Source organism: Arthrobacter sp. NPDC080073 (genome assembly GCF_040686575.1).
GTDB lineage: Bacteria > Actinomycetota > Actinomycetes > Actinomycetales > Micrococcaceae > Arthrobacter.
In genome coordinates this window covers 1-56942 of sequence record NZ_JBFBKR010000008.1, presented here as the reverse complement: position 1 = coordinate 56942, position 56942 = coordinate 1, and the positions used below count along the sequence as shown (strand labels likewise).

The 56942-nt window shown below is 63.9% G+C and carries 47 protein-coding genes and 3 tRNA genes (1 of these 50 running past the window's edge); 24 read left to right on the top strand and 26 right to left on the bottom strand.

The window, feature by feature from the left end:
* From AB0O52_RS11250 to AB0O52_RS11210, 9 genes are all read right to left on the bottom strand, one after another.
* Window positions 1-451 carry the 5' portion of an ABC transporter ATP-binding protein gene (locus AB0O52_RS11250; protein ID WP_364537539.1) on the bottom strand. Its footprint begins 269 nt before the window's first position, so the window shows 451 of its 720 coding nt (coding positions 1-451); it begins with the start codon at window positions 449-451; its stop codon lies off the left edge, out of view.
* 73 nt (window positions 452-524) lie between these two features.
* On the bottom strand, window positions 525-1985 hold the full coding sequence (locus tag AB0O52_RS11245) for an NAD(P)/FAD-dependent oxidoreductase (RefSeq protein ID WP_364537537.1): 1461 nt from the start codon (window positions 1983-1985) through the stop codon (window positions 525-527).
* A gap of 64 nt (window positions 1986-2049) precedes the next feature.
* Window positions 2050-2736 carry an N-acetylmannosamine-6-phosphate 2-epimerase gene (locus AB0O52_RS11240; RefSeq protein WP_364537535.1) on the bottom strand — a complete coding sequence of 229 codons (687 nt, stop codon included), beginning with the start codon at window positions 2734-2736 and terminating at the stop codon, window positions 2050-2052.
* A 38-nt stretch (window positions 2737-2774) separates the two neighbouring features.
* Complete coding sequence (locus AB0O52_RS11235) at window positions 2775-3734, bottom strand: ROK family protein (protein WP_364537533.1); 960 nt, start codon at window positions 3732-3734, stop codon at window positions 2775-2777.
* A 638-nt stretch (window positions 3735-4372) separates the two neighbouring features.
* Complete coding sequence (locus AB0O52_RS11230; RefSeq protein WP_364537531.1) at window positions 4373-5290, bottom strand: dihydrodipicolinate synthase family protein; 918 nt, start codon at window positions 5288-5290, stop codon at window positions 4373-4375.
* Between the two features lie 36 nt (window positions 5291-5326).
* On the bottom strand, window positions 5327-6133 hold the full coding sequence (locus AB0O52_RS11225) for an ATP-binding cassette domain-containing protein (protein ID WP_364537529.1): 807 nt from the start codon (window positions 6131-6133) through the stop codon (window positions 5327-5329).
* Window positions 6130-8286 (bottom strand): dipeptide/oligopeptide/nickel ABC transporter permease/ATP-binding protein, encoded by a 2157-nt coding sequence (locus AB0O52_RS11220; RefSeq protein ID WP_364537527.1) that lies wholly within the window; start codon window positions 8284-8286, stop codon window positions 6130-6132. Before AB0O52_RS11220 ends, AB0O52_RS11225 begins: the two co-directional genes overlap by 4 nt.
* 2 nt (window positions 8287-8288) lie before the next feature.
* On the bottom strand, window positions 8289-9239 hold the full coding sequence (locus tag AB0O52_RS11215) for an ABC transporter permease (RefSeq protein WP_364537525.1): 951 nt from the start codon (window positions 9237-9239) through the stop codon (window positions 8289-8291).
* A 166-nt stretch (window positions 9240-9405) separates the two neighbouring features.
* Window positions 9406-11046 carry an ABC transporter substrate-binding protein gene (locus tag AB0O52_RS11210; RefSeq protein ID WP_364537523.1) on the bottom strand — a complete coding sequence of 547 codons (1641 nt, stop codon included), beginning with the start codon at window positions 11044-11046 and terminating at the stop codon, window positions 9406-9408.
* A gap of 363 nt (window positions 11047-11409) precedes the next feature.
* Between AB0O52_RS11210 and AB0O52_RS11205 the strand changes: the two genes are divergently transcribed.
* The gene (locus AB0O52_RS11205; protein ID WP_364537521.1) at window positions 11410-12138 is read left to right on the top strand and encodes an FCD domain-containing protein; all 729 of its coding nucleotides are present in this window, start codon (window positions 11410-11412) and stop codon (window positions 12136-12138) included.
* A 355-nt stretch (window positions 12139-12493) separates the two neighbouring features.
* Here AB0O52_RS11205 and AB0O52_RS11200 read toward each other — a convergent pair.
* Window positions 12494-12567, bottom strand: a tRNA-Arg gene (locus AB0O52_RS11200).
* Between the two features lie 283 nt (window positions 12568-12850).
* Between AB0O52_RS11200 and AB0O52_RS11195 the strand changes: the two genes are divergently transcribed.
* The 4 genes from AB0O52_RS11195 to AB0O52_RS11180 all read left to right on the top strand — a co-directional run bounded on the left by AB0O52_RS11195 (window position 12851) and on the right by AB0O52_RS11180 (window position 19596).
* The gene (locus AB0O52_RS11195; RefSeq protein WP_364537519.1) at window positions 12851-14677 is read left to right on the top strand and encodes a phosphoenolpyruvate carboxykinase (GTP); all 1827 of its coding nucleotides are present in this window, start codon (window positions 12851-12853) and stop codon (window positions 14675-14677) included.
* A 206-nt stretch (window positions 14678-14883) separates the two neighbouring features.
* Window positions 14884-16440, top strand: coding sequence for an MFS transporter (locus tag AB0O52_RS11190; RefSeq protein ID WP_364537517.1), 1557 nt, complete (start codon window positions 14884-14886; stop codon window positions 16438-16440).
* On the top strand, window positions 16437-18959 hold the full coding sequence (locus AB0O52_RS11185) for a PEP/pyruvate-binding domain-containing protein (RefSeq protein WP_364537515.1): 2523 nt from the start codon (window positions 16437-16439) through the stop codon (window positions 18957-18959). The genes AB0O52_RS11190 and AB0O52_RS11185 overlap by 4 nt, the downstream gene beginning before the upstream one ends.
* 1 nt (window position 18960) lies before the next feature.
* Window positions 18961-19596 (top strand): TetR/AcrR family transcriptional regulator, encoded by a 636-nt coding sequence (locus AB0O52_RS11180; protein WP_364537513.1) that lies wholly within the window; start codon window positions 18961-18963, stop codon window positions 19594-19596.
* Between the two features lie 134 nt (window positions 19597-19730).
* Here the strand turns inward: AB0O52_RS11180 and AB0O52_RS11175 are convergent, their stop codons facing one another.
* From AB0O52_RS11175 to AB0O52_RS11165, 3 genes are read right to left on the bottom strand one after another with little or no spacing between them, the layout of a single operon-like run.
* The gene (locus AB0O52_RS11175; protein WP_364537511.1) at window positions 19731-20180 is read right to left on the bottom strand and encodes an Rrf2 family transcriptional regulator; all 450 of its coding nucleotides are present in this window, start codon (window positions 20178-20180) and stop codon (window positions 19731-19733) included.
* Between the two features lie 24 nt (window positions 20181-20204).
* Window positions 20205-20657: a hypothetical protein gene (locus AB0O52_RS11170; protein ID WP_364537509.1), complete on the bottom strand. Its 453-nt coding sequence runs from the start codon at window positions 20655-20657 to the stop codon at window positions 20205-20207.
* A 27-nt stretch (window positions 20658-20684) separates the two neighbouring features.
* Window positions 20685-22103, bottom strand: coding sequence for a phosphomannomutase/phosphoglucomutase (locus tag AB0O52_RS11165; RefSeq protein ID WP_364537507.1), 1419 nt, complete (start codon window positions 22101-22103; stop codon window positions 20685-20687).
* A 124-nt stretch (window positions 22104-22227) separates the two neighbouring features.
* Here AB0O52_RS11165 and AB0O52_RS11160 point away from each other — a divergent pair, with 124 nt between their 5' ends.
* On the top strand, window positions 22228-24399 hold the full coding sequence (locus AB0O52_RS11160) for a RecQ family ATP-dependent DNA helicase (protein WP_364537505.1): 2172 nt from the start codon (window positions 22228-22230) through the stop codon (window positions 24397-24399).
* The gene (locus tag AB0O52_RS11155; RefSeq protein ID WP_364537503.1) at window positions 24396-25835 is read left to right on the top strand and encodes an MFS transporter; all 1440 of its coding nucleotides are present in this window, start codon (window positions 24396-24398) and stop codon (window positions 25833-25835) included. The genes AB0O52_RS11160 and AB0O52_RS11155 overlap by 4 nt, the downstream gene beginning before the upstream one ends.
* A gap of 88 nt (window positions 25836-25923) precedes the next feature.
* Here AB0O52_RS11155 and AB0O52_RS11150 read toward each other — a convergent pair whose 3' ends face one another.
* The 3 genes from AB0O52_RS11150 to AB0O52_RS11140 form a co-directional block, all read right to left on the bottom strand.
* Window positions 25924-27006, bottom strand: a complete 1083-nt coding sequence (locus tag AB0O52_RS11150) for a hypothetical protein (protein WP_364537501.1) — start codon at window positions 27004-27006, stop codon at window positions 25924-25926.
* 365 nt (window positions 27007-27371) lie between these two features.
* A tRNA-Ser gene (locus AB0O52_RS11145) sits at window positions 27372-27459 on the bottom strand.
* Window positions 27460-27557: 98 nt separating this feature from the next.
* Window positions 27558-29819 (bottom strand): prolyl oligopeptidase family serine peptidase, encoded by a 2262-nt coding sequence (locus AB0O52_RS11140; protein WP_364537499.1) that lies wholly within the window; start codon window positions 29817-29819, stop codon window positions 27558-27560.
* A 59-nt stretch (window positions 29820-29878) separates the two neighbouring features.
* On the opposite strand from AB0O52_RS11140, the gene AB0O52_RS11135 reads away from it, so the two are divergent.
* Entirely contained in the window at window positions 29879-31870 is a 1992-nt protein-coding gene (locus AB0O52_RS11135) for an FAD/NAD(P)-binding protein (protein WP_364537497.1), read from the top strand.
* Between the two features lie 118 nt (window positions 31871-31988).
* Here AB0O52_RS11135 and AB0O52_RS11130 read toward each other — a convergent pair whose 3' ends face one another.
* Both AB0O52_RS11130 and AB0O52_RS11125 read right to left on the bottom strand, forming a co-directional pair.
* Entirely contained in the window at window positions 31989-32768 is a 780-nt protein-coding gene (locus AB0O52_RS11130; RefSeq protein WP_364537495.1) for a VOC family protein, read from the bottom strand.
* Window positions 32769-32891: 123 nt separating this feature from the next.
* On the bottom strand, window positions 32892-33770 hold the full coding sequence (locus tag AB0O52_RS11125) for an undecaprenyl-diphosphate phosphatase (protein ID WP_364537493.1): 879 nt from the start codon (window positions 33768-33770) through the stop codon (window positions 32892-32894).
* A 109-nt stretch (window positions 33771-33879) separates the two neighbouring features.
* Here AB0O52_RS11125 and AB0O52_RS11120 point away from each other — a divergent pair, with 109 nt between their 5' ends.
* Window positions 33880-34653 (top strand): potassium channel family protein, encoded by a 774-nt coding sequence (locus tag AB0O52_RS11120; protein ID WP_364537491.1) that lies wholly within the window; start codon window positions 33880-33882, stop codon window positions 34651-34653.
* A gap of 18 nt (window positions 34654-34671) precedes the next feature.
* Here the strand turns inward: AB0O52_RS11120 and nirB are convergent, their stop codons facing one another.
* Complete coding sequence (gene nirB / locus AB0O52_RS11115; RefSeq protein ID WP_364537489.1) at window positions 34672-37293, bottom strand: nitrite reductase large subunit NirB; 2622 nt, start codon at window positions 37291-37293, stop codon at window positions 34672-34674.
* 279 nt (window positions 37294-37572) lie between these two features.
* On the opposite strand from nirB, the gene nirD reads away from it, so the two are divergent.
* Window positions 37573-37947 (top strand): nitrite reductase small subunit NirD, encoded by a 375-nt coding sequence (gene nirD / locus AB0O52_RS11110; protein ID WP_364537487.1) that lies wholly within the window; start codon window positions 37573-37575, stop codon window positions 37945-37947.
* A 411-nt stretch (window positions 37948-38358) separates the two neighbouring features.
* Here the strand turns inward: nirD and AB0O52_RS11105 are convergent.
* Window positions 38359-38449 (bottom strand) — tRNA-Ser (locus tag AB0O52_RS11105).
* A gap of 114 nt (window positions 38450-38563) precedes the next feature.
* Here AB0O52_RS11105 and AB0O52_RS11100 point away from each other — a divergent pair.
* The 5 genes from AB0O52_RS11100 (at window position 38564) to AB0O52_RS11080 (ending at window position 42425) form a co-directional block, all read left to right on the top strand.
* On the top strand, window positions 38564-39547 hold the full coding sequence (locus tag AB0O52_RS11100) for an NAD(P)H-quinone oxidoreductase (RefSeq protein ID WP_364537485.1): 984 nt from the start codon (window positions 38564-38566) through the stop codon (window positions 39545-39547).
* 33 nt (window positions 39548-39580) lie between these two features.
* Entirely contained in the window at window positions 39581-40162 is a 582-nt protein-coding gene (locus tag AB0O52_RS11095; protein ID WP_364537483.1) for a PadR family transcriptional regulator, read from the top strand.
* A 177-nt stretch (window positions 40163-40339) separates the two neighbouring features.
* Complete coding sequence (locus AB0O52_RS11090; RefSeq protein ID WP_364537481.1) at window positions 40340-40990, top strand: bacterial proteasome activator family protein; 651 nt, start codon at window positions 40340-40342, stop codon at window positions 40988-40990.
* Between the two features lie 8 nt (window positions 40991-40998).
* The gene (locus AB0O52_RS11085; RefSeq protein ID WP_364537479.1) at window positions 40999-41451 is read left to right on the top strand and encodes a hypothetical protein; all 453 of its coding nucleotides are present in this window, start codon (window positions 40999-41001) and stop codon (window positions 41449-41451) included.
* A 134-nt stretch (window positions 41452-41585) separates the two neighbouring features.
* The gene (locus AB0O52_RS11080) at window positions 41586-42425 is read left to right on the top strand and encodes an aldo/keto reductase (RefSeq protein WP_364537477.1); all 840 of its coding nucleotides are present in this window, start codon (window positions 41586-41588) and stop codon (window positions 42423-42425) included.
* Window positions 42426-42593: 168 nt separating this feature from the next.
* On the opposite strand, the gene AB0O52_RS11075 is transcribed toward AB0O52_RS11080, so the two are convergent.
* Together AB0O52_RS11075 and AB0O52_RS11070 are read right to left on the bottom strand one after the other, a co-directional pair.
* Window positions 42594-43076, bottom strand: coding sequence for a hypothetical protein (locus tag AB0O52_RS11075; RefSeq protein ID WP_364537475.1), 483 nt, complete (start codon window positions 43074-43076; stop codon window positions 42594-42596).
* A gap of 212 nt (window positions 43077-43288) precedes the next feature.
* Window positions 43289-43465, bottom strand: coding sequence for a CsbD family protein (locus tag AB0O52_RS11070; protein WP_236815163.1), 177 nt, complete (start codon window positions 43463-43465; stop codon window positions 43289-43291).
* A gap of 145 nt (window positions 43466-43610) precedes the next feature.
* Between AB0O52_RS11070 and AB0O52_RS11065 the strand changes: the two genes are divergently transcribed.
* A complete protein-coding gene (locus AB0O52_RS11065; protein ID WP_364537473.1) occupies window positions 43611-44489 on the top strand; it encodes a matrixin family metalloprotease in 879 nt (292 codons plus the stop codon).
* 196 nt (window positions 44490-44685) lie between these two features.
* Here the strand turns inward: AB0O52_RS11065 and AB0O52_RS11060 are convergent, their stop codons facing one another.
* Complete coding sequence (locus tag AB0O52_RS11060) at window positions 44686-45366, bottom strand: hypothetical protein (protein ID WP_364537471.1); 681 nt, start codon at window positions 45364-45366, stop codon at window positions 44686-44688.
* Between the two features lie 261 nt (window positions 45367-45627).
* On the opposite strand from AB0O52_RS11060, the gene AB0O52_RS11055 reads away from it, so the two are divergent.
* The 3 genes from AB0O52_RS11055 (at window position 45628) to AB0O52_RS11045 (ending at window position 46819) form a co-directional block, all read left to right on the top strand.
* Complete coding sequence (locus tag AB0O52_RS11055) at window positions 45628-45897, top strand: type II toxin-antitoxin system RelE/ParE family toxin (RefSeq protein WP_364537469.1); 270 nt, start codon at window positions 45628-45630, stop codon at window positions 45895-45897.
* A gap of 134 nt (window positions 45898-46031) precedes the next feature.
* Complete coding sequence (locus AB0O52_RS11050; protein ID WP_364537467.1) at window positions 46032-46337, top strand: hypothetical protein; 306 nt, start codon at window positions 46032-46034, stop codon at window positions 46335-46337.
* 65 nt (window positions 46338-46402) lie between these two features.
* Window positions 46403-46819 (top strand): hypothetical protein, encoded by a 417-nt coding sequence (locus AB0O52_RS11045; RefSeq protein WP_364537465.1) that lies wholly within the window; start codon window positions 46403-46405, stop codon window positions 46817-46819.
* Window positions 46820-46919: 100 nt separating this feature from the next.
* Here AB0O52_RS11045 and AB0O52_RS11040 read toward each other — a convergent pair whose 3' ends face one another.
* Window positions 46920-47144 carry a hypothetical protein gene (locus AB0O52_RS11040; RefSeq protein WP_364537463.1) on the bottom strand — a complete coding sequence of 75 codons (225 nt, stop codon included), beginning with the start codon at window positions 47142-47144 and terminating at the stop codon, window positions 46920-46922.
* A gap of 572 nt (window positions 47145-47716) precedes the next feature.
* On the opposite strand from AB0O52_RS11040, the gene AB0O52_RS11035 reads away from it, so the two are divergent.
* Together AB0O52_RS11035 and AB0O52_RS11030 are read left to right on the top strand one after the other, a co-directional pair.
* Window positions 47717-48073: a helix-turn-helix domain-containing protein gene (locus AB0O52_RS11035; protein ID WP_364537461.1), complete on the top strand. Its 357-nt coding sequence runs from the start codon at window positions 47717-47719 to the stop codon at window positions 48071-48073.
* Complete coding sequence (locus AB0O52_RS11030) at window positions 48070-48717, top strand: hypothetical protein (protein ID WP_364537459.1); 648 nt, start codon at window positions 48070-48072, stop codon at window positions 48715-48717. Before AB0O52_RS11035 ends, AB0O52_RS11030 begins: the two co-directional genes overlap by 4 nt.
* Before the next feature lie 733 nt (window positions 48718-49450).
* Here the strand turns inward: AB0O52_RS11030 and AB0O52_RS11025 are convergent.
* On the bottom strand, window positions 49451-50368 hold the full coding sequence (locus AB0O52_RS11025) for an NADP-dependent oxidoreductase (protein WP_364537457.1): 918 nt from the start codon (window positions 50366-50368) through the stop codon (window positions 49451-49453).
* An 80-nt stretch (window positions 50369-50448) separates the two neighbouring features.
* Window positions 50449-51786, bottom strand: a complete 1338-nt coding sequence (locus AB0O52_RS11020) for an MFS transporter (RefSeq protein ID WP_364537456.1) — start codon at window positions 51784-51786, stop codon at window positions 50449-50451.
* Between the two features lie 145 nt (window positions 51787-51931).
* Between AB0O52_RS11020 and AB0O52_RS11015 the strand changes: the two genes are divergently transcribed.
* From AB0O52_RS11015 to AB0O52_RS11005, 3 genes are all read left to right on the top strand, one after another.
* Window positions 51932-52585, top strand: a complete 654-nt coding sequence (locus AB0O52_RS11015) for a TetR family transcriptional regulator C-terminal domain-containing protein (protein ID WP_364537454.1) — start codon at window positions 51932-51934, stop codon at window positions 52583-52585.
* An 809-nt stretch (window positions 52586-53394) separates the two neighbouring features.
* Window positions 53395-54030 carry a peptidoglycan-binding protein gene (locus tag AB0O52_RS11010; RefSeq protein ID WP_364537452.1) on the top strand — a complete coding sequence of 212 codons (636 nt, stop codon included), beginning with the start codon at window positions 53395-53397 and terminating at the stop codon, window positions 54028-54030.
* 6 nt (window positions 54031-54036) lie between these two features.
* Window positions 54037-56394, top strand: coding sequence for a hypothetical protein (locus AB0O52_RS11005; protein ID WP_364537450.1), 2358 nt, complete (start codon window positions 54037-54039; stop codon window positions 56392-56394).
* Window positions 56395-56942 lie beyond the last annotated feature (548 nt).

Below are 56942 nucleotides of genomic sequence, written 5' to 3'. Positions count from 1 at the left end.
CGAGGGCAGGGTCAGCGAGGGCGAGGGCGGTCAGTAGCTCGAGGCGGCGGTCTGCTGGAAGCTGCTCAATCCAGAGCCCGGCGATGTCCTCGAAGCGGTTGACCTTGAGCCACGGCTTGCTGAGGAGGGCGCCCCGGTAGCGGCGGGGGATGAGGGAGAGGTCTTCGGTGACGAGGTCGCGCACGCTCAAGTGCTGCTCTGGCTCGTTGACGCCGGGAGCGTCAATCAGGGCGCTTGCCGCCCGGATCTTCTTGGTCTTTGCCGAGTTGTCCCAGCTCAGGAGGCCTTTGCTTGGCTTCATCCGGCCGCTCAGCGCGAGTGCCAATGCCGTGCGCTGGTCCTGGCCGTCGCCGCTGACCAGGAGGAGTTCCCCGCGCCCGGTTTCGAGGGAAGTGGGAGGCAGAAGATCGTCCCGGCGGCCGTCGATCTGGAGTTGCTGTGCAGACAGCACAATTGGACCTTTCGCAGAACCAGTAGTCTGCTCCCAATTGTAACTGAACTGACCAGTCAGTTCAAATAGATGCTTACAGGCCGTACTTCTCCAGCAGGCGCAGCCACACCTCGCTGATCGTCGGGAACGACGGCACCGCGTGCCACAGCCGGTCCAACGGGACTTCGCCCACAATCGCGATGGTTGCGCCATGCAAAAGCTCGGCCACCCCAGGACCGGCGAACGTCGCGCCCACCAGCACCTTCCGGTCCTCGTCCACTATCAGTTGTGCCCAGCCTTGGTAATTTTTCGAATGTAGCTGGGATCCGGACACGTTGATGGGCAGTTCCACCGAGCTTGCGTTGATGCCCTTTTGGAGGGCCTGCTTGAGGCTGGGGCCCACGGATGCCACTTCCGGATCCGTGAAGACCACGCTGGGGATCGCATATTCGTCGGCTGTTTTGGCGAAGGAACTCCAGGGCTTCGGGGTGCCGTGGAGGGTTCCCTTGGCCCGGGCCACGATGGCATCGCCGGTTGCCCGCGCCTCGTACTTGCCTTGATGCGTGAGGAGGGCAGCGCCGGCCGCATCGCCAGCCGCGTAAAGCCACAGCCCGCTGGTGCCGTCGCTGGCGGCGCCCTCAACCAAGCCGCTCGAGTCCGTGGTGAGGCGCAAAGCCTTGCCGTCTTCGGCGTCGAGCCCCACGTTCTCAAGTCCCAAGTTGTCCAGGTTCGGCCGCCGGCCCGTTGCCACGAGCAACTCGTCACTGTTCAAGACCGTCCCGTCGCCGAGGGTGACGCTGAAGGCGTGGTCCGGGTCGTGTTCGACGCGCGCGGTGTCCGTCCCAAGCCGAAGATCGATGCCGTCGGCCCGCAGTCCCGCAGCAACCAGATTGGCGGCCTCCTCGGGAAAAGTACTGAGCAGCCTGCCTCGGGCAACTATTGTGACCGTCGAGCCCAGGCGGGCGAACGCCTGGGCAAGTTCGACGCCGGCAACTCCGCCACCGAGCACTATGAACCGTCCGGGGATTTGCCGTGCAGACGTGGCGCCGCGGGTTGTCCAGTACGGGACAGCGCGCAGGCCGTCGATTTTCGGGATGAGCGGCGTGGATCCGGTGGCCACCACCACGGCGTGATGGGCTTTGAGCGAGTAGCTGTTGCCGTCCTTGCCATCCACTTGGACTTCGCGGGGGCCCGTGATGCGCGCCCGGCCCCGGATGAGTTCGATGCCGGTGTCCACGAGCCACTGGACAGCTCCGTCGTCCTGCCATTTGTTGGTGAAGTAGTCGCGGTTCTCCAGGACCGGCGCCGGATCCAGGACCTTCGTGACGGAGTCCGATGCTCCGGGCACTGATTGTGCGGTATGCAAGGCAGTTCCAGGCCGAAGGAGCGCTTTGGATGGTATGCAGGCCCAGTAGGAGCATTCCCCTCCGACCAGCTCAGCCTCGACAATGGCCGCGGTAAGCCCGCCCCGGACCACTCGGTCTGCAACGTTTTCACCCACCGCCCCGGCGCCGATCACGATCACATCGAATTCCCGGATATTCTCCTCAGCCATGGGAGAAGCCTACGCCCGGAGGCAGGCTCGGTTCTGGGACCCGGGGCCGGGTTTCTAGCGGAAGTCAGGCGTGCATGGCGTCCTTGAACCAGCCCGTAATGCTGGCCGGATGGGTGATGGCGGTGCCGACGACCACCGCGAACGCCCCGGCGTCGAGGGCCTGGCGGGCCTGGGCGGGGGTGTGGATGCGCCCCTCGGCGATGAGCGGCTTTCCTAGTCCGGCGCCGGCGATCTCCGCGAGAAGCTCAAGATCGGGGCCGTCCGTCTTGGAACGCTCACCGGTATACCCGGCCAGCGTAGTGCCGATCACGTCCGCGCCGGCTTCGACGGCGGCCATTGCATCAGTGTAGGAACCGCAGTCAGCCATGACCAGAGCATGCGATTCGGCGTGGATTCCATCAACGGTTTGCTTGAGGGTCAATCCGTCGGGACGCGGACGCCGCGTGCCGTCAATAGCCACGACGTGGGCGCCGGCATTCACGACGGCGAGGGCGTGCCGGAGCGTGGGGGTGATGAAGACGCCGTCGTGGCCGTCCTTCCAGAGCCCGATCACCGGAACCTCCACAGCAGTACGGGTGAACTGGACGTCCGCGAGGCCCTGGACCCGGACGGCCGCGGCACCACCGATAACCGCCGACGCCGCCACCTGGCTGGTCGTCCGGGGATCGCGCATTGGCTCGCCCGGGTACGCCTGGCAGGAGACGATCAGCTGCGAGCGGAGGGCGTCGAGGCCATCGAGGGTCAGGATCATGGGGTGTCTCCTTGCGAGGGTATTTGGGAGTTCGGGTGTTAGTTCAGGACGAGTTTGGCCGCGCCCACAATGGCGGCGGTATTGCCTAGCGCGGCGCGAAGCACGGGAAGGTCAGCAAACGGGGCCATGAGCTCTTTGCGCAGGGCCCGTTCCATGGGTTTCCACCAGAAATCTCCTGCATCGGCCAGGCCGCCGGAAACTACGACCGTCTCCGGGTCGAGGATGTTGACGAGCCCGCCGATCGCCTGCCCGGCGGCACCCGCGCCCGCGCCGATGGCTTTGATGGCGGCAGCACTGTCAGGGGAGCCGCTGGCGGAAGCGACTTGCGCCAAGGCAAATACAGCACGGGTGTCCGGTACATCGGGGGAGCCGCCGAAACGGACGAAGGATTCATGGATGGCCGGCCCCGAAGCAATCGCCTCGACGTGACCCGACCCCCCGCACACGCACGGGAGAGCCGTGCCCTCGTGATAGGCGTACGGTGAAGCAAAGTGCCCCACATGCCCACCCACATAGCGGTGCCCCAAAACAGGAGAGCCGTCCAACACAAAGCTGCCGCCCACACCCGTCCCGAACGCCACCATCAACGAACTCGAAGACCCTGCGGCGGCCCCACGCCACGCCTCACCCAGAGCATGCGCATGCACGTCGTTGACCGCGCTGACCGACCCCCGGGGCAAGCCAAGGAGTTGCGCCAAACCGGCGGTCAACCTCGTCCCGGCCCACCCCAGAATCGCATCGGTCGCCGAAACCACTTCACCATTCACGGCATCGATGACCCCGGCCGAACCCACGCCGACACGCCCGACGTCGATTCCCTCACCCGCCGCCCGCCGCATGAGCCGCCCCACGAGCGCCCCAGTCGCCTTCAAAATGGCATCACCCCCGCCCCGGTTCAGCGTAGGAATCTGCTCCGAAAACAACACCTCCCCATCGGCCCCCACAACCCCGGCAGCAGTCTTCGTCCCACCAAGATCAACCCCGACCACGTACATCATGTTTTTGTCCTCCGGATCTCTTGCTGGGTTTTGTCTGTGGTCAGGTTAGCTGTGGTTGGTCCTGCGCCGGACTGCGCTTTATCTGTGGTCAAGTCAGTTGTGGCTGGGTCAGCGCGGACCCATCATTTCGCCGGCGCTTAGACACCTCCCGACGTTCCGCTACGGTCGCTAAGCGACCTCCGCAGAACTCTGGTCGGCGATGCGCGCCTACACGAAACAATGCGCCCGCGCTTTGCGATGTCGACTCACCGATCGGGACCTTGCCGCCCACAGCGGCACGGTACAGATCCCGGCCCCGCTACATAGGTGACCCGATCGCCCGAGTGGCGGAGGGACGGTTTTGTGTAGTCCCGCATCGCCGACCAAAGCATTGCGGAAGTCGCTCAGCGACTGTAGCAGTGCGTCGGGAGGTGTCTAAGGGACGGCAAAACTGGTCCTGCGGCACGACCCGACCATGGCAACAAGCTGAGGTGACGTCCGGCAACCCACAAGAGGCGACGTCCGGGAGGTGTCTAAGGGACGGCAAAACTGGTCCTGCGGCACGACCCGACCACTGGAACCCACCAAAGGTGACGCTGACTGCAACCCGCTTAGGTGAGCGCAGATCCGAAGCTAAGCCGCGAAGCCGGCGCCGTCCCCTAGACCAGGCCGTTGCGCTCGAGGATCGTTCGGATTGCGGTGGTTTCTTCGGCGTTCAGGGAGAGCATCGGGGCGCTCATGGTGTTGGATTCGATGATGCCCATGATTTGGAGGGCGGTCTTGAAGGCGCCCAGTCCTGCTGCACCGCCGGAGACTCGGCCGTTGGGGGTGTAGACGATGTCGAAGAGGTCGGCCAGGCGGTCCTGTTCGGCGGCGGCGGCGGTCCAGTCTCCGGCTTGGGTGGCGTCGAACAGGCGGCGGTAACCGGAGGGGTCGACGTTGCCGAGGCCGGGGACTACGCCCTGGGCGCCGGCGAGGAGGGCCCCGTCCACGACTATTTCGTGGCCAGTGAAGATGTCGAAGTTGGGGATGTCCTTGGCGGCGAGGACGAGTTGGCGGAAGGAGACGTCGTCGCCGGAGGAGTCCTTGACGCCGGCGATGACGCCGTCGCGGCCGAGGCGGACCAGGAGGTCGGTGGGCAGCTTGAAGTGGGTGCGGACGGGGACGTCGTAGGCGAAGATCGGCTTGTCTACGGCAGCGTGGATGCTGCGGAAGTGGGTTTCGTTCTCCTGGGCGTTGCCGATGGCGTAGTACATGGAGGTGACCACGATTGCGTCGGCGCCGAGGTCAACAACCTTGCGTGCTTCTTCGATGACGCGGTTGGTGGTTTGTTCGTTGGCGCCCACAATCAGGGGAACCGCACCGGCGTTTGCGTCGGCGATCGTGGAGACCACGAGTTCGCGCTCATCGTTGGTCATGTAGGGGACCTCGCCTGAGGAGCCCAACACGAAGAGGCCGGACACGCCGCCGTCGAGCAGGTGTTTGGTGACGTTCTTCAGGGACGCGGTGTCGACGCGGCCGTCTGCGTGGCGGGGGGTGATGACCGGGGGAATGACGCCCTGGAACTGAGTAGACACAGAAATCTCCGTTGTTTGGATCTGAATGGGAAAAACTTAGGTGTGGAGCAGGCTGGGCGCGGCGCCGAGCAGCTTCTTGGTGTAGTCGTTGCTCGGGTTGTCGAAGACCTGCGCGGCCGGGCCTTCCTCGACGATCTGTCCGAAGTACATGACGCAAATGCGGTCGGAGACGTAGCGGACGGTTTGGATGTCGTGCGAAATGAACACCATGCCGAGGTTCAGCTGGGTTTTCAGGTCGGACAGCAGGTTCAGGACTTGGGCGCGGACGGACACGTCGAGGGCCGACGTCGGCTCGTCCGCCACGATGATGTCCGGGTCCAGGGCGAGGGCACGGGCGATCGCCACGCGCTGGCGCTGGCCGCCGGAAACCTGCGACGGCGTGACCTCGGCAGCCGATTGCGGCAAGCCGACGAGGGCCAGTAGTTCCTTGACCTTGTCCGAGCGGGACGCGGCGTTGCCGATGCCGTGCACGTGCAAGGGATCGGTGAGGATGTCCTGGATGGTCATGCGCGGATTGAGTGCCGTGGCCGGGTCCTGGAAGACCACGGATACGGCTCGTCCGAATTCCTTGCGCATCCGGGCGTTGCGTTTGATGGCCGGTTTGCCGTGGAAGAGCACCTGGCCGGACGTCGGGACCTGGAGTCCCACGAGCACCGAAGCGAGCGTTGACTTGCCGCAGCCGGACACGCCGACGACGCCTATGGTCTCGCCTCGGCTGATGCTGAAGTCGACGCCGTTGACGGCCTTGACGATGTTGGGCCGGAAGAAGCCGCCAGTGCGGGCCCGGTGGTGGACCTTGACGTCTTTGAGTTCGATGACCGGCTTACCGGTTGAAACACTCATTTTGCGTCCTCCTTCAGGTGGCTGGCCCAGTAGTGGTCGCGGTCTGCTCCGCCACCGGCCGGTTCAACAACGGCGAGGACCAATTGCTGGTTCGGGTCGGCGTCGGGCCTCAACGAGCGGGCCGCAAAGCGGTCGCCGGGAGCGAAGTCGCGCGGGGACGGGACGGTTCCGGGGATCTGGTGGAGGCGGACGGCGTCGGCCTCGATCGACAGGACAGCGCCCAGCAAACCGCGGGTGTATTCGTGCCGGGGGTTCTGCAGGAGCTCCGAAGCCTGTGCCGATTCCACCACCTGGCCGGCGTACATGACGGTGATCCGGTGCGCCAGGGAGGCTACCAGGGCGAGGTCGTGGCTGACGAAGACCATGGCGAAGCCGAGTTGTTCGCGCAGTTCGTTGAGCAGTTTCACGACTTGCTTCTGGACGGTGACGTCGAGGGCGGTGGTCGGTTCGTCTGCCACCACGATCTTCGGCGAGCGGGAGAGCGCCATGGCGATCAGGACGCGTTGGCGCTGGCCGCCGGAGAGCTCGTGCGGGTAGCTCGCGAGCGTGCGGACGGGATCGAGCTTCACCATTTCCAGCAACTCGGCGGGGGTCTTGCGGCCGCCGCGCTTGGTCAGCTGGGTCATTTGCTCCTTGATCTTCATGGACGGGTTGAGCGAGCTCAGCGCATCCTGGTAGACCATGGCGATCTGTTCGCCGCGCAGGCCCTGGTAGGCCTTCGCATTGCTGTGCTTCGAGCCGGAATCCAGGAGTTCCTTGCCATCAAAGGTGATGGAACCGGTGATGTCGGCGGTCTTGGGCAGGAGGCCCATGATCGCGAGGGACGTGATGGACTTTCCGCAACCGGATTCGCCCACCAGGCCCATGGTTTCCCCTTCGCGGACAGTGAAGGAGACGTTGTCCACGATCGCGGTTTCGCCGAAACGGCCGGGGAAGCGGATGGACAGGTTCTTGACCTCCAGCACGTTCCGGGCATCACCGGGGACCTGGGGGAGCCGGTCCGTGCGCTTCGCCTCGATGGAAGCGAGGAGTTCGAGTTCCTTGTTCAGCAGGGCGTGGGGATTCTCCGCTGCGAGCCTCGGGTTGTTAAGGACACGAGCATCGTTCAGGACCGACGCCGCGTAGTCCTCGACGGCGTGCGGATCGCCGTTGGCGTCCCGCACGCCGTCGAGCTCATGCTGTTCCACAACGGATGGTTGGGCCACCGACGTCGCGATCTCGGTATCGATGGCGGCACCTGCCACCGCCGCGCCCGCAAAAGCAGCGGCAGCACCGTCGTCGTCCTTCACCACGGGAGCCTTGCGCAGCTTCGGGTTCACCATGGCATCGGTGAGGCCCTCGGCGAGGATGTTCAGCGCAAGCACGGTGAGCAGGATGGTGAGGCCGGCAAAGGTGGTTGCCCACCAGCCGCCCGAGAGGACCAGGTTGCGGCCGTAGGAAATCACGTTGCCCCACGACGGCGCGGGATCCTGGACTCCGGCGCCGAGGAAGGACAGCGAGGCTTCGAGGATGATGGCGTCGGCCACCATGACCGTGGCGAAAACCAGCACCGGGGCGGCCGTGTTGCGGACAATGTGCTTGAGCAGGATGTAGGGGCGGTTGGCACCCATCACCCGTTCGGCGCGGACGTAGTCTTCGCCGTATTGGGCGAGCACGTTGGCGCGGACCACGCGGGCGAGCTGCGGGGTGTAGATGATGGCGATGGCGACGATGATGGTCGGTACCGAGTTGCCGAATGCCGCCAACAGCACGGCTGCGAGGGCGATCCCCGGGAATGCCATGAGGATGTCCATGAGCCGCATGATGATCTCGTTGACGGCCTTGCTGGATGTCGCGGCGAGCGAGCCAAGCACCGCGCCGATGACGATCGCCAGGGCCACCGCGCCGAGGCCGATCATGAGCGAAGACTGTGAGCCGTAAAGGAGCCGGGAGAAGACGTCGCGGCCGAGGCGGTCGGTGCCGAAGAAGTGGTCGCCGTCCGGAGCCTGCGCCGGAATGAACGTTTCCAGGGGATCATGCGGCGCGATGACCGGCGCGAAGATCGCCGCCAGGGCGATGGCCACAAGGAACAACAGGGCAAAACGCGATCCCCAGGGGAGGGACTTGAAGCGGACGCCCGGAGCGCTGAGCCGTTCAGCAAGTCTGCTGCGCATGGCTATACCGTCCTGATTCGGGGGTTGATGAGCAGGTACAGGAGGTCCACGACGATGTTCACCAGAACGAACGTGACTGAGATGGTGAGGACCACGCCCTGGACCAGGTTGACGTCCAGGTTGGTGATGCCGTTGAGGATCAGCTGGCCCATGCCGGGAAGGGCGAAGATCATTTCAATCACGACGGCGCCGCCCAGGAGGTAGCCGATCCTGAGTCCCAGCACGGTCACCGGAGTCACTAGCGCGTTGCGCAGGACGTTCCGCGAAACCACCTCGGGATAGGGGACTCCGTTGCCGATGGCTGTCCGGACGTAGTCGCGGTCCAGTTCCTCCACCATGGAGGTGCGGACCACGCGGATAAGGGAAGCGGAGACCGGAATGCCGAGAGCGAGGGCCGGGAGCGCCATCGAGTTGAGCCAGCCGCCGAAGCCGGATTCCGGCGTCGCGATCCCGCCCGAGGGGAACAGCGGGTTGTCACCGAGCGCGAACCACTGGATGAGCAGGATGCCGAGCCAGAAGGACGGGGTGGCGATGGCCGCGATGGAGAAGATCCGGACCAGCTGGTCCTGCCACTTGTCGCGGTAAAGGGCGCCGATGATGCCGAAAACCAAGGACAGGACGACGGCGATGATCACCCCGAGGAAGGTGAGCTGGAGGGTCAGCGGGAAGGCCGAGGCGATCATGCTTGCCACCGATTTGGACGGCGGGGTGGTTACGCCGAGATCGAGCTGCAGGAGCCTGCCCAGGAAGCGGAAGTATTGGACGAACAGGGGATCGTTCAGGCCGTTGTCCTGGCGGTACTGCTGTTTGGCGGCCTCGCTGGCGCCTTCGCCGAGGGCCGTGCCGGCCTGGTCGCCTGGTGCTGCTTGTAGGACGAGGAAGACCAGCAGCGTGATGCCCAGGATCATCAAGGGCAGTGCCGCGAGCCTGCGTCCAAGCAGACGCAATATCATGACCAATTTGTTCTCCGGTTGCTTTGGTGCGGCCGCTGCGTGGCGGTCTCGCGGGGTAGTGCTTCTGAGAGGTGCGGGGACCCAACTAGCTCGCAGTAAGTGTCGTTTTGAGCCGTCTAAACGACAACAAATGCGAGCTAGTTGGGCGGCTCAGCGTGTGGTGAGGCTAGGCTGTGCGGCCGACGCCGATGAAGGACAGCCCAGTGGTGGGCAGCGGTTTGAAGCCCCAGAGCTTCTTTTCGTCCCACGCGCTGGGGAGCTGGCGGTGGAAGAGCGGGTACAGCGGAACCTCATCTGAGACGAGGTCCACGATTTGGCCGGTGATCTTCTTCGCATCGGCCGCGGAGGCCTGCGAGCCCTTGTCCATCAGGCCCTGAAGGGTGGCGCTTTCCGGAGTGGTCCAGTAGGCGCGCTTGGCCATCCACGTGGCGCCGGAGTAGAACCAGCTCAAGAGCAGGTCTGCGTCGTTGCCGAAGACGGAAGGGTCGCCCGGGGCCGCCACTACCGAGAAATCGGCCTTGCCGACCCTGTCTGAGTACAAGGCACCGGACTGCAGGTTCTTTGCGGTGACCTTGACTCCGGGGATCTTGTTCCAGGATTCCAGCATCAGCGGGGCAACGTCCTTGACCCAGGCGGTATCGGTGGTGAGCAGCTCGAATTCGAGGTTGCCCACGCCGGCCTGCTTGAGGAGGTCCGCGGCTTTCTGGGGATCGTAGCCGTAGACGTTCTTGGCCTTGACGTAATCCGGGTGGCCCTCCTGGAAGTACGACGACGCAGCCTTGGCATTGCCGAACAAGGCCTTCTTGATGATGGCGTCCTTGTCCAGTCCGTAGTGGAGGGCCTGGCGGACCAGCTTGTTGTCGAACGGGGCCTTGGCGCAGTTGAACATCAGGAAGAGCATGCCGAAGGACTGCACGGATTCAACCCGGGTCTTGGACTTGAGCCCGTCCATGTCCAGGTAGGGGACGTCTTCGATCGCCTGGACGCGGCCCGACTGGACTGCCGTGACACGTGCTGCCGCGTCCGAGAGCAAGAGCCAGGTCATGCCCTTGGCGAGTGCCGGCTTGGGGCCGTTGTAGTCGGTGAATGCTTCGAAGACGATCTTGTCGTCCTTGACGGCCGAGATCAGCTTGTAGGGGCCGGAGCCGACGGGCTTGGCATCGAATCCCTTCTGATCTGCCGAGGCCAATGCCTTCGGAACCACCTTCACCACGGAAATTCGCGGTCCGAAGCCCGGGAAGGGGTACTTCAGGGAGAACTCGACCGTCTTTGCATCGAGCGCCTTGACGTCCTTGATGAATGGGATGAACTGGGAGAACAAGGACTTGTTGGCCGGATCCATCACGCGGGTGAAGGAGTAGACAACATCGTCGGCGGTGACAGGGGCGCCGTTGTGGAACTTGGCACCGTCGCGGATGGTCACCTGGTACGTGGTGTCGTTGACCTTCTTGGGGTCGTTCGCTGCCAGCGCGTTGTAGGGCTCGCGGGTGGCGGGGTGGAGCTCCACGAGGCCCTCGAAGATGTGCAGGTTGGCGGCCTGCGGCGTGGCTCCCGAGGACGTCATCGGGTCGAAACCCGTAGACAGGGCATAGGAGATGCCTGCTTCGATGGTGAGATCCTTGTTGACCGTCGCAGTGTTGTTTGCTGCGCCCGTAGTGGTGGAGACAGGACCGCCACATGCGGACAGGGTGGCCGTGAACGCTGCCGCGGCTCCAATCGCCCCGGTCAACTTGAGGAAGTTGCGCCGGCTGGCGTCGCTGACCAGCGGCAGGTTGTTAATCGTGTTGCTCATAAGATGCCTCACCATTCAAGTTTTCTGGTTATCGGATGTAGGACATCCGATGCTCGTAAAGAAACTGTAAGGGTGGTCACATGAAGTCGTCAAGCGAGATCTGGATCACTAGTGACCCCGAGAGTGGCCGCAGGCTGCCGGCGAGGTACTGCCGATGGGTGCTGCGTCGAGGTTCACCTTGCGCGGGTTCGAACCGGGGCGCGGTCAAAAATAAAGGCGAACATCTATCAGGGAGATGGGACATCCGATATTGTATGTTGCGAAGCACTATATCCAGGGTGGGCGCTAGGCTCACCTCAACGTTAACACTGCACCGATTCCTTATCCCTGATCCTGAGAGGATCCGGGTCGGGGATGGGTACTTTTGCAAGGAGAGCCATGACCACTTCCGGTGTCGTTCCGCAGGCGCGGTTCAGCGCACAGGCCCGGCTCAGGGCCCTCCAGTCGGACATTATGGAATTGATCCTCGAACGCGAGCTCGAGGCGGGCGATCCGTTGCCCACGGAAAATGAACTCTCCGTGGCGTTGGGGGTGGGGCGCAACACCCTTCGCGAATCCCTGAAAGTGCTGCAGGCCCTGGGCGTCATCGAGATCCGCCACGGCTTTGGCATGTTCGTCGCCCCCAGCAACTTCGACGCGCTCGCAGACGGCCTGACGTTCCGTGGGCGCTTATCCCTGCGCCACCAAGGGCTTGAGGCACTGCAACTCGTGGACGTGCGCCAGGCCCTCGAATCGGGGCTGATCGGTTCTTCCATGGACGTGATGACCGCCGAGCAGCTCGCCTTGATCGAAGAATCCGTCAAGCAGATGGTGGAGCTCGCCCAGGCTGGCGAGAACTTTGTAGCCGCCGACGCCGAGTTCCACCGCCGGCTGTTCGAGCCGCTGAACAACGAGCTCCTCATCAACCTCATGGGCGTTTTCTGGAAGGTCTACCGGAAAATCCACGTGGAGATCGGCTCTGCCAACGAAGACCTTGTAGCCACAGCGGCCATGCACCGAAGCATCTACACCGCCGTCGCAACCGGGGACAAGACCGCGGCTGCCGAATTGCTCAACCGTCACTTCGACGGAATCCGCCGCCGCATCAGCGAGGCCGTCGCAGTCTAAGGCCAGGCACCCAAGCACAAGGGCCGCCGTCGTACTTTCATGAAGTACGACGGCGGCCCTTGCCTTTGCGCTGTCGACCCGGCTGCCGGCCCCTGCTTTACGGTAGGTGTCCGATTCTGCTGGATCATTCCCTTGCAGTCGGGCCATGGGCGACCGCACCAGCGTCCCCATCTTTGGTTTGGGAAAGCGTTTGCGACACGGCGAGTCTCGTCATTTGGTGGCCTTGGCGCGGCAAACATGGGAGGACCGTGCGGCCAGCCCCCAGCCTCGAGGCCGCCGCGACGGCTAGGGCAAACCCGGGCCAGAAATTTAACGAAAAAAGACCCGCACCGGGGCCGGTGCGGGTCTTGATTTGTGCGCCCAGAGGGATTCGAACCCCCGGCCTTCTGTTCCGTAGACAGACGCTCTATCCAGCTGAGCTATGGGCGCATCTTGGTGATTCTCGGAAGTTTCAAAACCGTTCCCCCCTCGAACCTCAATAAACTTTACGCGAGATCCCTGTTGGTGCCAAATCGACGCCGTGTAATCTGCCTAACTAGACCGGTCTATGTGACCTTAGTCACTAAATTTGGCCAATCTCCGATGCGGATCCTTGATTTTTAGGGGTTTTGCTCCGAAATGGTCAGGAGATCCCACGTCTGGACCCAGATTGGTCTACTCCGCGCCCCCTAGCATTTAGGACACACCACTGAACCCGAGGAAGGGAACCACGATGGGCGATCTGGCGCGACTGCCGCTGCTTGAGAAGGCACCTACTACGCATGCACGCCTGTTGGCCTGGGTGGAGGAAGTAGCCGAGCTGACACAGCCGGACCGCATCCACTGGGTTGACGGCAGTGAAGCTGAAAACAAGAAGCTGACTGACGAACTTGTCGCGGCCGGCACCCTGAAGAGGCTGAACCAAGAGCTCTTCCCCAATTCTTTCGCTGCATTCTCCGATCCCGCGGACGTAGCCCGTGTGGAAGAGCAGACCTTCATCTGCTCCGAGAAGGAACACGACGCCGGCTTCACCAACAACTGGATGGCTCCGGCTGAGATGAAGCAGAAGCTCCGCGGGCTGTTCGCCGGCTCCATGCGCGGCCGCACCATGTACGTCATTCCATTCGTCATGGGCCACCTGGATGCTGAAGATCCGAAGTTCGGCGTCGAGATCACCGACTCAGCCTACGTTGTTGCCTCGATGCGCATTATGGCACGCATCGGCACCGACGTCCTTGAGCGCATTACGCAGACCGACGCTTTCTTCGTCCCCGCGTTGCACTCCCTTGGCGCTCCGTTGGAACCCGGTCAGGCAGACGTCGCATGGCCCTGCAACCCCGACAAGTGGATCGTGCACTTCCCGGAAGAGCGCTCCATTTGGTCCTTCGGCTCGGGTTACGGCGGCAACGCCCTCCTCGGCAAGAAATGCTACGCCCTGCGCATCGCGTCAGTCATGGCCCGCGACGAAGGCTGGCTGGCCGAGCACATGCTCATCCTGAAGCTGACTTCGCCTGAGCAGAAGACCTACTACATTTCGGCGGCGTTCCCCTCGGCTTGCGGCAAGACCAACCTCGCGCTGCTCGACCCCACCATCAAGGGCTGGAAGGTCGAGACCCTCGGCGACGACATCACCTGGATGCGCTTCGGCAAGGAAGGCGAGCTCCGCGCCGTCAACCCCGAAGCCGGCCTCTTTGGCGTCGCTCCCGGCACCGGTTGGGGCACCAACCCCAACGCGATGCGAGCCATCGCGAAGGGCAACAGCATCTTCACCAACGTTGCGCTGACCGACGACGGCGGCGTCTGGTGGGAGGGCATGACGCAGGACACTCCGGCGCACCTGACCGACTGGCAGGGCAACTCCTGGACTCCCGAGTCCGACAAGCCTGCTGCGCACCCGAACTCCCGCTTCTGCACCCCGATCGACCAGATCGACATGCTGGCCGAGGAGTACTTCAGCCCCGACGGTGTGGAGCTCTCCGCGATCCTCTTCGGTGGCCGCCGCAAGACCACCATCCCGCTGGTCACCGAGGCCCGCGACTGGTCCAACGGGATCTTCATGGGTTCCACGTTGTCCTCCGAGACCACGGCTGCTGCGGCCGGTGCCGTCGGCGTCGTGCGCCGCGACCCCATGGCCATGCTGCCGTTCATCGGCTACGACGCAGGCGACTACCTGAACCACTGGGTGAATTTGTCAGCCAAGGCCAACCCGGAGCGGCTGCCCAAGATCTTCCTGGTCAACTGGTTCCGCCGCACCGCCGAGGGTGGCTTCGCCTGGCCTGGCTTCGGCGACAACGCCCGCGTCCTCAAGTGGGCCATCGAGCGGCTCGAATGCAAGGCCGACGCCGTCGAGACTCCCATCGGCTTCGTGCCGACCGGCGAGTCCATCGATCTCGAGGGCCTGGACATGACCCCAGCCGAGGTGGAAGCCGCAGTGCGCGTCGACCCCTCCGAGTGGAAGACCGAACTGGCATCGATCGAGGAATGGTACGCAAAGTTCGGCGGTTCCCTGCCGGCCGCGCTCATCTCCGAGCTCGAAGGCCTGAAGGCCCGCCTGGCCTAGGACCCCGCCGCCTCCCTCGCTTCGCTCCGCTCAGCCAGGGAAACCCCCAGCGTGGGCCTCGGCAACCGAACGACGGCGGTCCCGCACCTTGTGTCCCCAAGGTGCGGGACCGCCGTCGGCGTTTCATTGACCAGGCATTGTGCCGCGCTTGCGGCGGGAGTAGTTTTTAGAGAACCAGCAGTTCTCTAATTTTCCGGGACCGGGCCATGGATAATGCCCAGCAGCACACAGAGAAAGTCCACTCTGCCATCAGGACGGCGCTGCCCGGAATCCTGTTGGTGATGTTCCTCGGAGCTCTGGACCAAACGGTCATGGCCTCGGCCCTGCCCACCGTCGCCGGGGATCTGGGCGGCCTGGATCAGATGTCCACCATCATCACCGGCTACCTTGTCGCCGCCACAGCCGCCATGCCCCTCACGGGCAAACTTGGCGACGCTTTCGGGCGAAAACGGATCCTGCAGGGTTCCCTCATCTTTTTCATCATCGGCGCAGGACTGTGCTCGCTGGCGCAGTCCGTGCCGCAGCTCATCGCCTTCCGCGCGATTCAGGGCATCGGCGGCGGAGGGCTCATGATCGGGGCACAATCGATCATTGGCGAACTTGTCAGTCCCCGCGAGCGGGGCAAGCTTCTGGGCATTATCGGCGCAGCCTTCGTCATGGCCGCGGTTGCCGGACCTTTGGCTGGCGGCGCGGTGGTTGATCATTTCTCCTGGCGCTGGATCTTCTACTTCTATGTTCCGTTCGGATTGGCTGCCCTTGCCGTGGTGACCTTTACCCTGCGGCTCCCGGCTACTCCGCGCGGGCGACGAGTGGACTACGGAGGCGCGGCCTTACTGGGCCTTGCGATCGTGTCCGTGATCTTCCTCTCCAGCGGCGGTTACCCGGAGCAGGTTTGGGTGTCTCCGGTCCTCGGGGGTGTGGCTCTTGTGGCATTGGCGGCTTGGCTGTTCAGGGCGCGTCGCACGCCTGATCCGATCATCCCCTTGTCCCTGTTCCGGGATCCTGCCTTTGCCATACCGACTGCGGTGAGCTTCCTGGTCGGTTTTGCGATGTTCGCCACCTTGAATTACCTTCCGGCGTTCTTGCAGGTGGGGATGGGCATGTCGGCAACGGCCTCGGGCGCCATGTTGATTTCGCTGATGGCCGGGCTTCTGCTCACGACGTCGGGATCCGGCGCGCTGATCACCCTCACCGGACGCTACAAGCTGTATCCGGTGGCCGGGACGCTGCTTGCGGTTCCCGGGCTCTGGCTTTTCAGCACCATGGACTCGAGCAGCAGCCCGTGGCTCGTCCTGCTCTCCATGCTGCTTCTCGGTCTGGGAATCGGGTTCGTCATGCAGGTCATGGTACTGGTGGTGCAGAATTCCGTGGAGCGCCGGGACCTTGGTGCTGCGACATCCACGGTGACTTTCCTTCGCCAGGTGGGTGCCGCCGTCGGCGTGGCTGTTCTGGGTTCCTTGATCACGGCGCGCTTTGCCGCAGCGGTCCCGGCCCCTCTGGCGGCCGCGCTGGGCAACCGTATTAATTCCTTGACACCGAAGGCCCTGGAATCGCTGCCGGCCGCGGACCGCATCGCGGTTGCCCAGGCGTTCGGACATGCGCTTCCTCCGGTTTTCGGTTTTGCCGCTGTGGTGTTGGCTGCGGCATTCGTTTTGACGCTCTTCCTTCCCGAGCGCGAGTTGCGGACCACCGCGCACTCGGACACCGCGCTCCCGGAAACCTTCCGACGCCGCAGACAGCACCGCACGAGGAGCCGAAGATGACTGAGAAAGCCACTGCCCCCCTGGCCGATTTCTGCGCTGGGGACATCGGCAGCGCGGGCGGCAAAGGTGCCGCTTTGGGGGAGCTTGCGCGCGAGGGGTTTCCGGTGCCGCCGGGATTCATCATCACCACGAACGCCTACCTGTCCTTCCTGGCAGAAACGAAGGTGGGGCTTGAGTTGGATAGCCTGCTGTCCGGCTTGAGCGATGCCCCCGACGGCGGCGCGCGCACCGGCGCCGCCATCCGGTCCCTCTTTGCCGAGGCGCATATGCCGGGCCCGCTGCGGCAGGAGATCCTCGATGCCTACGAGAACCTGGGCGGCGGGGCGGTCGCGGTCCGGTCCAGTGCTACGGCGGAGGATCTTCCGGGAGCGGCGTTCGCCGGCCAGCAAGACACGTACCTCAACGTCATTGGCGAGGAAGATGTCATCCAGGCGGTCTCGAGTTGTTGGGCATCATTGTGGACGGACCGGGCTATGGCCTACCGGCTTAGGCAGGGAATCGACCCGCACGAGGTGGCCATCGCCGTCGTCGTACAAAAAATGGTGCGGGCCGCCATGGCGGGTGTCATGTTCACAGCGAACCCGGTCACGGGCGAGCGGGGCGAAATAGTGGTGGACGCGAACCCCGGGCTGGGGGAGGCAGTGGTCTCGGGGCGGGTGACTCCGGAGCATTATGTCCTGGACCGCTCGGGAAGGGTTCGTGGTTTCACGCCAGGTGGCCACGAGGTGGTGATCAGCGGGGCAGAGGGCGGCGGTACGAGGGAAAGGGCCGGTACGCCGGGGGGCAAGCCCGGGCTCGCCGCGGGGCAATTGGCGGAGCTGGCCCGGCTGGGCCGGGAAGCCCAACAGCATTTCGGCCGGCCGCAGGACATGGAGTGGGCCGTGGCCGGGGGCGTGCTGTATGTGCTGCAGTCGCGTCCGATGACCGCGCTCCCGCCTCAACCGCCCAGCCTCAACGCGGTCCAACGGCGAGTGGGGCCGTTCTTCGTCGAGATGTTCCAGGAACGGCCGTATCCGCTGGATGTCTCCGGGTGGATGAGCCGGGGAATCCTGGGCATGCTGCGGGAGATGGTCAGCAGCGTGGGCGTGGTCTTTCCGACGGTTGAGGAGTTGTTGCCGGAAGAGGACGGCGTGGTGGTGCAGCTCATCCCTCCGGTGCCGCGCCTGACCCTCCGGACGCTCGCCGCGCCAGTGTCTTTGCTGCGTCGGTCAAGGCATTACAATCCCCGCGAGTGGACCCAAGATCCGCGCTTCGCCCAGTTCCTTGGCGAAATCGAACGGCTCAACGGAATGGACCTCGGTCCGCTTCGGTGGCCTGCGGTCATTGAACTTGTGGAGGAGTGCTTCGGGACGATGCGGGCTATCGGGGATCTCCGGGTTTCTTACTTGCCCGGAGTCCTCGTGCCGGTGCTGAAGATGCGCTTGATGCTCCTCTTCCTCGGCAAGATGAGGCTTGCTCCTGCGCTGATCGCAGGAGCGGAAACCCGGACGAGCCAGGCGAATCGGGCGCTTGAGCGGCTCGCTTCCCTTGTGGCAGACGACCCCGGACTGTCACGCGCCTTTCGTGAAGCAGACCCCCGCCAGCTGCTGGACCAGGTCGAAAAGGATCCAGAGCATCGCGCTTTCCGGGAGGCGTTCCATGAGTTTCAGCTGGAATACGGACACCGCGAAACCACCAGCGTTGTCCTGAGCAGTTCGCCTACGTGGTCCGATGCCCCCGAGGTGGTGCTGGGGCTGGTGAAGGCCATGTCCGGAGAGCGGCATCAAACGGCCGACCAGACCGGTACAGCGATTGAGGAATTGAAGTGTCACCCGGCATTCCGCTTCGAACCGGTACGGCGAAGGGTGCTTGCGGCCGTCGAGTCCGCCCGGGCCGGAATGGCGTTCCGCGAGGATAGCCACTTCTACGCCACCAAAGCCATCCCGCCGATCCGCCGAGCCTACCGGGAGCTCGGCCGACGGCTCGTGCTGGCTGGCGTGGTCGACGCACCGGACGACATCTATCACCTGCGGTTCGAGGAATTGGAGTCCATCACAGACAACGACGACGGCGCGCTGCCGGCTACGCTGCGTGACCGTTACCGGCCGCTGGTGCTGGCACGGGCGGCGAAACGGAGGGAGCTGGAGGGCATCCCGCTGCTTGACCCGGTTTTGCTCTTCGGCCGAGGCCGCCAGGTTGACGGAGCCCTTGTCTCCGGTACCCCGGCCAGCCGCGGCCAGGCAAGCGGGCTTGTCCGGGTGATCCGGGGGCCGGCCGAGTTCGGCCAGCTCCGCAGCGGCGAAATCTTGGTCTGCCCATACACCAACCCTTCGTGGACGCCGTTGTTCCAACGTGCCGCGGCGGTTGTGGTGGATGCCGGAGGGCTCGGCTCGCATGCGGCGATCGTGGCCAGGGAATACGGAATTCCGGCAGTCATGGGCACCGGTTCGGGGACCAGCACCTTGGCCGACGGGCAGCGGGTGCTCGTGGACGGAAGCCTGGGAGTGGTCCTGCCGGCTGCGTCGCCGGGGAATGTTTGACATGCCGAAGCAACAGGACCATCGCAAGCTGCCGCGCCGGCGCGGAGCTGCCCTGAACAGTGCAATTTTCGAAGCAGTCCGGGCGGAGATCGCCGAATCCGGATACGCCGCGCTGACCATGGACAGTGTCGCCGAGCGCGCCAGGGCGAGCAAAGCCTCGCTCTACCGGCGGTGGCCCGGGCGGGCAGCGTTGGTGCTCGAGGCAGCCTACGATGCCATGCCCAGCCCGTCGTCCGCGCCGGATACGGGTAGCCTGCGCGGGGACGCCCTGGCGATCCTGCGGCTTGTAGCGCAACAGCTGGAAGGAGCAGTGGGCCAGGCCATGCGCGGGCTGCTAGGGGAGGCGCTCCAGAACCCATGGGTGGCCGCAGAAGTCCACGAGTACACGCGGGGCAACGTCGGGAAGATCATGCGAGCCATCATTGAGCAGGCCGCGGCGCGCGGCGAATGCGATCCCAGCGTGGCCACGGAGACGAGGATCGAGGCCGGCCCCGCTTTGTTGCGGCAGCGGTTCATCTTCTCTGGAATGCCCATCGATGATGATTATTTGGTGCGGGTAGTGGACGAGGTGATGCTGCCGCTGCTGGGTGCCGGTCCGCCGGGGGTGGTGGTCGGCCCGCCGGGGGTGCCGGGCTGACCCAACTGACTCGCATTAGTTGTCGTTCTGGGGTCTCTAAACGACAACCAATGCGAGTCAGTTGGCGAGCCAGAGACTTTGTAATGGATTCTCGTGGTGGTGTGCAATGGGGGACAGGACTTTACAAGCCGTGCCTACAGTTCGGGGCGTAACCCGATCGCGTGGAATGCCGGCGCCATTTGCCGCAGGTGCGGCAGGGAGGAGACGACGACGTCGTCCAGCTCCCGGTAGAAGGCTTCCCTCGCGCGAGCCAAGGCATGACGCAAGCCGCACTCCGTGATCAGGGGGCAGTCACCATGGGGGGATTGGCACTCGGCGGGGTCGAGCCTGGTGTTCAGTACCCGCAGGATCTGGCCAACGGTGGCTCGCTGTCCGGCGGCGCTGAGCCGGGATCCGCCCTTGCGGCCGCGCTCGACGTCGATGAGGCCCAGCTCCCGGAGCCGGACAATGGCCTTGCTGACGTGGTGGTAAGGAGTCCCCACGGCGTCTGCGATGTTCTGGGTCGTCAGGAGTTCTCCTGCGGGCGCGGACGACAGAACCAAGAGCGCACGCAGGCTCACATCCGCGAAGGCATTGATCTTCATGCCCTCAAGCTTACGGAGTGGGGTCTAGTCCACCCATACGAGGGGTTCATTGGTGTCGGCTTCGGCGTTGTCAAAGGTGAAGCCTTCGGCGGTCAGGACATAAGGGACAACGGCTGCGAGGAGACCACCGCTGCGATGCTCAGCCGCGGCGTGGATCCCGTCCGAGCCGTGTTCCGGAAGGATTACATCGCTCGCAATCGCCACCGCACGGTATTCGTCACGGCCTTGACGCAGCAATTCGAGGATGTCTGCCAGCATCGACTCTGTGTCGACGTTTCCCTCCTCGTCCGGCTCTTCAGGCGTTACGAACAGGACCCGAAGTTCGTTGTCCTCGGCGAGCGTTACTGCGAAGGGCAGGAAGCCACCGTTTTGTTCCAGGTGTTCCTGCGCTGTTGCCAAGGCGGCCCCAAGCGTTTCACGCACTTCGCGGAGTTCAAGTTCCTCTGTGTTTTCGAGGCCGTCGATCTGGGGATTCATGCTGATGCTCGCCTTCGGGGCTGCCGGCTAGGACCGGACGATTGCGAGGACGCGGTCCCGCACCTTTTCCATCGTGGCAACATCCTTCGCCTCGGCGTTCAGCCGCAGGAAAGGCTCTGTGTTGGACGGACGCAGATTGAACCACCAGCTGCCGTCCTTCGCGGTGAAGGTGCTGCCATCCATGGTGTCCACGTCGACGTCTTCGCCATCAAATTCGGCGCGGACCCGCTCAATGGCTCCCGCCTTGTCTTCGATTTCGGAATTGATTTCACCGGAAGAGACATAAGGCTCGTACTGGCGGCCAAGGTCGGACAGCGGGCCATCCTGCTCGCCCAATGCCGCCAAGACGTGCATGGCCGCGAGCATGCCGGTATCCGCGTTCCAAAAATCGCGGAAGTAGAAGTGCGCCGAGTGTTCGCCGCCGAAGACCGCTCCTTCTTCGGCCATGACAGCCTTGATGAATGAGTGCCCCACACGCGTGCGCACGGCCCTGCCACCATCCGCCGCCACGAGCTCCGGGACGGCCCGCGAGGTCAGCAGGTTGTGGATGATCACGGGGGTCTTTTCACCCGCGGCCTGTGCGCGGGCGATTTCCCGGCGCGCAACCATCCCGGTGATGGCAGACGGCGACACGGGTTCGCCCTTCTCATCAATCACGAAGCAGCGGTCGGCGTCGCCGTCGAACGCCAGGCCGATATCTGCACGTTGCTCGATGACTGCGGCTTGCAGATCGCGAAGGTTTTCGGGCTCAAGCGGATTCGCGGGGTGGTTCGGGAACGAGCCGTCCAGCTCAAAGTAGAGGGGGACGATCTCGAACGGCAGGGCAGGAAGCAACTGGTCACCAAGGACTGCGGGAGTAGTCAGCCCGGCCATGCCGTTTCCTGCGTCGACGACGATCTTCAGCGGACGGGAGCCCTTGAGGTCAACCAGGCCGCGCAAGTACTCGGAGTAGTCCTTCAGGACATCGCGGGTGCTGATCTTGCCTTGCACATCTGCAGCAGGGATGCTTCCGCTGTTGAGGTAGTTCTCCGCCAGCGCCTGGATTTCCTTGAGGCCTGTTTCGGAGGAGATCGGCTGGGCGCCGGCCTTGGACATCTTGATGCCGTTGTACTCGGCAGGGTTGTGGCTCGCGGTGAACGTGGCACCGGCCGCATTGAGGGCACCGCAAGCGTAGTAGAGCTCGTCGGTGGAGATGAGGTCCAGGAGCTGGACATTGGCGCCGCGGCGCGCGGCGCCGTCGGCGAATGCCTTGATGAATTCGGGAGATGACGGGCGCATGTCGCCGCCAACCAGCACGGTCTCCCCGGCGAGGCCGAGGGTGTCGACGAAGGCCGCGCCGACGGATTCCACGATGTGGGATGTGATCGATTCGCCGACGATTCCCCGGACGTCATAGGCCTTGAAGGAAGCCGAGAGGTCAAATGTCTTGTTCTGCTCGCTAGTCACGGGCTCAATCTTACTGTGGAGCGGGGTGGTCACTGCGCCGAAAGGTCATCTGTGTGGAAAACGCTTGTCCACATAGATGACGTCCCGGGTTCTGGCTGTCTGCGGGTGCTGGAATACTGAAGCCATGCCCAACAACCCGGATGCTGCCCTACTTGCAGCAGAACAGTCCATCACCCGGACGCAGGCCCTTGAAGTATTGAAGGAGCTTGTGGGAAATGCGGACGCCCGATTCCACGACGGCCAGTATGAGGCGATAGAGGCCCTCGTCGACGCCGGACGGCGCGCTTTGGTGGTGCAGCGGACGGGCTGGGGCAAGTCGGCGGTGTACTTCGTCTCGTCGTTGTTGTTGAGGCGCCGCGGCGCAGGGCCTACCCTCATCGTTTCGCCGCTGCTCGCACTCATGCGGGACCAAGTGGCAGCAGCAGCACGTGCCGGGGTGCGGGCCGTAGCGATCAACTCCGCCAACCAGCTTGAGTGGGACAACGTCCGCGCACAGCTCGCCGCTGACGAGGTGGACGTTCTCCTGGTTTCGCCGGAGCGGCTCACCAATCCTTCGTTCCGGGAAAACCAGCTTCCCGAGCTCATCCGCCGTACCGGTCTCCTGGTAATTGACGAGGCACACTGCATTTCGGACTGGGGTCACGATTTCCGTCCCGACTATCGGCGCATCTCCGATCTCATCGAGCAACTGCCCGGCAGTGTTCCCGTGCTGGCCACCACGGCGACGGCCAACTCCCGGGTGGTCCACGACATCGAAGAACAGCTCGGCGCCGGAGTGCTGACCATCCGTGGGGAGCTTGGCCGGGAGTCCTTGCGGCTGGGTGTCTTGAAGCTCGCCGACTCGCGGGATCGCCTTGGCTGGTTGCTGACCCATCTGGCAGATATGCCAGGCAGTGGAATCATCTACACCCTGACCGTTTCGGCCGCTGAAGACACCGCCCGGTTGCTCTCCGAGGCAGGCCACAACGTCTTGTCCTACACCGGGAGGACGGACCCCGCGGATCGTGAACGGGCGGAGCAACTCCTCAAGGACAACGAAGTGAAGGCGCTGGTGGCCACCTCGGCGCTCGGGATGGGCTTCGATAAGCCGGATCTCGGGTTCGTCATCCACCTTGGTGCCCCGTCGTCGCCGGTGGCTTACTACCAGCAAGTTGGCCGTGCCGGCCGTGGCGCCGCAAACGCCGATGTGCTCCTCCTGCCCGGATCCGAGGACCGCGAGATCTGGCAGTACTTTGCGACTGCTTCAATGCCCTCGGAGGAGAAAGCCTCGGCCGTACTCAACGTCCTGGCCGAATCCGGCTCTGCCTTGTCCACGGTGGCCCTTGAAGCGCGGGTGGACCTGCGCCGGACGCCTTTGGAACTCCTGCTGAAGGTCCTGGCCGTGGATGGAGCGGTGGAGCGCGCCGGCGGTGGGTGGACGTCCACGGGACGGCCGTGGATCTACGACGCCGAACGCTACGCCCGCATCGCCGAGGCCCGGGTGGACGAGCAGGATTCTATGGTCATTTACCAGGACACCGCTGGATGCCGCATGGAATACATCACCGCGGTCCTGGACGACGAATCCGCACGTGCATGCGGCCGTTGCGACAATTGCGCCGGCAAGTGGTTCCCGTCAGACGTGGCAGCAGCGGCCGCCGACGCCGCCGGGCAGACGCTTCGGCGCGCGGGTCTTGCGCTCGAGCCACGGCTTCAATGGCCCAGCGGCATGGACCGGCTGGGCGTGACGGTGAAAGGCAAGATCAAGCCTGAGGAGTTGCTGGCCGAAGGACGCGTCCTGGCCCGACTGACCGACCTCGGCTGGGGCGGTGCCCTCCGTGAGCTCTTTGCCGCCGGGGCGACTGACCGCGAGGTTGAACCTGCCATGCTGCAGGCCTGCGTGCAGGTGTTGCGGGAGTGGTCTGCCGGAGACGGCCGATCCACCGGGTGGAGCGGCCAAGGGCGTCCGGCAGCCGTCGTGAGCATCCCCTCCAGGAACAAGCCGGCGCTGGTCGAATCCTTGGCCCGCGGCATAGCCGGCATCGGCCAGATGCCGTATTTGGGTTCCCTTCAACTCCAGCACGGCGGACCCACGGGCGGGCGCGGTGGCAACAGCGCCTATCGGCTGGCCGGTGTCTGGGAGCGCCTCGTCGTGGGTCCCGAGCTTGGACAGAACCTTGCGTCGCTAGGCGGTCAAGGCATCCTCCTCGTCGATGACCTGGCGGACAGCCGCTGGACAATGACCGTTGCCGGCCGCGCCCTCAGGCAAGCCGGGGCAGGATCTGTGTTGCCTCTCGTCCTCGGTCAAGCAGCGTGACCGGCGCAGTCCCGGACGTCCAGTCCGAATCCAAGTGGCAGCCACGGCTCGCGTTGCTGGTTGCAGCCACCTTCTTCATGGAGTTCCTTGACGGAACAGTCCTTACTACTGCCATGCCGAGCATCGCCGCCGACTTCAAAGTGGTCTCGGCCGATGTCAACATCACGATGACTGCCTACCTGGTGACTGTGGCCATGGGAATACCGCTCAGCAGCTGGCTCGCGGAACGCTTCGGTGCGCGTCGGATCTTCTGCCTGGCGATCGCCGTGTTCACCCTGGCCTCGCTGTTGTGCGCGGCCAGCCAGGACCTCACCCTGCTGACCTTGAGCCGGGTGGCGCAGGGGGCCGGCGGGGCCATGATGGTGCCTGTCGGGACTCTCGTAGTGCTGCGGGGCACACCCAAGTCGGAGCTCCTCCGCGCCACGGCGTTCCTTGTGTGGCCCGGGTTGCTGGCCCCCGTTTTGGCACCGCTTGTGGGCGGAGCTTTCACTACCTATCTTTCCTGGCACTGGATCTTCCTGATCAACGTACCGCTGGGGCTTGCTGCGTTCATCGCAGCCCTGAGGCTTGTTCCTCGAACGGGAGGCGATGCCGCCCGTCGGCTCGACTGGGTGGGGCTCACGCTTACCACCTTCGGCGTCGGATCGCTCGTGGTGGGCCTTGAAGGAGTTGGCGGTCATGGCGGGGGTGCGGTCCCGGCCGCCGTGCTGCTGGCCGGGGCACTGGCTTTGGCCGGAGCGGCCTGGTGGATGCTCAAAGCCAAGGCTCCGCTCTTCGATCTCCGGGTTTTCGCCACGCGGACGTTCCGGGCCACCTCCACCGGAGGGTTCGTCTATCGCCTGACGATCAGCTCGGTGCCTTTTCTGCTGCCGCTGTTGTTCCAGGACGGCTTTGGCTGGGATCCACTCAAATCCGGTGCCATGGTGGCCGCGGTGTTCATCGGCAACATCGGAATCAAGCCCGCCACGACCCCCATCATTCGGCGCTTCGGCTTCAAACCCGTGTTGGTCTTCGCCTCTTTCGCCTCGGCCGTCACCTTTGCCGGTTGTGCAACGCTCAACGCGGGGACCCCGGAGCCGTTGATTTTTGCGTTGCTGCTGGCCAGCGGGGCCTTCCGCTCGATCGGATTCTCGGCGTATGCCTCCGTGCAATATGCGGATATCGTCCCAGGGGAGCTTCCCTCGGCCAACGCCGTGTCAGCTACTTTGGTGCAACTGGCCGCAGGTGGCGGCATTGCCGTGGGTGCGCTCTTCCTGCGACTCTTCGACCATGTGTCGCTCTTCGGCGACGGCCCTTCCTCGGCGTACCGGGGAGCTTTCCTCGCCATGGCGGCAGTGATGCTCCTGAGCACCGTGGACAGCCTCACGCTGCACCGGCACGCCGGAGCTGAAGTCAGTCGCAGTGTTGTGGGCAAACCCGAGAAACGGCGGGGCTAGGGTGCTTGGGGACGCCGGTCGCCGGAACCCCCACTAGGGAGATTCCGGCGACCTTTGGCTGCCCGGCGTCCTGTTTGGATTGCTTTAGCTACGAGGCCGGGTGCGTGAACGGGATCCGGTCGAACGACATGACGCTCGGTGCATCCTCCGGGTTGACCGTGACCTTGAGCCAGTCCTTCGCATTGTTGGATCCATCGACGGTGATTCGCGTCAGGTTCTTCGCTGCTGTGGCCTGGCCGTAAAAAGACAGCCACGTGGAGCCGGCCGCGAGGGGGTGGTCCTGGTTGTACACGTGGCTGTCACCGTTGATGAGATAGACCGGGCCGCCGAACGCGTTCGACTCCTCGATCAAGGTCTGCACCAGGGGCTTGAAAGCACCAAAATCCGCCTGGGAAGGGGCCGCGACTGTCGGATCGAACATGTCCGCCTGCGTCATCACGACGACGGCCCGGTCACCGTTGTTCCGTGCCTTGCGGAACGTGTCCCTCAACTCCTGGATGTCAGCATCGGTCCTCTGCTGCACCTCGTTAAGTTGGGCGGCGGTGGGCTGGGTCTGGCCAAGTCCGGTCCACGGTAGCATCGAGTTATTGCTGCCCGGAATGTTGACGGCAGTGAAGGCGACCTCATGCTTGCGGAAGCTGACGTTCTCCGGGAAGCCTTCCTTTACCTGTGACTTCACTGTCATCGGTGCGCCAAGTGTGAATCCGGGCTTCGGGAAGAAGACATCCCGGACCTTGGCCAGTCTTTCCAAGGGGTTGTAGGCGCCGTTGTTCGTTCGGTGGCAGTCAGTCCACTCGTTGTCGCCCGGGGTATAGACGAGCGGGACGGTAAAGCTGTCAAAGTTCTTCTTGATGGCTTCGAAGTATTGGTCCGTGCACTGCGAGGATCCGTTTTTGATATCGCCCACGTGTGCTACAAAACTCAGTTCCTTGTGCGCATTCAGGTCCTGAATGTAAGACGGGAAGGCCCGGATCTCGGCGTCACCGTAAGGCACGTCCCCGATCACGCCGAAGCTGAAGCCCTCGGTATTGCCTTGGTGTCCGTTGCCGTTAGCACCGTTTTGTCCTGAGTTGCCGCCGTCGCCGGCCGCCACTGCAGGCGACATGAGCAACGTGGTTGAAAGCAGGACGGCCCCAACCGTTGCGGTCGCGAATCTCGTTATTGAACGCATGAATCTCTCCTCGTCGTTGGTCTCCATTACCCGGACGAGGTTATTGGCGCGAGCTGAATTCAAAGAGTCGGAGACATGAATCTTCCCCGCCAGGTTCTGACGACAAAACGTGTGTATGGGAGGGGCTTGCTTCCTCACCTCGTTCGGCGCCCCCCGGTCATTCCGCCGCCGCACGGCCTGGCGCTGGACACCGTCGGATTCTGCTGGATCACTCTCTTCGCCGAATGTGCCGGTCCCGTGATTCCGCGGGCCCGGAATTTGTCCATTCGAGTGATTGAGCAGAATCCGACATCCGAGCGACGGCGAACCCTTGCAAAAGCTCCAAGGACGCAAAAAGGCCCCGGTCAGGGACCGGGGCCAAAACGCGGAGACGGGGGGATTTGAACCCCCGGTGGAGTTGTGCCCCACACTTCATTAGCAGTGAAGCCCATTCGGCCGCTCTGGCACGTCTCCAGTTGCTATTGCTAGCCAACCAAGGATACGCAGAACTGGGCACCCAGCGCAAAACGGGGGTGCGGGCCGCCGTCGGGCGCTCTGATCCTTAGGGGGCGCTAGTGCCCAGGGCCCTCCTTGCCCGCAAGGGCCCGCCACAGGAAGTGCTGGCTGCGGGCTTGGAGCGAGGCCGCTTGGCGGTTGTCCGAGGCTCCCGCGTGGCCGCCTTCAAGTGCTTCGTGGAACCACACGTTCGGGATGCCCATCGCCAGCATCCGGGCTGCCATCTTCCGCGCCTGGACCGGGCCCACACGGTCATCGGAGGTGGCAGTCCAAATGAACGTCTCCGGGTACTCCACGCCGTCGCGGAGCAGGTGGTACGGCGAGAAGGTGCGGATGTACTCCCACTGTTCCGGGACGTCGGGGTCGCCGTACTCGGCAATCCAGGAGTAGCCGGCGGAAAGCTTGGTGTAGCGGCGCATGTCCAGCAACGGGACGCCGCAGGAGATGGCTCCGAACAGCTCCGGGTACTGGGTCAGCATGTTGCCCACCAGCAGTCCGCCGTTGGAGCCGCCCACACAGCCGAGCCGCCGCGGACTGGTGACACCCCGCGAAATGAGGTGCCGCGCCACGGCGGCGAAGTCCTCGAACGCGCGGTGTCGATTCGCCTGCAAGGCTGCGCGGTGCCACGCGGGACCGTATTCGCCGCCGCCGCGGATGTTGGCCACGACGTAGACGCCGCCACGCGAATGCGCCTCGGAGCCATCTTCGGTCGTGATGCTTTCGCTCCGGCGCTCCAGCCAGGCGCGCCCGATGGATCCGTTGTAGGCCGGGGTCCTTGAGACCTCGAACCCGCCGTAGCCCGAGAGCTGCGTGGGGTTCTCGCCGTCGAGGTCAAGATCTTTGGACGCCACCTGGAAATAGGGCACGCGCGTGCCGTCTGCCGAAGTGGCAAAGTGCTGCTGGACCTCGTAGTCCGCCTCGTTGAAGAACGACGGCGAGGACTTCACCACCGCGTGGGTGCTGGACACTCCGCCGTCATCGCCCGCGTCGAGCGTGTAGCCGGCGATTCCGCGGGACAAGGTGCCGCGCATGAGCGTGGTGGGGGTGGTGAAGCCGGTTGCCACGAGCCAGTAGTCGTTGCCGGCGTCGTCGCCTTCTGCTTCGTCCTCGTCGTCGACGGCGTAGGCGTTCACATCGTGTAGCGGCGGGCACGCGTCCAGCAACGTCGAGGCCCACCCGCCGGCGGAGTCCTTGCGGGCTGGGTCGAGCACCCTGATTTCGGAAGAGACGTCGTGCAGCAGGTTCAGGAGGAGGTAGTTCCGGGTCCAGCTCCACGATTGGAGGGACGTGTGCTCATCCGGGGTGAAAAGCACCGTGAAGTCGCGTGCCCCGGCTAGATAGCCCTCGAAGTCGGAAGCCAGCAGAGACCCGGCGGCGTAGGTGGTTCCGTCCACGTTCCAGTCCTGCCGCGGACGGAACATGAGCCATTCGCGGTGGGAACTGAGGTTGACGTCGGTGGGGACGTCAATGGCGAGCCACGCGTTTTCACGCAGCACAGAGGTGGTCCGGTTGAAGAAGTCGATCCAGTCGACCGCGAACGTGCGTTCGAAACCCGGGGTGGAGTCGTGGGCGACGAGGGCCATCATGTGGTCTTCGGGAATCTCGAAAATCCGTTCGGCTTCAACCAGGGATTGGTCCCGGCGAAGCTTCACGCCGGTGCGCGAGTATGACGAGCTGGTCTTGGGCAGGCCGTCGGCGGTGGTGGCAACCAGCAGGGTATCGGCGTCGAGCCAGCTCACGTTGCCCTTCGCGGTCGGGAGGTCGAACCCGCCTGCGGCAGGGTCCACGAAGGTGCGGGTCTCGACGTCGAACTCGCGGTGGCGGTTGGCGTCACCGCCGTCGGGGGAGAGGGCGATGATGGCGAGGCGGTGCGGTTCGCCTTCGGCCGGGCGCAGGAAGTTGGCGCCGTGGAAAACCCACTCTTCGCCTTCAGCGGCGGCCAGCGCATCGATGTCGAGCAGCACGTCCCATTCCGGTGCGTTGCTGAGGTAGCTTTCCCATGTTGTGCGTCGCCAGAGGCCCTTGGGGTTCTGCTGGTCCTTCCAGAAGTTGTAGTAATGTTCGCCACGCTTGTTGACCATGGCGATCCTGTCCGTGGAGTCCAGAACCTCCAGGATTCCGGCTTCCAAGGCGGCGTAGTCGGCGTCGTCGAGCAAGTCTTCGGTGCGGGCATTTTGCTCCCGCACCCAGGCCAGCTGTTCCTCGCCGTGAATGTCTTCGAGCCAGATATTCTCGTCGACAGGCTCGGGGGCGATTGCGGTTCCCTGGGCAGTTTCGTTGTCGGGCGCGGGCGCTTGATCAGCTGCTGTGGTGGTCATCCCTCATCCTAGAGCGACTGTCTGAGAAGGAAGCAAGTCACAAGAAGTTAGGCTTGGGCGTGGGTAAATCGCAGAACATTCGGGTCGGGCTGATCGGGGCAGGCCCCCGCGGCACCAGTGTGCTGGAGCGTTTGCTCGCCAATTGGGCTGCGATGGAAACCCAAACGCGATCCCTGCACATCGACGTCGTGGACCCCTATCCCGCCGGGCCAGGGCACGTCTGGCAGCCCGATCAATCCCGGCTGTACCTCATGAACACGCAGTCTTTCTACCCCACACTGATCCCCGAGGACGAGCAACTCGCGCCACCCCTGGCCGGGGGCTCCTTCGAGCAATGGCGGGCGGAACAGCGGTCCGTCGGCGGCCCGGGCCTGAACCCCGAGGAACGGGCCGAACTTGCCGCACTCGCTTCCCACGACTTTCCCAGCCGTGCCCTGTACGGGCGGTATCTGCGCTCCACATTGGAGGAATTGCTGGACCGTGTCCCTGCCGGCGTCGAGATCGCGTTTCACCGGAACAACGCCGTGGCGGCGCGTCCCCTGCCGGGCGGGCCGGCGGACGGTTCGACGGACAAGCCCGCGGGCGGAGGGTTCGACGTCGAACTCGACGACGGCGCCCGGCTCACCGTGGATTCCCTCGTCCTCGCGCTGGGCCACCTTGAATCCCGGCTCAACCCGGAGCAGCGTTCGTTCAGGGAAGTGGCAGCGGAGCTTGGGCTGCTGTACGTGCCGCCGGCCGCACCTGCCGACGTGGACTGGGCCCTGGTCCCGGAGGGGGAGACGGTCCTGGTCCGGGGCATGGGCCTGAATTTCTTCGACGTCATGGGCCAGCTGACCGAAGGCCGCGGGGGGCAGTTCATGCCCGCCGAAGACGGTCTCCAGGGGACGCTCAAGTACTTGCCGTCGGGCCGGGAACCGAAGATCGTCGCGGCATCCAGGCGTGGCACCCCGTACCGGGCCAAGGCCGGCTTGGACGGTTACTATCCCAGGTCCGTGCGCTTGCGGTATCTGACCGAGAGCGCGGTGGAACGCTTCGCCGCGGCAGGAATCCAACCCGGCTTCGATCACGACCTTTGGCCCCTCCTGCATCGGGACGCCCTGTGGGCCTACTATTCAACGTTGGTCCTGGCGGAACCCGTAGCCGTGTCTGATGCGACTGAATTCCTTGCGGCTTTGGAAGACGTGTTGCGGCCACACGCGCATGCCACCGGGCGATGGGAAAACCAAGTCGCGGAGTTGGTCTCCACGCACGTAGCCGCGTCGCGCCGCCTTGACCTGCTGGGCCTCGCCGCGCCTTTGGCCGGGCGTTCCTTCGCGTCCGGGAAGGAGCTCGACGCCGCCGTCGTGGACTATCTGGACGACGACGCCCGCCGCTCCGCGCTCGGGGAAGCAGATCCCGTGAAGATGGCCATCGGTGCCTTGCACACGGGAAGGGCCATCCTGAAGAGTGCCGTGGCCGACGGCGGCATCACGGACGAATCGTGGGTGGGCGAGCTTCGGGGTTGGTTCGAATCCTTCGTTGAGGGCCTCGCGAGCGGTCCTCCCGCCCTGCGCGCCGAACAGTTGGCCGCTTTGGCGCGTGCCGGCGTCGTGAGTTTCGTGGGCCCGGATCCGCGGTTCAGCGTTGATCATTCCAAAGGCGTCTTCCGCGCGGTGTCTGCCTGGGTGCACGCCGACGCCGCGGAAGCCAGGACCCTGATCGAGGCGATGTCACCGGCGAACCGGGTGGGCGTGAGTGTTTCTCCGTTCCTGCGGCAGTTGCTCGCCGACGGGTTGGTGCGGCCCAAGGTGATGATGACTGCCGAGGGAACGCCCGTGCAGACCTCAGGGTTGGATGTCCAGCCGCACCCCTACCGACTGGTGGGCGCCAATGGTTCGGTCACTCCGGGGATGTACGTCCTTGGCCTGCAGCTTTCCTCGACCCAATGGGGGACGGCCATCGCCGCGGAAGCCCGGCCTTCCGATGGCATCAGCTACAGAAGCGGCCAACGGACCCTCCGCGACGCCGACGAAATCGCAAGGGACATGCTCGGCCTTCCCCTCCAAAAATGAGCATGTTCCCCCAATCAAAATGAGCATGCTCCCCGTCCGCTCCGACGAGTGGACATAATCCTGATATGTCCATTCGCGGGGGCCGGGGGAGAGCATGCTCATCCGTGATGTTGCGGGCTTATGAAGCCTGGTTTTCGATGAGCTTGAAGATCGCACCCGTCGGGTCGGTCAGGGTGGCCATCCGGCCGTAGGGGGTGTCCTCAGCTGCCTGGACAACCGTGGCGCCCAAGCCGGTGGCCTGCTCGATGGTGTCATCGACCTTGTCCACCGCGAAGTAGACGCCCCAGTAGGACGGCACCTCGGCCGGGAGGAAACCGGAAGCATCCATGATGCCGGCCTTGGAGTTGTCACCCTCCCCGAGCGTCGTGTAACGGAACTCCGGGGTATCGCCCACGACGGTCGTTTCCCAGCCGAAGACATTCTGGTAGAAGGAGACTGCCGAGTCGTACTCCTTGGCGAAGAGCTCGTGCCAGGCGGGTGCGCCTGTTTCGGCAGCCAGCTGATAGCCCTTCATCTCGCCGAACTGCCAGGCGCCGATGGCTGCTCCGGAGGAATCCGCGTACATGGCCATGGTTCCCTGGTCAGGGACTTCCATGGGTTCCATGTAGACCTGGCCGCCGTTGGCGACGGCAGCTTCGGTGGTTGCCTTGATGTCGTCAGTGCGCAGGTAGGTGGACCAGACATCGGGCATCTGGGCCATGTTTTCCTGCTTCTGCATGATCCCGGCCACCATCTTGCCGTCCTTCGAGGCCGTGATGTAGCCACCGTATTTTTCCTGGTCCCCGGTCTCGTAGGTCCAGCCGAAGAGCGTGTTGTAGAAGGACTTTGCCTTCTCCGGGTCCGAGGTCATCAGGTCGATCCAGCAAGGTGAGCCGGGGGTGATGTCAGGCGTGGGCATGTTTGCTCCTGTGTCGTTACCGCGGTTGTTGCCACGGTTTCATGAGTGGGTGGTGGAGACAGTCAAAACCCTATGCGGGGCCCCTGACAGTTTCAATGGCTGGGTCAATGCCTTCAGCGGAACCTAGCCCATGACGAGCATCAAGATGAAGTAGATCGCGCCGCCAACCACCGAGTAGATGGCGAAGGGCGTCAGCGTCCGGGTCTCAAAGAACCGAAGGAGGAACTTGGTGGCGAACCAGGCCGCCACGCCCGCGCACAGCGCACCAACCAGGAACACGCCGCGCTCGTCGGCCATGGCCGGGGTGAAAAGGTCCGGCAGCTTGAGCACGGCGGCCGCACCGATGATCGGCGTCGCGAGCAGGAAGCTGAACCGTGCGGCGTTCTCGTTGTTCAGCCCGGACAGCAAGCCGCCGGCCATTGACGAGCCGGAGCGGGAGATTCCCGGGATCAGGGCGGCTGCCTGGGCCGTTCCGATTCCCAAGGCACGCTTCCACGACAAAGTGGCGATTTCGGCGTCGGAAGCCGTTGCCGTCACCGGCTGCGCCGCCGCGCGGCGGTTTTCCCTGGTCCGCAGACGTTCGGCCGCAAAAAGGACGAGTCCGTTGATAACCAGGAAAGCGGCAGCGATCAGAGGGGAACCAAAGAGGTTCCGAATGGGCTTTTCCAGGGCCAAACCGATGATTCCGGCAGGCACGGTTCCAACCACGAGGAGCCAGCCGAGCTTTGCATACGTGTCTGACGGAGCAATTTTCCTGTCCCGGATGGAACGCCCAAGGCCTTTGGCGATTTCAATCCAGTCCCGGAGGAAGAAGAAGAACAGCACCACTGCTGTAGCCAGGTGTGTGGCTATGAGGAAGTTCAGGAATTCCGGCGCCTTCTGGTCCAGGCCCCAACCGAAGAGTTTGGGCAAGATGACGCTGTGGCCGAGGCTGGAAATCGGGAAGAGCTCGGTGATTCCCTGCAACAGGCCCATAACGATGGCCTGGATCATATTAATCATGGGTTCGATCCTAGCCAGCACCGGTTACTGGGAGATGAACGTTTGCTGGGAGGCAGCCGTGTGCCAACAGCCGAACGCGGTCAATAGTGCAGGTGGCTAGTATCGACGAATGACCCAAGAGCGATGGCGGCAGGTTTCCGAATGGCCGATGGTGGCGGCAGCAGTGCTGTTCCTGGTGGCCTACTCGTTCCAGGTGATCGCCAATCTTAGCGAGGCCCAATCCACGGTCGTTGACACGATCATCTGGGTCACCTGGGTGGTGTTTGCCCTGGACTATGCGATGTGCATCCTTTTGGCGCGGCGTCGCGCCAAATGGTTCGTTAGGAACCTGCACGAATTGCTGATACTGGCACTCCCGGTCCTGCGGCCCCTGAGGCTGCTACGGCTCGTGACACTGCTTAAGCTGCTTCATCGCACCGCCGGGAACGCCATGCGGGGCCGCATCCTCACTTTCGTCCTCGGGTCCGCGGCCCTCCTGACGTACTGTGGTGCGCTCGCCGTGCTTGATGCGGAGGAGAACGCCGCGGGCGCCAACATCACCAACTTTGGCGATGCCATCTGGTGGGCGATGGTCACTATCACCACCGTTGGCTACGGGGATCACTACCCTGTGACGGTTGTGGGCCGCTGCGTTGCGGGAGGTTTGATGGTCTGTGGAATCGCGGTCCTGGGCGTCGTGACGGCTTCGGTTGCGTCGTGGCTGGTTGAACAGGTCTCTTCCGGAGCTGCGGCGGCCGCGACAGTCGCCGAGGAACCCATGAAACAGGAGATTCGCCGGTTGGCCGAGCAGGTCGAGCGCCTCAGCGCGCTTTTGGAAAACCCCGACGGCGAGCCGGAGGGCGGCGTAGTCGGAGCCCGCGGCGACCACTCCCCGTCGCCCTAGCCCGCCGAAAGGTGGGTTTTAGTCGTCGCGACCGCGGACGGGGATGCTCGCGGAAGAAATCAAAACGCCGCTCTTTTCCTCGTTGGTGGCGGGACGGATCTGGCCGCGTTCCGGGACGAAGACGATGGCCTCGTCTTTCTGGTCGGGGGCGTTGACGAAGGAGCGGAAGCGCCGGAGCCGTTCCGGATCTTTCAGGGTCGCGGCCCACTCGTCCTCGTAGGACCCGACGTGCTTGGCCATGGCGGCTTCGAGCTCGTCGGCGATGCCGAGGGAGTCCTCGACGACCACCTGGCGCACGTGCCCGAGGCCGCCGTCGAGCTCGGCTTGCCAGTGGGCGGTGCGCTGGAGGCGGTCGGCTGTGCGGATGTAGTACATAAAGTAGCGGTCGATGTATTTGATCAGGGTGTCGTCGTCCAAGCCGCCGGCGAGGAGCTGGGCATGGGCGGGGTTCGCGCCGCCGTTGCCGCCGACGTACAGGTTCCACCCTTCCGCAGTCGCGATCACGCCGACGTCCTTGCCACGGGCTTCGGCGCATTCGCGGGCGCAGCCGGAGACGCCCATTTTGAGTTTGTGCGGGCTGCGCAGGCCGCGGTAGCGCAGCTCGAGGTTGATGGCCATGGCGACCGAGTCGAGGACGCCGAAGCGGCACCAGGTGGATCCGACGCAGGATTTCACGGTGCGCAGGCTTTTGCCGTAGGCCTGGCCGGACTCCATCCCCGCGTCAATGAGCTCGCCCCAGATCTCCGGGAGCTGTTCGAGGCGGGCGCCGAACATGTCGATCCGCTGCCCGCCCGTGATCTTCGTGTACAGGCCGTACTTCTTGGCGATCGTGCCGATGACGACGAGCTTGTCCGGCGTAATCTCCCCGCCCGGGATGCGGGGGACCACGGAGTAGGTGCCGTCCTTTTGCATGTTGGCCAGGGCGCGGTCGTTGGTGTCCTGCAGGGTGCCGCGGCCGGCGTCGAGCACGTACGCGGAATGCTGCGACGCGAGGATGGAGGCGATGGTCGGTTTGCAGATGTCACAGCCCGCGCCGGTGCCGTATTTGGCCAGGATGTCTTCGAAGGAGTCCAGTTCCAGGACCCGGATGGCGTCGAAGAGTTCCTGGCGGGAGAGGCTGAAGTGCTCGCACAACGCCTTGGAGACCTCGATGCCGGACTTCTTCAGCTCGCCTTCGAGGAGCTTCTTGAGCATCGGCACGCAGGAGCCGCACTGGGTGCCGGCCCGGGAGCAGGTCTTCAGTTCGCCCAGTTCCCGGACGGGGGCGTTGCCTTCGCAGGAGCCGCAGCCGTTGATCGCGTCGCGGATGTTCCCGGCGGGGACGTTGTTGCAGGAGCACAGGACCGCGTCGTCGGGCAGTTCGGTCTCGGGGGCGTCGCCGCCGCCGGCTGCGGTGAGGTAGGCGCCGGGTTCGGCGGGCAGTTCCCGGCCGAGCAGGGGGCGCAGGCTCATGTACGGGGTGGCGTCGCCGACGAAGATGCCGCCGAGCAGGGTCTTGGCGTCGTCGGTGGTGACGATCTTCTGGTACACGCCCCGGGCGGGGTCGGCGTAGACGATTTCCAGGGAGTGCTCGGTCTTGGCGAACGCGTCGCCGAAGCTGGCGACGTCCACGCCGGAGAGCTTGAGCTTGGTGGCGGTGTCGAAGCCGGGGAAGGTCGCCTGCCCGCCGTGCAGCCGGTCGGCCACGATCTCGGCCATGGTGTTCGCCGGCGCCACGAGTCCCAGGCACATGCCCTCGAAGTTCGCGACCTCACCAATGGCGAAGATTCCGGGGACCTCGGTCTCGCAACCATCGGAAATGACAACACCGCCGCGCGGGCCAAGCGTGAAGACCTGTTCCTCTCCCTCCGCAGCACGGAAGAGCTCATCTCGCGGCCTGACCCCGATCGCGACGATCACGATGTCGGCGTCGATGATGCGGCCGTCGGCCATGAGGACACCGGTGACCTGGCCGTCGTCGTCGGACAATACTTCAGACGGGAACACGCCGCCGTGGATTTCGAAGCCCTTGTCTTTGATGAGGCGCCCCAGAGCCTGGCCCGCGCCTTCGTCGAGCTGGGTGGCCATCAGCCAGGACGCGCCGTCGATGACGATCGGGGTGGCGCCCAACCGCTCCGTGCCTGCGGCCGATTCGAGGCCTAGGAGGCCGCCGCCGATGGTGACAGCGTTGACCTTGCGGCCGAGCTTATCCGTAAGCTTCGTGATTGCTTCGTTGATGGCCCAGACGTCTTCGAGCGTGCGGTAGACGTGTGTGAGCTCGGCGCCCGGGATGGGAAGTCGGGCGGCATTCGAACCCGTCGCGACCACGAGGGCATCGTATTCGTAGCTGTTGCCGGCCGCGGTTTCCACTGACTTGGCATCGGGGTTGATCCTGACCACCCGCTCGCCGGTGCGCAGGTCCAGCGCATCGTGGTCCCACATCGACGCGTGCCCGAGGGTGAGGTCGTAGTCCACCTCGATGAGCGCCTTGCTCAGCGTGACCCGGTCATAGGGAAGATGCGCTTCCTCGGTCAGAACCGTGACGTGCCAGCCCTCAAGACCGCGGGTATGCATGGCATCGGCAAAGCGGTGGGCCGCAGGGCCTCCGCCCGCGACCACAATGCGGCGCGGGTTCTCTGAAGGGGAAGTATGTCCGGTCACTGGCGGCCTTTCGCATGTGCCGCAGAACCGTCATCCGCGACTTGTCACTTCAGACTAAAGACACGCAGTTTCGCGTCAGTTTCCCCTTTGTTTCGGGGGCTTAACTTCGGCATCACGGTGAGGATTGCGGCGATGTGAGGTCTCCTTTACGAACAGGACACATTGATTGCCTTCCGGCGAAACATCGCAGGCCTACCGTGAAGTTGTGGCCGCAAACGGCCCGTGCCCGACGGCGGAATTGGATCCGCCCGACCGGCAGGCTAAGCGATAGGGGCTGAAATGACCGTAATTCTGGATCGGGAAAAACATCAACAGCGGAGCGCACCGACCGCGTCCGGTTGGCACCGCGTCTGCGCAATCGACGAGCTGGAGCCGGCTTGGGGCGAAGCTGCCTTGGTCGGAGGCAAGCAAGTAGCACTTTTCCGCACCACGCCGGATGAGGTCCTGGCGGTATCCCAGCAGGACCCGGCAACGCTGTCCAACGTCATGGCCCGGGGAATCGTCGGCTCCCGGGGCAGCCGTCCCACCATCGCCTCGCCGCTCCACAAAGAGGTCTATGACCTTGAAACCGGCGAATGCTTCACCAACCCCGAGCTCCGGCTCGCAAGCTACGCCACCCGCCTCGTGGACGGATACGTCGAAGTAGCGGTCTAGGCTGCTCCAGCTCCCGACGCCCATTCCGGCCGGTTCCGCCCGCGGAGCCGGCCATTTGGCGTTTCCTATGCTGCCTGATCCCCGTTGGCGCCTTGCAATGGCTCCCGGTAGGCGAAGCTAGGTCGACGATGTATGGACACCGTCGAATTCTGCTGGATCACGCTCTTCGCCGAAGGCTGCCGGTCCCGTGATTCCGCGGGCCCGCAATTTGTCCATTCGAGTGATTGAGCAGAATCCACCATCCGGGCGAAGACTATCCCGGGGCGGACATGACGCGCCTGGGATTTACACACGTTTTGGCCTATAACCCGTCATCCGGGCAAAGTTGATCGGCGTCAGCGGCCGAAAGCGTTCGGTACAGCAGAACCCCCGGCAAGCTTTCGCTGGCCGGGGGTTCCGATATGACTAACTTGGCGGAAGGTAAGGGATTTGAACCCTTGGTGCGGGGTTACCGCACACTGGTTTTCAAGACCAGCTCCTTAGGCCGCTCGGACAACCTTCCCTGCCTAGTAGTGTTTCATAGGGAGTTGGCTGCGCCAAAAACCTGCCGCCGCGATTAACGCGGTTAAGGTGTCTGAAAGGCCAACTGCACTGAGCTAGCGATCGGGAGCACTCTATGAAAGCCGTCTACATCTCCGAACCGGGCGGGCCCGAGGTTCTGGAAATCCGGGACGTACCGGCTCCGGTTCCCGGCCCCGGCGAGGTTCTCATCGACGTCGTGGCCGCCGGTCTCAACAGGGCGGATGTCCAGCAGCGCCGCGGGTTCTACCCGCCACCACCGGGAGCATCCGAAATTCCGGGGCTTGAGGTCTCCGGCAGGATTGCCGCGTTCGGGCCCGACGTGAGCAAGCCGTTTTCCGTGGGTGACAAAGTAGTGGCCCTGCTTTCGGGTGGCGGTTACGCGCAGCAGGTTGCTGTCCCGGCGGAGCAGGTTGTGCGATTGCCCGACGGCGTGGATCTGGTCACCGCGGCGTCCCTGCCAGAGGTCGCCGCCACGGTGTACTCAAACCTCATCATGACTGCACAACTGCAAGCGGGTGAGACGGTGCTGATCCATGGCGCCACGGGCGGCATCGGCACCATGGCGATCCAACTCGCCAAAGCGTTCGGTGCCACGGTCGCGACGACGGCCGGTACGGCCGAAAAGGTCGGCACCGCGAAAGCCTTCCTCGGCGCCGACATTGCCATCAATTACGCGGAGGAAGACTTCGCCGAAAGCCTCAAGGCACAAAACGGCGGCAAAGGCGCGGACGTGATTCTCGACGTCGTCGGTGCCAAATACCTGCAGCAAAACGTGGAAGCCCTCGCCGACTACGGCCGGCTGGTGGTGATCGGGCTGCAGGGTGGTGCCAAGGGCGAACTCAACCTCGGCCAGTTGCTCAGCAAGCGGGCGGCGATCATCGGCACAGCGCTCCGTCCGCGTCCCGTTGCGGAAAAGGGCGTCATCATGAACGCCGTCCGCAAATCGGTTTGGCCAATGCTCGCGGACGGCCGGATCAAGCCGTTCGTGGCCAAGTCATTCCCTTTGGATCAGGTCCGCGAAGCCCACGAATACTTCGATTCCGGCGAGCATATGGGCAAAGTCCTGCTGCTGCTTTAGCGGCGCCCGCCACCGGCAGTACGAAGGAGAGCGATGTCCATCCGGTATAGCATCCTGGCATTGCTTCAGGAGCAGCCACGTTACGGCTACCAATTGCGGGCTGCGTTCGAGGAACGCACAGGAGCCGTCTGGCCGCTGAACATCGGACAGGTGTACACCACCCTGAACCGGCTGGAGCGCGATGCTTTGGTCCGCAAGGAGGGCGACGACGGCCGCGGCCATGTGCTCTTCAGCATCACCGACGCCGGGACTGCGGAGATCCGCCGATGGTTCATGACCGCCGTCGATCGTGGGGCCCCGCCGAGGAACGAATTGGCCATCAAACTGGCCCTGGCCGTTACGACGGCGGGCACCGACGTCCCCGCGCTCATTCAGGCCCAACGTGAGATTTCCCTGCGCGAACTGCAGGAGTACACCCAGGCCCGCAAGGATGTCGCCGCCAACCAAAGGGTGACGGACACTGCCAGGCTGCTCATCCTCGACTCCCTGATCTTCCATGCCGAGGCGGAGGCCCGCTGGCTCGATCTTTGCGACGCCAGGCTGGTCCAGCAGGCCAATGGCGCCGGCAACGGCATGAACGGAACCGTCCGCGCTACGGTAGCACCCACCGCATAGACTGCTCCCCAAGGGGGTGCCGACATCGAAACATTGACGAATGCCGCCGTCCGGATCCGGCTGCTCGGCCCCGACGACGCCGACGCGCTGATCCGCCTAGCGGAGTTTCGCTAAGGACGAAGGCGAAATACTCGTCAAGGCGCTGGGCTGAGTTGCGGCCCATGAGAGTATGAACGCATGAGCGATCAGGACGAGACTCAACCCAGTGGCGAGAGTTTTGACGACATCCCGGTGGAGGGCACAACCTTGGACGCTGGCACGGCACAGAGCACATCGGAAGCGGGTCCCAAGGCCGACGGCAAGCCTGGCGTCAAGAAGGGCAGCACCTTGCAGGACCTCGTGGACGAACCAGCCAAGGTCATGCGGATCGGCACCATGATCCGCCAGCTCCTCGAAGAAGTGAAGAGCGCGCCCTTGGACGACGCCGCTCGCGGACGGCTTGCCGAAATCCACGAACGCTCCATCAAGGAGCTGGAAGAGGGCCTCGCTCCGGAACTCGTCGAGGAGCTGGAGCGCATCAGCCTGCCCTTCCCTGAAAACGCCACGCCCTCCGACGCTGAACTCCGGATTGCGCAGGCCCAGCTGGTCGGGTGGCTCGAGGGGTTGTTCCATGGGATCCAGACCGCCATCGCCGCCCAGCAGGCAGCCAGGGAGCACGCGGTGGCCCAGTTGCAGCTTCGCCAGCTGCCACCCGGAACCATGATCGCGCCGGGCGTCGTTATTGGCGAGAATGGTGAGCCTCAGCGCGCCCGCCTTCCCGGCAAGGAAGAGGAACCCGGCAAACCGGATCGCGTGGAACCGGACCACGGTCCAGGCCAGTACCTCTGAGCGCTGGGTTGGGATTCTTTGGGGCCGTCCGACAGGGGCGGAAGGATGACGCTGAACTTGGCAAAGGACTCTGGAGGCGTGCCCACGATCGCTTCCATCGCGGCCTTGACCGGTACCACCAAGTGCTTGAAGGCGTGGAGGACGAACAGCTCTACGTCGAACTCGTGGCCATAGCGGACGAACTGGCAGAGTTGTCGTCCAGGGTACGTGCCATCTGCGCCGAGGCCCAGCTCCGTGCGCCTAGTGATGCGCTGGACATTCCCGGATCGCTCGCCGGCGTCCACCGCGCGCTGTCCAAAGCGGGGAACTCTCTTGCCACCACGGCGGAGGCGGCTGCGATGCTGCGTCTCGCCGTCGGGCCCGTTCCTGTGGGAGCCGCTTCGGTTCGACGACGCGCTGAGGCCGTTTACGAGCATGTCGAGGAGGCTGAAAGGCTGCTCAGCGCAAGAGCTGGCTCGTAGGTTGCTGGCGATAATAGGTTGTTGGCGATATAGCTGCAGACGCGTCTATTCCCGCATAACAACTATTAAGCGCCTAGCTTAGAGTGGCCGGAATCCGTAGCCACCCTGGGTTCGCGGCTGGCAGGATGGAAGCCATGACTTCGTCACCGAACCTTACTTTTAACGACGGCAACTCCATCCCCCAGCTCGGCTACGGGGTGTGGCAGGTTGAGGACGATGTAGCCGAAAAGGTAGTGCGTCAGGCATTCGACGCCGGCTACCGCCACATCGATACCGCCAAGATCTACGGCAACGAGGCAGGCGTGGGACGCGCCATCGCATCCTCCGGCCTCAAGCCCGAGGAAATCTTCATCACCACCAAGTTGTGGAACGCTGACCAGGGCTACGAATCCACGCTCGCGGCTTTCGAAGAGTCCATGAACCGCCTCGGCCTGGAAACCCTTGACCTGTACCTGATCCACTGGATGCAGCCCAAGCAGGACAAGTTCGTGGACACCTGGAAGGCGCTCATTGAGCTCCAGAAGCGCGGACGCATCAAGTCCATCGGCGTCTCCAACTTCAGCAAGGAAGGCCTGCAACGGCTGATCGACGAGACCGGGGTTGTTCCGGCGATCCACCAGATCGAATTGCACCCGTTCTTCAACCAGGCGGAACTCCGGGAGTTCGCTACGGCACGCGGCATTTTGACCCAGGCCTGGTCTCCTTTGGGCCAGGGCGGCGAGCTGCTTGAGAACGCCACTATCGCCGAGATCGCTGCCAAGCACGGCGCCACCCCGGCGCAGGTGGTTATCGCCTGGCACCTGGCGATCGGCAACGTCGTGATTCCCAAGTCCGTGACCGAGTCCCGGATCCAGGAAAACTTCGCAGCACTTGGCGTCACCTTGGATGAGGCTGACGTTGAAGCCATCAACGGCCTGGACCGAGGCGCTGCAGGCCGCATCGGACCGGATCCGGCGGTCTCAGACTTCGCGTAGCTCTCAAAGCGCGGATTTTCTCAACTCGCGCAGGTTCTCAACAAGAAGGCCTCGCACCGGACAGGTGCGAGGCCTTCTTGTCTTAACTTCTTGTCTTAACTTCGCATCAGTAGGTCCTGGCTCCGGCGCCTGTACCTGGTTCCCGGCAGCTCGAAGATGCCGGGCCTCTCAGTCCTCCTGAAGTTCCGGGACCCGCTCGCGACCCAGGGCCCGCAGCCACCCCAGGGCCTCTTGTTCGTCAGAGAAGTACTGGGTAGGGCACTGCGGTGCAGGGAGTCCGTGCCTGCCGTGGGCGATGACGCGGTCCACTGGTGTGCTGCCCAGGATCGCAAAGGCCGTGATGGTGGCGGCTTCACTGAAGAATCGGACGGCGTCGCGGCTGACAGACTCGACGCCGATGACCTGCAGCAGTACTGCGGCGCCCGTTCCTCCCGTCAGAGCCAAATACCGCTCCCGGACAAGAGCTCCGTCCTCGGCAGTGATTCGGCGTCCAGGGCGCAAAATGATCCGGAGGAACCCTTCATCCACGTCCTCAAGCCTTACATTTTCATCTTCGGAGCTGAACCACGCCCTACCGCCGTCCGCGTCGGAAACGGTGTCCACCTCTGCGTGAACGTGTGATTCGCCCTCGGACTGGACCAGCGTTGTCATCAAATCCCCCCAGATGCGATTCCACTGCGATCCCCTTGACGCAGTTCCCGGATCGGCAAGAGCCGGGTGCAGCTCACAATACCTTTGAGGATGCCCGGCGTCCATGAATAGTAAGTATGCGGAGTGTTTCGCTCGATTGCCTGCCGGAATCAAGTGCCGGGTACGGCGAAGGGCGCACCCCGATGGGATGCGCCCTTCGCTAGACCGTCAGGTCAGTCCTTCTTAAAGGCGTCCTTGACCTTCTCGCCGGCCTGCTTCAAATCACCCTTGGCCTGGTCTGCCTGGCCCTCCGCCTTCAGGTTTTCGTCGCCCGTGGCGTTGCCTGCAGCTTCCTTGCCCTTACCGCCAGCCTTTTCGGCGGCGTTCTCAATCTTGTCGCCTAGTCCCATGGTGTTTCCTCCTCTGGTTCGGCAGCCGATCGATACGGCCGTTACTACATACTAAGCATGCTTAGGGCTCGGATTTCAAGTCCGGCCCGGCTGGTCCACCCGTCGACGAGCCCACCGACCCTGCCTGGATTCGGGTGCCGGGAACATGGGATATTCGTTCGTTGCCAAAACTGTTTCGATCGTCACCGGGATCGTTGTCCTTCTGGCCGGGGTCTATTTCGTGGCCCCCTCCGTGCCCGGGCTGAATGGGCTTGGTGGACTAACCGGCATTGCCAATCCGGGGGCGGCCGGGCCCCTGGCGCCGGGCGGCCCTGCCGGCGCGGCGGCACTCCAGGCAAAGGATCATCCGCCGCCGGGTATCGGGGAAAACCCGGGCCCGCTCGGGCAGCCCGCACCGCTGACCGTGACCAGCAAGTCTTACTCCTTCCTGCAGAAGCATGAGGACGGCAGCCCGGTCACCTATGATCCCTGCCGGGCGATCCATTACGTCACCCGCCCCGACAACTCACCCGCCGCCGGCCCCGAGCTCATCCAGGAAGCTATCACTGCGGTCTCCCATGCAACTGGACTGACTTTCGTCAACGACGGCGACACTACAGAGGCCCCGTCCGCGGACCGTCTGTCCTATCAGAAGGATCGGTACGGGGACCGCTGGGCCCCTGTCCTCATCGCCTGGGAAACCCACGCCGAACAACCGAAATTCACAAACCCCGCCCGAGGGGAAACCGTCACGGGCCTGGGCGGCAGCCAGGCCGTCAGCTTTGGGAATACCGGCTTCACCTACGTCAGCGGGCAGGTGGAACTGAATAGCCCTGCCCTTCAACGAATGTCCGCAGAAGCAGGAACGGACCAGGTCCGGGCGGTGATCGAGCACGAACTCGGTCACGTGGTGGGCCTGGACCATGTCAATGACCCGACCCAAATCATGAATCCCTCCGAAACTCCAGGCGTGGTGTCGTTCGGCGCCGGTGACCTCACCGGGCTCTCCCTCCTCGGTCAAGGAAAGTGCCAGCCCACCCTGTAGGGGGGCGGCACGGGAGCTGCTGCATACATGAGGGTTCCTCGGGCGGCACATCCATCGGCGTGCGCCATCATTCGGCGCGAACCGCTCATGCTCTATTCCGCGATGAGCTCCTTGACGGGCCCCTCGTGCAGGGCTAGATAAACAATGTCCGACCCCAGTTGCCGACTCTGATCGTCGGAGTCAGCGCCTCGCGGAGCTACAAATCGAGGTCTTTGACCGCAGTGATCCAGTTGTGGGCGATCGCCTCCTGGGCAGCTGACAGGGTGACCTTGTGAGCGCAGATGGCCCTGTGCAGAGTGTTCTCCACCGCGTCTTTCGGGTTTGTGGTCCCCGTGGCGCTCGACTTGTTCGGCTCAGGCCACAGATTCGAGACGGAGTTGGTGCCGCCGAGCTCCAAGCTGATCAGGTGATCGTATTCCGTGGTTTTCGTGGGGACCTGGCCGTATTCGCGCAGGCTCTCGGCCTTCACCTTGTCTGTGTTCGAAGCGGGCGGGCGCACCGTGGCCGTGTAGCCGCTCGTGCAAATGGTTGAATCGATGTTCTCCTGGGTAACCGCTGGATCTGCGGCCCCCGGAGTGCAGGCCGGGTCCGGCAGGTACTCGCCGGTGGCGGCATCGACCACTTTGGCGGCGCACTGTCCGGCGGCAAGCTGCTCGTCGGTAGCGACGACGCCGGGGGAGTGGATGGACTTGACGGCTGCAGCCGCCGCACCTGAGGCGGCGCCCATTGGAACGGGGGCCACTGCCTGGGGAACTGCTGGCGACGCGGCCTTGGTCATCGCTTCGGCGGCGGAGTGGGTTCCCTGCTGGCATCCGGTGAGGGCCAATGCGGCAAAGAGGAATGCGGCGATCAGGGCGAGGCATTTAAGGAAGTTCATGACCCTCAGGTATTCGGGAGCTCGGAAGTTTGTCCTCCGGAAAAGGGGACGGCGGGCGGAAGCCGATAGCTCCCGCTCATCTTTTCTATCCTGTTGCCTGGACTTCGGAAGCCCGGCGCGCCGGGCGTGAGCATGGTCGATTCGCATTCACGCCCGGGCATTCACGTTTGACCCCGACTCTCACGGATTGGTTCGGTGGGATTGGCCGTCGCTCGCCGCTGGTTTATCAGACGTGGGCATGCGCACGACCAAACACGGGGCATGAGCCCTCGTTATGAGGTCAGATTCTCCAAGTCGGCAAAACGGGCTCTAACCCATGACCTGCCGGAGAAGGTTGCGGCCGCAGCCTTTGAGTTCATCACCGGCGCCCTGAGCGAGAACCCTCACCGTGTGGGCAAGCAGTTGCAAGAGCTATTGTTCCCCCTCTATTCGGCCAGGCGGGGAGAGTACCGCGTCATCTACCGGATCATTGAGGACGTCGTACTGATCGAGATCGTCTCGATCGCTCATCGCCGCGGCGCGTACCGCTAAGACGAAGCTGCGAACAGGACATGGGGGAACGTCACTGAAACTTGTCCGCCGGCGTCGGCTCTCAGTTCTATCGCGGGCGCGACATTCTTGGTTCACTGGCGAGAACAAGATTGGCGAGCGACTCAGGAGGGTTCGTGGCCACAACTGAGGAGATGCGCCGCAGATTACGTCGGATCAGCTATTGGTTCCTTCCTGTAACGGCCTTCGTGTTCGTGACCACCGTTCTGAGCCTCATGGGCATCGATTCTGAACCATGGCTTTGGATCCGAACCATCATCCTGGCGGTCGCCGTGACGGTGCTCTGCGTGCAGGTGACCGGTTTACGTTGTGGCAGCGTGACGAATACTGGCGCGAACGCGGCAAAGACCCCAAGCACCCGGAGCGGCCAGCCAGGGGCGACGGCCCTTGACGTTTCGAGAACGAGTCCCACCAACGGGTGAGTGGCAGACTATGAGTAGTTTCGATTATTAGGACCGAACTTTGCAGCACTGGATCGGGGCGCCTCATGGATGATGCTCGCACGGCCTTCACTGTTGCATTTCCCGAGGCGAGGAAATACCGAGCCCTCAGGATCATCTCGGCGGTTTGCTTCATCCTGTTCTGGATCCTGACGGGTGCCACCCTGTACGGGGCGGCGGCGGCAGAAATTCCCAAATGGCCCGTGTTCATCGTCGCGGGAATCGCGTTGGCCGCCTACCTCGGGTTCTCCACCTACGAGAAACGGAAATTGAGGGAGCTCGCTCCCGTCATCAGCCGCAGATTCGCGGAAGAGTTCACAGCACGCACCGAGTACGACTGCCCGCAGGGCGTGGACATCTTAAGCGTCCAACGATCCATCGCCGTCCGAAGACGCGACGGGTCCGTCCTGCTTTGGGGCGTAAGTCGGTCCAAAGATGCATTCAACGTATTTCCGATGACCTGAGATCAGCGGTACCCCAAGGAAGCAGGATCGACCGACCCCAAGTGACCGGAGACCGCGCAGCGTGTTCAGCCGAGTATTGTCCGGCAGCCCCCAGCTCCGGCTAGCTGCGGAACCCACTTTCGGGCTGCACCATGGTCAGGCGCTCGAAGTGTGGGGAGTCCGGGTCGGGGGTGAAAGCTTCGCCGAAGACCATATAGTCCTTCGCGACGGGAACAAAACCATAGCGCCGCCAGTAGTTACTGAGCGCAGCCTTGGCGGCAGTATGTTCCGGGGTGCCCTCGAAGTCGTCCTCATCGAGGTCCGGGGCGGCCTGCAAGATGACCATCGGGCAGGACCGGCCGAACTGTGCATCCGGTGACCAGGTCTCGCAATAGAGATCGACGGAATAGCTGCCGAGTCTGAGACAGTTGAGCCGTGGGCGAGGGCAGTCCTGACGGCTGCGCAACACGGGACGCGGCGTGAATAGTAAGTAGGCTGAGTGTTTTGGTTCGAGAGCCCGTCGGAAATCAAGTATCTGGCACTCGTGCGAGGACCAGTCCCCGGGCCGTTGACTCTAACCAAGAACCTTGGTGCCTTTGGGGAGGACATGGGATGGACGCTGGAGTACCGTCACGGCGGGTTCCGTTGACTTTGCGGCAGGCAGCCAAACGGGCAGGAATGGACGTGATGTCCTTTAAGGCCTTGGCAGACGTGAATAACGGTACGTCGGCTGATTTACGCCTGTCCGGGAACCGTGGCGCAGCCCGGTACGACCCGGTTCGGCTCAGCAACTGGCTCTGCAGCCGAGAAAGACCCGAGAAATCTCCGGTGACCGTTCAGGTCAGGGCCGTTTGGGAGGGTGCTCAGTGGTCGGTGAGCGATATTGAAAGGTCCATTAGTGTCGCTGGGCCTCGCCTGATGGCCGCGCAACGGTCCTTGGCGGAACGGCTCGCTAATGTTCTGCGGGTTGGAGGGGACCAGATACTCTTCGACGTCGTCTATGAGGCGGTCTGCCCGGGCATGCTCGCATGGGGGCAGGCCGAGTCCTTGAAAGTCCGGGCCGACGGGCTGTTGAATGAGGCCGGGCGGCTTCGCGTGGAAGCGATCCTTGGACTGGTGGGTGAAGGCATGACCCCTCCGGAAATCGCCGAGGTATTCGGAGTGTCCTACCAGCGCGTCCAGCAGATCCTGGCCGGTGCAAGGGATGAAGGATACGAGAACTCTGACACCGGTGCCGGACCAAGGGCCCCAGCCCAACCGGCGCGCCGCCGATGACGGACAGTGAAGAGGGGGATGCTGCCCGGCGGTGGGCTGCAGCTGCAAGGGTTGCGAAGGGCTTGCAGCCAGAGGCGGGGTCGTCAGCCGAACGCGAAGCCTGGGCCCTCGTCGTCGTAGTGGTCGTGCTTGTTGCGGCGATGAGTGGTGTCACCACGCTCCTTCTGCTCCAGCCGCTGTTCAGGAATGTCATCGTAGTCCCCGGTTGGCTGAAAACGGCAGGCGTCATCATAGAGTGTGCAGGGATACTCCTTGACGTCAGCGTCTGGTTTCATGCCGGACGAACCGGCGAAAAGCCCAACAGCCAGAGCTTGGTAGTGGCTCAGCTGTCCCTCACGCAGCGGCGGCGCGTCGCGAACCAGATCAAAGGCCGGGAGTCGGTCCACCCTGAAGAGTTGAACGTCGTGCTCGCGGCCGCCCGACAGACTCTCATTCTCCAGCGGTTCTCATTGCGTCTGCTGCCGGGATACCTATTGTTGGCCCTGGGAAATCTGATGATGTGGCCCGACTTGGGACCCGCGATGGTGCTGTACGCCTTTACCATGATCCTTTTCGTGGTGGCGGTTCCCATGGGGCTAAGGAGATTGCGGCAGACAAGAGCCTTTCTCGCGTTCGCCGGCACTGACGCCCTAAATACGAAGTGAATCAGTCTTTCGGAAGGGCTGCCGTTGTCCTCAGTCTTGATTGTTCACTAGCCGGATTCTTACCTTTTCAGGTCCTTCAGGGTCGGGATCTGATGGACTTCGTGTGTGCGGAAGGAGTCGAGGAGCTCCCCGCCGCAGACTGCCCGTTTACTCCTCAAGGTGGAATTCGACCCGGGACCGCATGAACCGGATGTTTTGAGCCACCGACAACGCGCGGCGGATCCTTACGTCGTCGTCGAAGGCGATAGTTGACTGACAGGCAACTTGGTCCTTCTGACAAACCAGAGGGTCCTCTGACAGCCAACTTAGACATTTGGTCCTTCGGCTGTCAGGGCACGGCCATGCTCGTGCAACTTCCAAGGACCGCCTCAAGGCCCGGCGCCCGGCACCGCCACGGCGGAGGCCGCACCAACAGTGTCGGGTCCCGCTCCGCCCAGCTGCGTGGAGTCCCGCAGGACCAGGACCGGTAGCCCCTGCGGACCGCCAGGCGCTGTCCTGAGGGCACCTCGCCGAGCATTCCTGGGTACCGTTGTGGAGGCTCGTCCTCGTCCCCGCGGCTCCGCCGCGGAGAGTTACCGGCAGACGGTGGCGTCCGTCCGAGCTGTCCTAGCGCGGATCCTGACACGTGGCGGCCGAGATTGGCCCGGAAGGCGTCCGCGGTGGTAGGCGGCCGCCACGGGGCTGCCGCCTACCTCACTGGTCCGCCGATGCCGGTCCACGCGGACTTTGCCCGCTACGGGCGGATGCTGATGATCGTCTTTCCGTTGCGGCGGGCGGTGGGGTTGAGGGCTGAGACCGCTTGGTCGAGGGGCGCGATGGTGTCGATGTTCGTTCGCAGTCGGCCGTCCCGGACCCGCTGCACGATCTCGCCCAGCTCGGCGCGATCGGCCTCCACGACGAAGTCCACCGCCAGGCCATTGGCCGGGCGTGCCTCGATCTGTCCGACGATGGACACCAGCGTTCCCCCGGGCTTGATCAGGGCCGCGGACCGCTTCTGGATGTCGCCTCCGATGACATCGAAGACCAGGTCGACGCCGCCGACAGAGTCGAGCGCGTCGTTCTCGAGGTCGACGAACTCGTGCGCTCCGAAGTCGAGCGCCTTCTCTCGGTCCCCGGGTCGGCCTGTGCCGATGACATAGGCGCCAGCCTCGCGGGCGAGCTGTGTCACCATCGTCCCGACGGCCCCGGCCGCGCCGTGGGCCAGGACTGTCTGGCCGGCCTGTAGGCGGCCGTGCTGGAACAGGCCCTGCCACGCGGTCAGGCCTGAGATCGGCAGGGATGCGGCAACGGTGAAGTCGACGTCGCCAGGCAGCGGGGCGAGGTTGCGTGCCTCGATGGCCACGTACTCCGCCAGGGTTCCGTCGCGATGCCAATCCGCGAGCCCGAAGACCCGCTGTCCGATCGAGAGTCCGGTTGCGCCGTAGCCGAGGGCGCTGACCACTCCGGCTACCTCATGTCCGGGGATCGACGGTGTCTTGTCGTGGCCGGCGCGGTCGGTCCAGGTCGATGGCCAGTCCATCTCGGTCGGGACGAATCCCGAGGCGTGAATCTGGACGATCACGTCGTTGATGGCCGCTCTCGGCTCGGGGCGCTCGGTCAGCGTCATTCCGGCCAGTCCTGCTGCCTGATCGGTTACCACGATGGCTTTCATTGTTTTCTCCTCTGTCGTGTATTTCTGGGCGGAAGGTTGAAGCGAATATGCCGGGTTGTCGGGGATGAGCCTCCGCGGTGTCATTCGTTGGCTGGGCCTGGTCGGGGTTCCGTCGTTCCGATCGTCATCGGCTGTTCACCTCGGATGCTCCGCCCCGCTTCGCCCACGCGGCTCTCCCTGACCTCGGTTGTGCGGGGGTTGTGCGCAGAGACGGCCGTGAACAGCGTGGCGAGGAGTGCGAGGCCGCTGTATCCGAGTGCGATCTGCGGCAGCGGGAAGGCTCCGGAGAGCTGAGCCGCGATGAAGCTGGGGACGATCGCCCCGCTGTAGGAGATGAGGTAGACCACCGCGAGGATCGGTGCCCGGTCGGCTGAGGTTCCGCCGTGCAGGAGGGCCTGCGTGGCGGCGCTGATAGCGATGCCCTGGCCGGCGCCGGCGAGGACGGTTGCGGCAAAGAACAGTGGCAGTGTCCCTGTGGCGATCGCGGTGATGAGGCCTATCCACCCTGCCAGGAATGCGACCATACCGATGCGCTGAGCTCCAGCCGCCGTGAACCGGCCGCCGATGGGAGCCGCTAGGGCGCTCGAGCCCATGTAGGCGGCGAACACCAGGCCAAGCACGAGCGGGCTGCTGGTTCGGAGCTGGTCTTGGACCAGTGCGGGCAGGAAGGCCTGGTAGAAGGCTCCGGTTGCCCAGGTAGCGAGGAAGACCGCGGCCGCGACGGGAAGCAGATTCCTGACTCTGACCGGCAGGCGGACGCTGGGCCGCAGTGACCGCCAACCGCCTGCTGTTCGGGTCACGGTTTCGGGGCTGACGGCGATCATCACTGCTGCGAGCAGGAGGAAGCTGATGTCGACGATGTACACGAGGTCGCGGGGCCAGGGTCCGAACTGGACCAGGGCACCTGATGCGACGGCGCCCACGGCCAGCCCGAGCATGACTGTCTGGCTGGAGGCCACGGAGGCCAGCCAGTCCGGCTTGGCCGGGGCCGAGTCGACTATGTAGGAGGTAAGGCTGCTGCTGGCCAGCCCGGCACCGAGTCCCATCAGCAGCCGACCGGCGATCAGGATGCCGATGTGGTGCACGTTCAACAGCGTCAGGGTTCCCGCAATCAGGAAGGCGAGGCTGGCGATGGAGAGGGAGCGCCTGCCCGCATAGTTGGAGAGGCGGCCCATGACCAACAGTGTCCCGAGCGTGCCGACCGAGTAGGCGACCACGGCCAGGGAGATGTCGGCGCTGTTTAAACCGTCCTGCGCCCGATAGATGTTGAACAGCGGGATCGTCGATCCCACCGTGGCGAACGACGCGAGCAAGGCGACGACCGCTGAAGCGAAGGCCAGCCAGAGACGTTCCTCGCGGCCGATCCCGTCTCTCCATGGTCCTAGTTGTTGCCCGAAAGGCACGTTCGGTCGTGGCACAGCAGATCAACCTCCCGGGGCCAGCAATGAGCGGCGGTTGTCGAACCGTGCTCTGAACATTTTTTGGGCTTGCTAGCCCAGTTGTTCTAGTGAACAACCCACAAGAGTGGGCTGTCAAGCCCACTCTTGGTTTACACTTGGAAGCATGAAAGCCAGTGCAGGGATCCGGGAGCCTCGGAAGCTCACCGACAAGGGGCAGGCGACGCGCGAGCGGATCCTGGAGCACGCTGCGGAGCTCATCTACACCAAAGGCGTCCACGCGACGAACAACGAGCAGCTACGACGGGCAGCCAGCGTCAGCGGATCCCAGCTCAACCACTACTTCCCGACGAAGGAGAGCCTCGTTTTGGCCGTCATCGAATGGCGTGCCGAGCGAGTCCTCTCCTTCCATCGCAGTGAGCGGTTTGCCAGCTTCGACAGCCTGGACGCGCTTCGGGAGTGGGCGGACTTCTATGTCGGCTTTGAGCGTGCCCATCAGGAAGGCTGCACCCTCGGGTCCCTCGCGAGCGAGATCATCAAGACTGACCTTGACGTCCACGATGAGCTCGCGAATGTGTTCGACCAGTGGCGGGACATCTTCCGCGACGGGCTCCAGCGCATGCAGAGACTCGGCCGCATCAGTGCAGATGCCGATCCCGTGCGCCTGGCCAACCTGCTGCTCTCGGCGTTCCAGGGCGGCATGCTCCTCTCCCAGGTCCAGAGGAACACGACCCCGTTGAGAGACGCCCTTCAGACCGCCATCGACTACGTGGAGACCTTCGAAACCCCGCTCGACTCCGCCCCACCCCGGGTTCAATAGCCGTCGATGATCGATCACCTTCAGAATTCGGGCGAATTCTACGAGGATGAATACCGGGATGATCACCGCGATGGCTGCTCCAAACCTGGGGTCGCTCGGAGGAACCACCAGCGACATCACGAAGATTGCGACGCCGATCGTCACCAGGACACCAACAGCCGATCCTATAATCGCTTTCATTTCCACTTGTTCTCCTATTCGGTACAAAACCCTGCAATTGGTCCGTGGCTGTGGGAGCTCTGGGCTCTGTGAGACAGGGCGGGTGCGCCTGGCTTTCGCGGCCGTTTTCTGGGAGGCGAGCGAAGCGTCCGTGGAGCGGTGGCTCTTCCTTGGGCGGTGACGAGGACAAGAGAGACGGGGACAGGAAAAACGTGCGAATACAAGACCGACCTGCAAGGAGTCCGCAAAGCCTTGCGCCTGGCGTTCTGGGGAAAGCTCGACTCTCTCATCTGAACCTCAGAGCCAGGGGGCCAACATAGCCGAACTCGGATGCATGCAGACAGGACTTCAGGCTCACGCATCCGTCACGGACTCTCCCACTCGCAAGTAAAGGGGAGATCCGGCCGCACCTCCGTCGCGACGCCTTGGTGGGGCGGGGCGGAGGGCGAAAGCTTTGGCTGTCTTGATGGCAAAAATTAAACAGTACCCTTAGTATTTGTGCGGGCGATGAATTGAGTGGGGATCCATTCCCGCTGCACTGTCGTTCCATCGAATGCCCGGTGAAGCCGTGTTGCTGATGCGGGTCTGGCTGCTTGTTTATTACTCGAAAGCGCGCGGGGAATGCTTCTTGCGCCGGAAACGGAGTTGTCGTGAACGAAGAGCAGGAACTTGGGCTGTCCGCGGATGAGTTGGCTGCGGAGGGGATTACGGCTCTGCCGGACAAGGAGGTGGCTTCGATCCTTGACCTTAATGCGGACCTGAATCTGGGCCTTCAGGCTGCGGCCCCGATCGATTTGGGTGTTGCCGCCAATGCCAACGTCGCGGCGCCAATTGATGCGTCTGCGTCGGCGAACGTTCTGTCGTTCGGCTCGACTGCCGCCGGCGTGGCCCATCAGGGTGCCCTGATCGATCAAGGCATCAACGCTGACGCGACGGCGAATTCCACCCAGGACAGCACCATCGGCCATGCGGCGGCACCGGCCAGCACTCCGCAGCCCGCTCCGGCCCCGGCCCCGCAAACCGTGGCAAGTCCGGATGCCGTGAACGGGAACCTGCTGAACGTAGACGTGAATCTGGATGCGAATGCCGGCATTGACGCCCCGATCAACGGTGCTGTTGCGGCGAACGCGAACGTCGCCGCCCCGATCGATGCCAGCGTGGCAGCCAACATTGGATCAATTGACAGCAACGCGGTGGCTGCCTCGCAGCAGGACGCCATCATCAACCAGCATGTCAGCGGCGCGGCGACCGCTACGTCGACCCAGCACTCCGATCTGCAGCAGTAAGCGAAGATGACGGTGTCTCCCGGCGGGCCGGCGAACCAAGGCAGTTTGACGGCGCCGCCGGGGCGGCCGACGGATCAGATCCCCCCGGCACGGGCGCAAGGCGTAGAGCTGATCGGGGAAATGCAGGGTTCCGGCTACCGCGAGCCTCCTGCTCTCGTCCGCCGTGCGGACGGCCAAACGCTGCAGCTGACCCGGCTGCTCTACCTTCTGTTGTCCGCGGTGGACGGCCGCAGGAGCTTGGAGGAGATCGCCCAGGAAGTAAGCGCCGAGTTCGGTCGAAAAGTCAGCGTCGGAAACGTCGCTAGCCTGATCGATTCCCAGCTTCGGCCTCTGGGGCTGCTGGAACTGGCGGATGGCTCACAGCCGGAGGTCAAGCGCTCAAATCCACTGCTGAGCCTGCGTTTCCGCTTTTCCATCACGGATCCGAACACCACCAGGCGCCTGACAGCGCCTTTTGCTCCCCTCTTCCACCCCCTGGTGGTGGTGCCCGTCTTGGCGGTCTTCCTTTTCGTGTGCTGGTGGGTGCTGGTGGACAAGGGCCTTGCCTCCGCTGCATACGACGCTTTCGAGAATCCCGTGCTGCTACTGCTCGTGGTTGCGGCAACAGTCCTCTCTGCGGGGTTCCATGAATTCGGCCACGCCGCCGCGGCCCGTTACGGCGGAGCCGCCCCTGGCGTCATGGGTGCCGGTTTATACCTCTTCTGGCCGGCCTTCTACACGGACGTGACAGACTCCTACCGGCTCGGGCGTGCCGGACGGGTCCGTACTGATCTCGGTGGCCTGTATTTCAACGCGATAGTCACCGTGCTCATCACCGGCATCTGGTGGGCTACAGCATATGACGCGCTTCTCTTGGTGGTCCTGACCCAGATTCTGCAGATGGTGCGCCAGCTGCTTCCCCTCGTACGGTTCGATGGCTATCACGTGCTCGCTGATCTCACGGGGGTTCCAGACCTTTTTCAACGGATCAGGCCCACGCTTTTGGGGCTGCTGCCGTGGCGTTGGCGACACCCCGAGTCGAAGATCCTCAAACCGTGGGCTCGCGCCGTGGTCAGCCTTTGGGTCCTCATCGTGGTTCCCATGCTGCTTTCCAGCCTCGTGATGATGGTGCTCACGCTTCCACGGGTCCTGGCCACTGCATGGGTGAGCGTCAACCGCAGACAGATAGCCCTCGTCGAAAGCTGGAACCGCGGGGATTTGGCATCCGTCGCTGCACAAATGCTCATGATCCTGGCCGTCGCGCTGCCCATTCTTGGCATCTTCTTCATCTTGTTCCGCATGCTGCGGCAGGGAGCACAAGTGCTGTGGCGCAAGACCCGGAACCGGCCCGGGCGGCGCGGTGCCGTGGTGATCGCCGCGGTTTTGATCGCGGCCTTGCTGGCGGCGGCCTGGTGGCCGAGCAGCCGTAGCTACCGGCCGATCCAACCATACGAGCACGGCACAGTTGTCGATGCGTTGTCGTCAGTGACGCCCAAGCCGGGTGGCTTGGCGCCGGGCGGGCAAGGAGAATTGGCCGCGATCTGGCCTTCCGGTAGCCCCCGGCCGACGGCGGACCACCCCCAGCTCGCCATGATCCTCGTCCCGAAAACGCAACAAGGAACCGGACCGGCGCCGGCACCGTCCTGGGTTTTCCCGTTCGACAAGCCGCTTCCCCCCAGTGACGGCGGGAACCAGGCCCTGGCCGTGAATACCCGCGACGGGTCGGTGGTTTACGACGTCGCATTCGCCCTCGTGTGGGTGGAGGACGGCTCGGCACTCAACAAGAATGAGGCCTATGCCTTCGCCAGTTGCAAGGATTGCGGGGCGGTCGCCGTCGCGTTCCAGGTGGTGCTGATCGCGGGACAAACCCATGTGATCGTCCCTCAGAACCTCTCGGCAGCCGCAAACTACAACTGTGTCCAGTGCCTGAGCTATGCTCTGGCCAGCCAGCTTGTCCTTACCCTCGACGGGCCCTTGAGCCCCGCAGGGATGGACCAATTGGCGAAAGTATGGGACCAAATCCGGCAGTTCAGCACCAACATCCGTGATGTGCCCCTTTCCGAGCTTCAGGCACGCTTGTCTGCCTACAAGAATCAGATCGAAAAGATCATTCAGGAAGATCCCTCCGCAGCTCACGGAACAACCACAACCGCCACACCGACGCCGACCGGCATACCCTCGGAAGGCCCCACGATTCCCGCTGGTGCAACGCCGGGGACGGTGCCCAGCTCGACTCCGGGCCAGCTGGCCCCGCCCGAACCAGCGGCAACACCCTCGGCACCCGAGCCAACCCCAGCCCTCGCATCGCCCGGCAGTCCTGCACCCGTACAGACCGCGCCCCTTGGTAACCAACCGCCGGCGCCCCCCGCCAGCACCAGCCCATAAAGCGCCGCCCCATGCTTGAACAGCCCAGGGCACCCAAGGATGCCTGCGACGGCCCCTCTAGCAATACTCAGAGGCCACGGTCTTCTGGCACGTCGGCCGACGTTTCGAGGTCGCATCGGGATCGCTTCAGATACGATATCTTGCGCCAGGCTTGGGAGCAGTAGGGCGGAACGTCATAGCTTCCCATAAGGGCATATCCAGATTTCTGGATATGCGGCCTTGCTGCCCAGATGCAGCAAAATGAGAGTCAGGCCCAGATCGGGTCAATGTTGGCCCTTTTGAAAGCCAGCCTTGCGCATCCAGCCTCAGAGGCTTCCCATTTTGGGCACCCTGCCGTTGACCCGGATCCCCGCGGCGGAGTGGTCAGATGACCAGGAAGAACGGAGAAGGCCCCGCCATCCATCGAGGGGATCCGGATATCCCTCGCCCTGACTGTCAAAAATGTCCGGATCGGGGTTATAGGACAAAACGTGTGTATGGGAGGGGCTTGCTTCCCAGTGAGCGCGCGGGAAATCAGGGGTAGCTAAGCTTTTGAAGCTTAGTGTGGC

Bases quoted from the DNA above. Each gene is read 5' to 3' on its own strand.
- AB0O52_RS11245 (WP_364537537.1), bottom strand. From the start codon at position 1,985: ATGGCTGAGGAGAATATCCGGGAATTCGATGTGATCGTGATCGGCGCC.
- AB0O52_RS11190 (WP_364537517.1), top strand. From the start codon at position 14,884: ATGGATAATGCCCAGCAGCACACAGAGAAAGTCCACTCTGCCATCAGG.
- AB0O52_RS11185 (WP_364537515.1), top strand. From the start codon at position 16,437: ATGACTGAGAAAGCCACTGCCCCCCTGGCCGATTTCTGCGCTGGGGAC.
- AB0O52_RS11060 (WP_364537471.1), bottom strand. From the start codon at position 45,366: ATGAACTTCCTTAAATGCCTCGCCCTGATCGCCGCATTCCTCTTTGCC.
- AB0O52_RS11080 (WP_364537477.1), top strand. From the start codon at position 41,586: ATGACTTCGTCACCGAACCTTACTTTTAACGACGGCAACTCCATCCCC.
- AB0O52_RS11220 (WP_364537527.1), bottom strand. From the start codon at position 8,286: ATGCGCAGCAGACTTGCTGAACGGCTCAGCGCTCCGGGCGTCCGCTTC.
- AB0O52_RS11170 (WP_364537509.1), bottom strand. From the start codon at position 20,657: ATGAATCCCCAGATCGACGGCCTCGAAAACACAGAGGAACTTGAACTC.
- AB0O52_RS11195 (WP_364537519.1), top strand. From the start codon at position 12,851: ATGGGCGATCTGGCGCGACTGCCGCTGCTTGAGAAGGCACCTACTACG.
- AB0O52_RS11025 (WP_364537457.1), bottom strand. From the start codon at position 50,368: ATGAAAGCCATCGTGGTAACCGATCAGGCAGCAGGACTGGCCGGAATG.
- AB0O52_RS11015 (WP_364537454.1), top strand. From the start codon at position 51,932: ATGAAAGCCAGTGCAGGGATCCGGGAGCCTCGGAAGCTCACCGACAAG.
- AB0O52_RS11095 (WP_364537483.1), top strand. From the start codon at position 39,581: ATGTCCATCCGGTATAGCATCCTGGCATTGCTTCAGGAGCAGCCACGT.
- AB0O52_RS11150 (WP_364537501.1), bottom strand. From the start codon at position 27,006: ATGCGTTCAATAACGAGATTCGCGACCGCAACGGTTGGGGCCGTCCTG.
- AB0O52_RS11040 (WP_364537463.1), bottom strand. From the start codon at position 47,144: ATGGTCATCTTGCAGGCCGCCCCGGACCTCGATGAGGACGACTTCGAG.
- AB0O52_RS11005 (WP_364537450.1), top strand. From the start codon at position 54,037: ATGACGGTGTCTCCCGGCGGGCCGGCGAACCAAGGCAGTTTGACGGCG.
- AB0O52_RS11090 (WP_364537481.1), top strand. From the start codon at position 40,340: ATGAGCGATCAGGACGAGACTCAACCCAGTGGCGAGAGTTTTGACGAC.
- AB0O52_RS11100 (WP_364537485.1), top strand. From the start codon at position 38,564: ATGAAAGCCGTCTACATCTCCGAACCGGGCGGGCCCGAGGTTCTGGAA.
- AB0O52_RS11075 (WP_364537475.1), bottom strand. From the start codon at position 43,076: ATGACAACGCTGGTCCAGTCCGAGGGCGAATCACACGTTCACGCAGAG.
- AB0O52_RS11125 (WP_364537493.1), bottom strand. From the start codon at position 33,770: ATGATTAATATGATCCAGGCCATCGTTATGGGCCTGTTGCAGGGAATC.
- AB0O52_RS11045 (WP_364537465.1), top strand. From the start codon at position 46,403: ATGGATGATGCTCGCACGGCCTTCACTGTTGCATTTCCCGAGGCGAGG.
- AB0O52_RS11070 (WP_236815163.1), bottom strand. From the start codon at position 43,465: ATGGGACTAGGCGACAAGATTGAGAACGCCGCCGAAAAGGCTGGCGGT.
- AB0O52_RS11180 (WP_364537513.1), top strand. From the start codon at position 18,961: ATGCCGAAGCAACAGGACCATCGCAAGCTGCCGCGCCGGCGCGGAGCT.
- AB0O52_RS11175 (WP_364537511.1), bottom strand. From the start codon at position 20,180: ATGAAGATCAATGCCTTCGCGGATGTGAGCCTGCGTGCGCTCTTGGTT.
- AB0O52_RS11235 (WP_364537533.1), bottom strand. From the start codon at position 3,734: ATGATGTACGTGGTCGGGGTTGATCTTGGTGGGACGAAGACTGCTGCC.
- nirD (WP_364537487.1), top strand. From the start codon at position 37,573: ATGACCGTAATTCTGGATCGGGAAAAACATCAACAGCGGAGCGCACCG.
- AB0O52_RS11055 (WP_364537469.1), top strand. From the start codon at position 45,628: ATGAGCCCTCGTTATGAGGTCAGATTCTCCAAGTCGGCAAAACGGGCT.
- AB0O52_RS11205 (WP_364537521.1), top strand. From the start codon at position 11,410: ATGACCACTTCCGGTGTCGTTCCGCAGGCGCGGTTCAGCGCACAGGCC.
- AB0O52_RS11215 (WP_364537525.1), bottom strand. From the start codon at position 9,239: ATGATATTGCGTCTGCTTGGACGCAGGCTCGCGGCACTGCCCTTGATG.
- AB0O52_RS11240 (WP_364537535.1), bottom strand. From the start codon at position 2,736: ATGATCCTGACCCTCGATGGCCTCGACGCCCTCCGCTCGCAGCTGATC.
- AB0O52_RS11130 (WP_364537495.1), bottom strand. From the start codon at position 32,768: ATGCCCACGCCTGACATCACCCCCGGCTCACCTTGCTGGATCGACCTG.
- AB0O52_RS11065 (WP_364537473.1), top strand. From the start codon at position 43,611: ATGGGATATTCGTTCGTTGCCAAAACTGTTTCGATCGTCACCGGGATC.
- AB0O52_RS11160 (WP_364537505.1), top strand. From the start codon at position 22,228: ATGCCCAACAACCCGGATGCTGCCCTACTTGCAGCAGAACAGTCCATC.
- AB0O52_RS11210 (WP_364537523.1), bottom strand. From the start codon at position 11,046: ATGGTGAGGCATCTTATGAGCAACACGATTAACAACCTGCCGCTGGTC.
- AB0O52_RS11120 (WP_364537491.1), top strand. From the start codon at position 33,880: ATGACCCAAGAGCGATGGCGGCAGGTTTCCGAATGGCCGATGGTGGCG.
- AB0O52_RS11035 (WP_364537461.1), top strand. From the start codon at position 47,717: ATGGCCGCGCAACGGTCCTTGGCGGAACGGCTCGCTAATGTTCTGCGG.
- AB0O52_RS11225 (WP_364537529.1), bottom strand. From the start codon at position 6,133: ATGAGTGTTTCAACCGGTAAGCCGGTCATCGAACTCAAAGACGTCAAG.
- AB0O52_RS11030 (WP_364537459.1), top strand. From the start codon at position 48,070: ATGACGGACAGTGAAGAGGGGGATGCTGCCCGGCGGTGGGCTGCAGCT.
- AB0O52_RS11140 (WP_364537499.1), bottom strand. From the start codon at position 29,819: ATGACCACCACAGCAGCTGATCAAGCGCCCGCGCCCGACAACGAAACT.